Consider the following 57340-nt stretch of genomic DNA (forward strand, 5'->3'; position numbering starts at 1 on the left):
ACCAGCTGTTCGGCGGCATGGTCGGTTACGCGGTGGCCTGGGGCGTGCGCCGGGCGATGTTCGCCGCTGTGCCCGGCCTGGGCGAGGGGACCTTCGCCGCTGCCGCCGCGCGCGTCACGCACCCGGGTGCGAAGCTCGCCAAGGATGCCGGCGCCAAGATCCACGGGATCATGGTGAACATGGACAGTCAAGTCCAGAACGACGCGGACAAGATCAAGAGCTGCAAGAACCTCGACGAGGCCTCCGCCCAGTGGCTCAAGGACTGCAACGAGAAGGAAGAAGCGACAGACAAGGCGCTGGTGGCGTCCAACCACGCGTTCTGGGGCCCCTCAAGGAACGCGGCCTGAAGCACCCGCACGAGAGGCGGGTCCTGTCGCAGATCGCCCAGGCCTACGTCGCTGTCGTCAATGAAGTGACGAACTTCCTGAAGACGGCAATCACGTGGCTGATCCAGAAGATCGAGTGGATCTGGGACAGGATCAAGGAAGCGGCCGGATGGGTCTGGGACAAGCTCAAGGCCGCAGCGAAGGCCGTCGCCCACTTCTTCGGGTTGTGACCCCGTACGGAGATAGGTCAGAATTCGAAACCACTACGTGTGATCACCAGCCCTGCTGGTCAACGCGCATAGTAGGCATCGCGTTTCCAGTGGCTCGGGCGGCAACCCCGGGCCACCCATGTTTCGGAGACCGGGGTTGATGCAGGGTTTGGTGAGAGCTTCTTACGTCGTCAGACCGGCAGCGGGGATCGTGATTGTCTCGTACTCAACCGGGTTCAACCTGCCTAGTGGCGCGTCAGGCAACCTTGGTCGGGTAATGGGTCCAGGTGCGGATGGGTGAGTCGGTGGCGAATCCGGTCTTGGGCAGAGCGCGGGCGTTGCGCCAGCGCACATAGGCGCGAATGGCAGCGTTCTGTTCGGCATGACTGCGGTGATCGGTGCCATCAAGCGTGAAATAGCGCAGGGCTGCGAACTCGGACTCGATCCAGTTCAGCCAGGATCCGTAGGTGGGCAGGAAGACGAGCTCGACGTGGTGGGCAGCGGCCCAGGTCCGCACTGCGGGGTGATGATGCGGCGAGAAGTTGTCGCAGACGATGTAGAGCTTCTCACCGGGCCATCGGGCTCGTAAGCTTGTGAGCAGGTCGAGGAATTCGCGATGGCGTTTGCGGTTGCGGATGCGGTAGTGCATCTTTCCGCTGTTCAGATCGAGAGCGGCCAGCATGTGCAGGGGCTGCTGAAGGGATGTGTGACACCTGTGTTCGCTTGCTGATGTGCAAGCGTGGAAGGATGTCGCTGTGCCCAAGCCGTACCCCCGTGAGTTCCGTGAGGATGTCGTCCGGGTCGCCCGCAACCGCGAGCCTGGTGTGACGATCGAGCAGGTCGCCAGTGACTTCGGGGTTCACCCGATGACGTTGCAGAAGTGGCTACGAGCGGCCGATGTCGAGGACGGCGCCAAGCCGGGCCTGTCTTCCGACGCAGCGGCTGAGCTGCGGGAACTCAAGCGTCGCAACCGACTGCTGGAGCAGGAGAACGAGGTGTTGCGGCGGGCGGCGGCGTATCTGTCGCAGGGCAATCTGCCGGGAAAAGGCTCTCCCCGCTCGTGACGGAGGTGGCCGCCCCCGATGCCCCGATCCGGGTGCCGGTGGCGGTGGCGTGCCGGGTCTTGAAGCTCCACCGCCAGCATTACTACGCCTGGCTCGCCCGTCCGGTGACCGAGGCCGAGTACGACGAGGTCGACGTGGCGAACGCGGTCTTCGACGCTCACCGTGAGGACCCCGAGTTCGGGTATCGCCTGTTGCATGAGGAGGTCACCGCCGCGGGGATCGAGGTGGCGGACCGGACGGTGTGGAAGATCTGCTCGGACAACCAGTGGTGGTGCGTGTTCGGGAAGAAACGGCGCGGCCGCAAGGCCTGGGCCGGTCCGCCCGCGCACGACGATCTCGTGCGCCGGGAGTTCACCGCCGCAGCGCCGAACCAGGTGTGGCTGACCGATATCACCGAACACCCCACCGGCGAGGGCACGGTCTACCTCTGCGCGGTCAAGGACGCGTGGTCGGGCCGGATCGTGGGCTACTCCATCGCCGAGGGCATGACCTCCCAGCTCGTCCTCGACGCGCTCGAGTCCGCGGTCGCTCGACGGGGCGGCAGCGTCGCCGGCTGCACGCTGCACAGCGACCGTGGAGGCCAATTTCGCAGTCGGAAACTGCAGCAAGCGCTGTGGCGTCACCACATGCGCGGGTCGATGGGCCAGGTCGGCGCGGCCGGCGACAACGCCGCCATGGAAAGCTTCTTCAGTCTCCTGCAACGCAACGTGCTCGACCGCCGCCGATGGGCCACCCGCGAAGAACTCCGGATCGCGATCGTGACCTGCATCGAACGCACCTACCACCGCCGACGCCGCCAGAACAGGCTCGGCCGCTTGACCCCCATCGAATACGAAACCATCATGACCACGCTGGCCGAGCAGGCCGCCTAACCACTGTCACAATTTCCTTCAGCGGCCCCTCCTTCTTATTCGCCTTCCTCGGCGTCTGCCTTTCTGGTTTTGCGCCATGGGGTTGTCATAAAAATTAGCGCGACCGCAATTAAAATAACACCAGCCGCTAAACCAAAGGGCCACCCTAGCCACCACCTCAAGCTATTCATCGCTAGGGTTGCAATAAACATAAACACAAGGAAGCGAATGAGCTTCATTGTGAATGGCTTCATCTGAGAATCCAGCGTCATTTCCGGTACAAATGTCCAATAAATTATACACCAAGAAAGCGGACATCACCATAGCACCTTGTTAGTCCTGGTTGACATGGAAATGATCAGATCACCAGCCCCGCACCCATGAGCACCAGCGCGTTTGCGAACAGCACAATCACCGACCACACCCTGCTGGGCGGCAGCACGAACATGTAAACGCTCAAGAGCATGACCGCGACGAGCCGCCACCAAGTCGTCGGCGTCAGCGTTGCTGCGGCTGGCCGCACGACCGACCGCGGTCCTGTCCGGTGAGTTGCTCCCAGAACAACAGCGATGGTCAGCGCAGCAAGACTCGCGATCAAGAGCAAGCCCGCGGTCCGGTCCATCCACTCCGTCAGCCAGCCAGCGAGCACCAAATTCACCGCTTTCGAGGTCGATCAGCGTCAGAATCAGGACTCCTCGAGCTATCTGCGACGCCGAAACGAACGTGGCGCCGATTGCAGGCCCCCACACGACGGCAAACACGTCGCACGACCCGTCAGGTCGTCGGTTCAAATCCGACCTGCCCCACCACTCATCCAGGTGAGAGGATTGCCGAGCGGGAGCGGCACGATCACCACCAGGTCTTTCCTGAGATCACCCCTCGAAGCACTCCACGCGGCTCAGCGCTTCGCCCGCCCGGTGGCTGCGGCCCCGGCGGCCCGTGCGGACGTCCTGGGGGGTCGACACCTTCGAGTGGCCGAGCTGGTCGGCGAACTCCGACAGCTCGCTCCCCCGGTTCCGGAGGTCGGCTTCCAGCGGATCAGCCTCGGAGCCGGAGATCGGGCGCAGCGCTCCGTTCGGGGAGCGCGGAGGGCGTCAGTGCTGGGAGGTGGCGACCTGCACGCCGAAGCTGATCAGCACGACCCCGGTGACCCGGTTCATGGCCCTGCGGACGGCGGGCCGTTCGAAGAACGCGCGGGCCTTGGCCAGCAGCAGCACGTATCCGCCGAGCCAGACCAGGGTGAGTGCTGCGTGCAGCAGCACCAGCACCGACATCCCGACGTGCGGGACAGCCCGGACGGCGCGAGCGTGGGCAGCAGACCGGTGTAGAAAACGGCGATCTTGGGGTTGAGGAGATTGCAGACCAGGCCGATCCGCCACGGGTTGCCCTCCGGGGAGGACTCGGCCGGTGCCGGAGCCGCTGAGTGGCCGTGGCGGCTGTGCACCAGTGCTTGGATCCCGAGGAAGACCAGGTAGGCGGCCCCGGCCACCTTGACCACGGTGAAGGCCGCCGCGGACGCGGCCAGGACCGCGGCCAGCCCCACCACGGACAGCACTCCCCAGCCCAGCAACCCGGCGGTGATACCGCCGACCGTCCGCAAGCCGTCCTGCCAGCTGGAGCCGACGGCCCGCTTCGTCACCAGGGCCATGTCCGGACCGGGCACCACGGTCAGCACGGCCAGCACGCCGACCGCCGCGAGGAACTGCACGAGCACGGGACTCAGTCTCGCAGCCGCACCTCCGCGAGGAGCGGGCCGACCGGGCTTACGACCCCCGCGGAAGGGCCTCCGAGCGCAGGGCTCCCCGAGATCCTCAACGAGCTCCCGGTGAGAACCACGCCCAGCACGGCCAGCAGCTCTGGCAGGCGTTCGGCACCCGTCCCGGACGCTCCTGCGGCTCAGCCGGCTGCTGTTCCTCGGGCGGTTCAGCACGTGCGGGGACAGCGGCGGGCGGGGGCACCCGTCTCATCCCACATGGACACCGCCGCCCGTCGGGGGCGGGTGCACCCGCCCCCGACGGGCGGTGCTCGTGGTGGTCACCGACGGTGGCACGGTCTCCCCCGGGACGCCGGTGCCGAGGAGCAGCCACTGTGGACGCTGTTGGTGCCGAGCGTCCTGCACTCCGCCGCGTCGCTGCTCGAGGTCGAGCACCCGGAGCGAGGGCCGTGCAGGAGGTTCCGCCACGGAAGTTCCTGCGTAAACGACCTGACAAGGCCCCCGTAGGTGCTCGGGCGGGAAGTACCTGAGCAGGGCATTTCTCGACCAGGTGTCGAGCCGGAAGCGACAGCGCCGACGAGCTCGGCTCCGCGCGACCGGTAGAAGGGAGCGGCGTCGCGGTCGGCCTCGATGTTGCTCCGGGGGAAACCCGGTCCGCGGGCGGTGCCGCACGTGTGGCTCCAGAGCTGACCACCGATGCCGCGGCCGATGGCGATCGGCTCCACGAACGAGTAGCCCGGTTCGCCTGCAGGCTACTCGCTCTGAGCGCAGTTGCGGTATCGGAGGGCATCGATCTCGGAATTCCACAACGATCAGTTGGAAGTATGACCGCGGAGGGGATCGCGCTCCTCTCCGCGCCGGTGGAAAAACGCGCCGAACATGCCGGCCAGCGTCGAGACAACGGTGATCGCGTACACGTTGATGATCACGCAGATGACTTGCCCCGATCCGGTGATCGGATTCGGCATCGTCGACGAGAGCGTCGTCAATTGCGAGGTTGTCCAGTACAGGGCGTCGCCGAAGCTGTGCAACGCCGTTGACGGTGCGTCGCCTTCCGCGAGGAGCATGGCTCCGCTGCCGGCGATATCCACGATCAGCGTGGCCAGGAGGGCCTTTCCCAGACGGTTCCGCAGGTGCAAGTGCGTCGGGCTCACCGCGCGCACCACGTCCCACACGTCCTTTGCCAACCACCAGTTGCAGCGACGGAACATCATGGAGCCAGTATGCAGCGAGCGTCTCAACTGGGTTGCCTGGGAAAGCTCTGCGTTCTGGGCTTTCAGGGCGCGGCTCGGCCTGGAATCCAGCGGGGCCCAGGCTCGTTCGAGTGCCGGTCGGGCCGCGACCGTCCTGGCTCCCAGCAAGCCGCAACGTGCTCAAATGGGGCATGCTATTCCGTCAGCTGGAGTACTTCGTGGCGCTCGCTCGGGAGCGCCACTTCGCCCGCGCTGCGAGCGCCTGCTACGTGTCCCAACCAGCGCTGTCCGAGGCGATCCGCAAGCTGGAGCACGAGCTGAAGGTCCCGCTGATCCGGCGAGGACGCAGCTTCGAAGGCCTCACTCCGGAAGGCGAACGGCTCGTGTTGTGGGCGCGGCGCATCCTCGCTGACCACAATGCCCTCAGACAGGAGGTAGCAGCGCTGCGGACCGGCCTCACCGGCGAGCTCCACCTCGGGGTGATCCCGGCCGCTGCCAGCACCGTAGCCCTGCTCACCGACCCCTTCTGCGCCGAGCATCCGCTGGTGCACGTGCAGCTTGAGACGAGTCTGCGGTCGGACGAAATCATCGGACGAATCCATCGGTTCGAGCTGGACGCCGGCGTCATCTACCTGGATGGGCACAGCACGAGCGATCTCCTGGTGACGCCGTTGTACGAAGAACAGCACGTGCTCATCGCCAGCGGCGCACTGCTCGCGGGACGAACGGACTCCATCAGCTGGTCAGATGCGCTGGAACTGCCGATCTGCCTGCTGAATGGCGGTATGCGCGGACGCCAGCTCGTCGATGACGCGCTGACAGCTCGGGGACTCGCGCTGACACCTCAGTTGGAGGCCGACTCCGTCGTGGCGCTGCTCGCCCACGTCGGTACGGGCCGCTGGGCCAGCATCGTCCCGCAATCCTGGTTGCGAACGCTGTGCTCCCCGGCGGGAGCATGCGAGCTGCAGTTGGACGATCCGTCCATCACCGCTCCGATCGCGCTCGTCACGAGTGCCGCGGAGCCTGGATCGGTGCTGACGCGCGCGCTGGTGCAGACCGCGCGGCGAGCTTCCTTCGGTGATGCGCTCGCCGCCCGGCCACGCTCGCAGGCAGATGACGGCGATCGCTCCGGACTCGATTGACACTGCTTATCACATCGTCGGAACTACGTCTTGGACGCATCGAGTCGCGGTCCGCCAGACTGCGAGTTGCTTCCGGACAACGGAAGCTTTCGAGGCTGCTCTGCGCTAGGAACGATCACATGTCCAAGATCCTGTGTGTTCTGTACCCCGACCCGGTCACCGGGTACCCGCCCGCGTACGCTCGGGATTCCTTGCCCACTGTGCGAGATTACCCGGACGGGCAGCCGCTGCCGACGCCGGCGGCGCTGGGGTTCACCCCCGGGCAGCTGCTCGGATGCGTCTCCGGCGAGCTTGGACTGCGTGAGTTCCTCGAATCCCAGGGCCACGAGCTGGTCGTGACCTCGGACAAGGACGGCCCGGATTCGGTGTTCGAGCAGGAGCTGCCCGAGGCGGACGTCGTCATCTCCCAGCCGTTCTGGCCCGCGTACTTGACGGCCGAGCGCATCGCCAAAGCACCGAAGCTGAAACTGGCCCTGACGGCCGGTATCGGCTCGGATCACGTGGATCTGGATGCCGCGATCAAGGCCGGCGTCACAGTGGCCGAGGTGACCTGGAGCAACAGCATCAGCGTCGCCGAGCACGCGGTCATGCAGATCCTCGCGCTCGTGCGCAACTTCCTGCCAGCGCACGAATGGGTCGCCAACGGGGGGTGGAACATCGCCGACGCCGTCGCGCGGGCCTACGATCTGGAAGGCATGGACGTCGGTGTGCTCGCAGCAGGCCGGATCGGCCGCGCGGTGATGCAGCGCCTGGCCCCCTTCGACGTACGATTGCACTACTTCTCACCGGAGCGTTTGCCAGCCGAACAAGAGCGCGAACTCGGGTTGACTTACCACCCCGATGCGCGTTCCTTGGCCAGGTCCGTCGACGTCGTTTCGATCCACGCCCCGCTGCATCCGCAGACCTACCACCTGTTCGACGCCGAGGTCATCGGCTCGATGCGGAGAGGGGCCTACGTCGTCAACACCGCACGCGCCGAGATCGTGGTGCGCGACGAGGTGGTCAAGGCCTTGGAGTCGGGCCAACTCGCCGGCTACGCGGGCGACGTGTGGTACCCGCAGCCACCAAGCGCGGACCACCCGTGGCGGAGCATGCCGCACGAAGCGATGACGCCGCACGTGTCGGGCACCACCCTGTCGGCGCAAGCCCGGTACGCCGCAGGCACTCGGGAAATCCTCGAGGACTTCTTCGCCGGCCGCGATATTCGCGAGGTGTACCTGATCGTCGAGGGAGGTGAACTGGCCGGTACCGGGGCGAAGTCCTACACCGCCGATGATGTCGCGAGCCCGGGCAGTGGCCGCGGGTAGTTCCCCGAAACGGTCCGCGCAGCGCTGCGCCGACCCCTCGTGGTCCCGTGCCGGGCGGGTGGGGCGTCGCGGTCGAGCACCGTCGGCGCGATTTTCTGATCTGCTTCACCGTTCCCGGTAAAACCGGTTGGTCGGTTCGGTGCGGCGCGAATCCCGTTGCCGTGTCCGCGGTTCCGATGAGTTCGTCGAACCGCGAATGTCCGAAGCGCGTTGCGACGACCTCGTGGGGCTGGTGTGGTGGTGACGAATGCGATTCCCCGGGAGGAGGTCCGAGGAAATCGCTGTCGTGAACAACTCGCACCGTGATCTGGCCCCGATCTCGGAGGTGGCCTGGCGGGTTCTGGAAGACCAGGTCCGCGTCGCGCGCGAGGCTGTTGATGCCGTGGAACGGGGTGCCCACGACGCGGAGTCGATCGACCTGTGCATCGAGGAAAGTTCCGTGTTCCGAGTGCACGGGGCCGAGACCGGCGTGGCGTTGACCGCTCCTTCTCCGGACTGACCGAACCTCCTGGAGCGGGGAGCGTGCTGAGCACGCACCCGGGTGCGGCGGGTGCGTCGCAACAACTTGTGGTGAAACGCTCGGCGGTCTTCCGGACGGGCAGTCGTCGGAGGATCCTCGGGCGACCGGTGCGAGGCCGGTGTTCGTTCGGCTGTGCAGCACAGACGGGGAGGGTTGTGGAATGCCGGCGTGGCGGGTGCGTGATTTCCACGGTGACGACCTGGACCAGGTGATCCACGTCTGGGACCAGAGCAGGGAAGGGGCGGAGCCGGTCTTCTCCGCCGCGGAGGTCGTGTCGATGGCCCAGGCCGGGCATCCGGCCATGGTCGCGGTGGTGGAGCAGGAAGTCGTCGGCATGGCGGCGGCCAAGATCGAGGGCGAGCGGGCGTGGCTCGCGCTGTTCGCCCTCGACGCCCGCTGGCGCAACCGGGGGATCGGCAGCGCACTGCTGGCCGAGCTGGAGAAGAAGCTGCGCGCTTCGGGGGTGCACCGCATCGCCAGCCTCGTTCCCGAAGGGGCGGCGGGGTTCCGGGCGATGGTGAACTCCGGTTACAGGCCGCGCACCGACCTGACCTACTTCGAGAAGGTGGAGGAACTCGACCCGGCCGACTTCGACGTGCTCGAACGTCTCGGCGGGGGTCTGCTTCCCCCGGGGCGGTGGGACGCGCTCGCGGGCATGAAGCGGGAGAAGGACGTCATCGAACGTCGTGTCGTGCTGCCGATCTCGCATCCCGAGCAGGCCGAACGCCACGGGGTGCTGCCGCCGAAGGCCATCATCCTGTTCGGCCCGCCCGGCACCGGCAAGACCAGCTTCGCCAAGGCGGTCGCCTCCTGGTTGGGGTGGCCGTTCGTGGAGCTGTTCCCCTCGCGGTTGGCGGCTTCCTCCGAAGGCGGTCTGGCGGCCTCGTTGCGCGGGATCTTCGGGGAGCTGGAGGAACTGGACGACCTGGTGCTGTTCATCGACGAGGTCGAGGAGATCGCCGGAGTCCGCTCCACGCCGGCGGTGGGGCCCGAGCACGGGGTCACCAACGAGCTGCTCAAGCTGATCCCGGGTTTCCGCGAGCACGACCACCGGCTGCTGGTCTGCGCCACCAACTCCGTGCGCTCGTTGGATCCGGCGTTTCTGCGGCCGGGCCGGTTCGACTACATCATCCCCGTAGGACCTCCGGACCCGCCTGCGCGGCGGGCGATCTGGTCGCGCTACCTCGGCCCCGCCCGCGACAACGTCGACCTGGACGTGCTGGTGGAGCGAACGGAGATGTTCACGCCCGCGGACATCGAGTTCGCCGCCCGCCAGGGAGCCCAGAGCGCGTTCGAACGCGACGTGCTGGAAGCGGACGGCGAACTCGCCACGACGGAGGACTACTTGCAGGCGATCGCCGGTACCCGCCCGACGCTGACCGCGCAGGCCATCGCCGAGTTCGAGCAGGACATCGACACCTACACCCGGCTGTGACGTGCCGGCCGCCCGCGGGCGGCGCAGCGCGCTCGCGGACTGGTCCGCCCGCGCCGTCGGAACCCGAGTCGCTCCGAGTTCCGAGGGCTGCGTTCAGACGCCGTTGGTGACACCGTCGGCAGCGACGCCGCGGCCGGGAGGGGCAGCTCCCGATTCGGAGGTGCTCCGGGAAGGGAACAGCGGGGGCGGCGAAGCGCAGGAGGGGACGACTGCCAGGCCTGCGCGGAAGGAGGGATACCTGTGTCCACCCCATCCTCATCCGGCGAGGGCGGAGCCGGCACCACGGTGTTGCACATCGGCCACGACGAGCTGGTGGTCCGCCAGCGCTACGAAGTCGTCAGCATCGCCAACGATCTGCTGATCGGAACGTGGTTTCTCATCGGCAGCTTGTTCTTCTTCTCCGAAGCGCTGATGACCGCCGGAACCTGGCTGTTCGTGCTCGGCAGCGTCGAAATGCTGATCCGGCCCACGATCCGCTTCGTCCGCCGGGTGCACCTGGCGCGGTTCCACCCGCGGACGCGCGGAACCGCCGACGCCGCCCACGACTTCTAGCAGGACGGCGCGGCCGCGGGCGTCTGCGGCGCGAGCCGCTCGTTCGAGCGGCGGGCGCAGGCGAGTGATAGCCGCGCCCCATCGATTCGTCGACGATTCCGCTTGGCCGTTCGCGCTTGCGTTGGACAGACTGGTCGCAATTCCCGGAGGAACGACGCGCGACGTTGCCAGGGGCGAAACTTCGCCTGTCGAGGCCGAGCTGTTGTTCGGGTGCGCAGCCGTTCTGATCGGTCTCGCGGACGCCCGTAGTTCCCCCGCTGTTGCCGGCCGTCGAGCCAGTGCGGGCAACAGCGAACTGCTGCCCGCACGAGGATCGGAGGCTCCGTGCACGTGGTACTGGCGGAGGCGCGCCGTTTCGTCAGTCTCGGCCCCGCTGAGAACGACCACCTGCACGCCCGCCGGGTTGCCGTCGGGCTGTTCTTCCCCGGGATCGCTCTGCTCGTAGCAGGCCGACCCGATCTCATCATCTACGCTGCATTCGGCTCGTTCACCGGCATGTACGGACGAGACGAATCCCACGCGCTTCGTCTCAGGCAGCAAGCGCAAGCAGCCCCCCTCCTGCTGACGTGCGCAGCCACCGGCGTACTCCTGTCCACCATCCACGCTCGTCCGTGGATCCTTCTGGCCGTTGAGAGCGCGTGCGCTGCTGCGGGTTCACTGGTGACGGGCAGGCTCGGACTGAAACCGGCGGGTCCTTTCCTCGGAATTTTCGCGCTCGGTGCCGCAGCAGCGGTCCCCGCCGTTCGAGTCACCGCCTGGTTGGCGCTGGTGATCTGCGCCGGGACGGCGGTGTTCAGCATCCTCGTCAGTCTCACCGGCGCCCTGGGGTGCCGTTCCTGCTCAACGGTCATCGCCAGCAGTACCGGGCCATCGCGAATGCTGTGGTCGCGCGCCGCGCTGGTGCACGCGGCCCGTTACTCGCTCGCCATCGGGGCTGCCGGTACGTGCGGCCTGTTTCTGGGGAACGACCACGCCCACTGGGCCATGATTTCCGCTGCGGTGCCGCTGGCTGCGCTTGACGGTCGTGATCGGACCCAGCGCGAGGTCCGCGGTGTGGTCCACCGCGGGATGCATCGTGTGTTCGGTACGCTGGCGGGGCTCGCCGTCACCGCCCTGCTGCTCTGGCCCGGCTTCAGCAGCAGCGTGCTCGCTGCTCTCGTCATAGGGCTGCTGTTTCCAACAGAACTGTTCATGGCACGCCACTACGGGATCGCGCTGGGGTTCTTCACCCCGCTGATCATGTTGATGACCCAGCTGGCTGATCCCGTCGATCCCGTGACGCTCCTCGCCGACCGCATCGTTGACACTCTGATCGGAGTTGCCGCGGGCATCGGCGTGGCTGCGAGCACCCGCCGTCTGCCCGCGGGAAACCGCGACACGGGGTGAGCGCGGTGGTCCGCTCTTGCGCATCCGGTCGGTGCGGTCGAAACCGGCTCTTCGGCGCGAAGCCGGGAGCGCTGGGGAGAGTGGTCGGGTGGACGCACCGCGTGGGTTGAGGCGCTGGAAGCGCTGACTGCTCCCGTCGTCGGTGCTCGCGTAGTTCCCGCCGCTGTCCTCGACAGCATCCGCGGCAGCAGCGACACCAGTTGCGAGCCCCCGCCTGAACCACGAAGTGGCTGAGCAACTGGTCCCAACGGCCCGCTCGCCGCGCCGGCGTCGGGCGCTGCGGGTGCAGAACCCCTGAGATCAGCGACGGACTGGCTGCCGCTGCGCGGCGAAGCTGCAATGCCCTGCAGCGCGCCGTCGTCGACTTCGACCGCGGGCACTACGACTACCCGCGCGGCATCGCAGTCTTGCACGCGCGGAAGTGGTCGTGGGGCGATGTGCGTGAACGGACCTGAGCGCGCATCCGCGAGCGGGACCGGGGCGTCGACTCCGGGTGCACGGGCTTGCCGGGGACGTGCCCGGTGGACGGCGTTCCGTGGCACCTTGGTCGAGATGCCTCCGAAGAAGCGGGTTGCTCCGCGCCGACGGGGGCCGCTCCGGCGTCCGGAACGCTCTTCGCTCCTCGCCAGCGCACGGATCAACGGTCGGCCGTGATGTCGTCGTCCTCGCGGGCCTGCTGGGCCGCCGCCCGGTCGAGCAGCAGGGCGCGCTCACGCTCGTTCCCGGTCTGCCGGGCCGCGCGGGTGAACTCCTCCCGCGCCTCGGCGTGCCTGCCGAGCTTGGCGAGCAGGTCGCCGCGCACGCTGGGCAGGTGGTGGTAGCTCGCCAGCGCGGGCACGTCGCTGAGCGCGTCGACCAGCTCCAGACCGGCCCGCGGGCCGTCAGCCATGCCCACGGCGACCGCGCGGTTGAGCTCGACCACCGGCGAGGGGGTGATCCCGGCGAGCTGCTCGTAGAGTTCGCTGATGCGCTTCCAGTCGGTCTCGCCGGGCGTGCGGGCGCGCGCGTGGCAGGCGGCGATCGCCGCCTGCAGCGCGTACGGCCCCGGTGCGGCGGCCAGCCGCTCGGCGCGCGCGAGCGCGGCCAGCCCGCGCCGGATGAGCAGCTGGTCCCACCGGCCGCGGTCCTGGTCGAGCAGCAGCACGGGCTCGCCCGAGGGGGTCGTGCGCGCCCTCGTGCGGGACTGCTGGATCTCCATGAGCGCCACGAGGCCGTGCGCCTCGGCCTCCTCGGGCATCAGCTGCACCAGCACCCGCCCGAGCCGCAGGGCCTCCGCGCACAGCTCGGGGCGCACCCAGTCCTCGCCCGCCGTGGCGGAGTAGCCCTCGTTGAAGATCAGGTAGACGACCTGGAGCACCGAGGACAACCGTTCGGTCAGTTCGGCCCCCTGCGGCACCGCGAACGGCACCCGCTTCTTCGCGAGCGCCTTCTTGGCGCGCACGATCCGCTGGGCGACGGTCGGTTCGGCGACGAGGAACGCGCGGGCGATTTCGGCGGTGGTGAGCCCGCCCAGCAGCCGCAGGGTGAGCGCGACCCTGGCCTCGGTGGACAGCACCGGGTGGCAGGCGGTGAACAGCAAGCGCAGCAGGTCGTCGCCGAGATCGGCGGGCTCGGTTCCGGGTTCGTCCCCTGACCCGAGCTCGCGGGCGATCTCGGCGACCTTGCGCTCGAAGCGCTCCTGCCTGCGGAACTGGTCGACCGCGCGCCGCTTGGCGATCGCCATGAGCCACGCGCCTGGGTTGTCCGGCACACCCGACTCGGGCCACTGCTCGAGCGCGGCGACCAGGGCTTCCTGCGCGAGCTCCTCGGCGCTGCCGACATCGCGCGTCATCCGCGCGAGACCCGCGATCAACCGCGCCGATTCGATCCGCCAAACCGCCTCGACCGCGCGGTGGGCGTCCCCCGCTGCCGTCACAACGGACAGGGGAGCACTCGCCGGGCCGCGCGGCAAGGCGGACTACCGCTGGCGCTGCTCGGCGATCCGCTCCCGCATGCGCTGCTCGGAGTCGCGCAGCTCGGGGGTGAAGTTCTCCCCGAAGTCGTCCTCCTCGAAGACCTTGCGGATCTCCACCTCGCCGCTCTCGAACGGGAGGCGCCTGGCCCACGCGACGGCTTCGTCGCGGGACTTCACGTCGAGGATCCAGTACCCGGCCACGAGCTCCTTGGCCTCGGTGAACGGGCCGTCGACGACCTCGGTGGCGCCCCCGCCGGAGAACTTCACCCGCGCGCCGGTCCGGCTCTCCTGCAAGCCGTTCCCGTCGAGCATCACCCCCGCCTTGACGAGTTCCTCGTTGTACGCCGTCATGTCCGCCAGCTCCCGCTCGGTGGGCAGCACGCCCGCCTCCGACTCGTCGCTGGCCTTGACGATCATCATGTACTTCATCGCGTTCTCCCGTGGTGCGTCGCGGCCGTTGCCGTGCCCCTCACGTGCGCGTCGAACGGGCGGGGCCGGAATCGACACCCGGCGGCGGCCGTTCCCGAGATTTTTCCGGGGCGCGTTCGACCGGTTACGCGGCGGCAGGATGGGGCGATGGGCTTCGTCGACCTCAGCCACGTCATCGAACCCGGCACGGTCACCTACCCGGGGCTGCCGGGCCCGGACATCTCCAGCCACCTGAGCTTCGAGGACTCGCGCGCGCACTACTCGGCGGGCACGGAGTTCACCATCGGGCGCATCGACATGGTCACCAACACCGGCACGTACCTCGACACGCCCGCGCACCGCTTCCGCGACGGCGACGATCTGCACCGGCTGCCGCTGGAGTCCTGCGCCGCGCTGCCCGCGGTCGTGCTCGACGGCGACGGCGCCATCGGCCCCGAAGCGCTCGAGGGGGTCGAGGTCGAGGGGTGCGCCGTCCTGCTGCGGACGGGCTGGGACCGCCACTGGGGCACCGAGCGGTACGGCGATCCGGACCACCCCCACCTCACCGGAGCGGGCGCCCGGCACCTGGTGGACCGCGGCGCCGCGCTCGTCGGGATCGACTCGGTCAACATCGACGACACCCGGGCGGGCGAGCGGCCGGCGCACACCGCCCTGCTGGCCGCCGGCGCACCGGTCGTCGAGCACCTCATAGGCCTGGACGCGCTGCCGGGGACCGGAGCCAGGTTCACCGCGGTGCCCCCGGCGGTGCGGGGGTTGGGCACGTTCCCGGTGCGGGCCTTCGCGGTCGTCCCGTGAGCCGTGGGCGGCGGGAACCGCCGGCGTCCGGGCGAGCGCGAGCACCGAACCCGGCGCCGGGATCGGTGGTGCTGGTGCCGCCCGGTGGTCATGATGGGCGGCATGATCACTCGCTCCCGGGTGGCGGAAGCCGCCGCACGCATCCGCCGCGACGTCCGCACCACGCCGCTCGTCCAGTTCGACGCCGCCGCGTTCGACGCCGCGGAGCTCGCCCCCGCGGCGGAGGTGTGGTGCAAGCTCGAGCAGCTCCAGCACACCGGCTCGTTCAAGGCGCGCGGCGCGTTCAACAGGATCCGCACCGCCGCCGAGCACGGGCAGCTCACCGACGCCGGGGTGGTGGCCGCTTCCGGCGGCAACGCGGGGCTCGCCGCGGCCCACGCCGCCGCGCAGCAGCGCGTGCCGGTCCGGGTGTACGTGCCGGAGACCGCGCCGGCGGTGAAGGTGGCGAAGCTGGAGAAGCTCGGCGCCACCGTCGTGCGGACCGGCGCGAAGTACGCCGATGCCCACGCCGCCGCCGTCGAGCACGTCGCCGAGACGGGCGCGCTGTTCTGCCACGCCTACGACCAGCCGGAGATTTGCGCGGGGCAGGGGACCCTCGGTCGTGAGCTGCTCGAGCAGACAGGGGGAGAGCTGGACACGATCCTGCTCGCCGTCGGCGGCGGTGGCCTCATGGCCGGCGTCGCCGCCGCCACCGAGGGGCGGGCCCGCGTGGTCGGGGTGGAACCGCGCGGCATCCCCACGCTGCACGCGGCCCTCGACGCCGGTGAGCCCGTCGACGTCGACGTCTCCGGCATCGCGGCCGACTCGCTCGGCGCCACCCGCCTGGGAGGGATCGCCCACGAGGTGGCCGCGCGCACCGGTGTCGCCCCGGTGCTCGTCGACGACGCGGACATCACCGCGGCCCGCGACCTGCTGTGGCAGCAGTACCGCCTCGTCGTCGAGCACGGCACGGCCGCCGCCCTCGCGGCGCTGCTCTCCAGCGCGTACCGGCCGGCGGAGGGCGAACGGCTCGCCGTGGTCCTCTGCGGGGCGAACACGGACATCGCGGACCTGGCGTAGGGGCGCTGGTGCCGCCCACCGCGACTCGCCGCGGCGAGTCGCGGTCGTCGTGCGGGTCAGCACTGCTCGGCCGGTATCCAGCCCTGCTCGCAGCCGTACTGCTGCTGGACTTCACCGCTGGTCGGTTCCTGACCGCAGGCGGTCCCGCACTGCTGGTATCCCGGCAGCTGGTCGTACTGCTCGTAGTCGTACGGGTAGCCGGTTTCCTCCCGGTACCGCTGGTACTGCTCCGGCGCGGGCACCTCGTCCGCCCCGTCGTCGACGCGGCCCTCCTCGTCCCCGGAGGGGCTCCCGGAACCGCCGGGGGCGGTCTCCTCGCCAGGACCGGTGCCCTCCGGGGCGCCGGTCAGACCGCACTGAGCCTTGGTGGCCTCGTCCATGTCCGCGGGGTCGAGCCCGCAGTTGTCCGGGGGCGGGGCTTCGGCGGGCGGCGCCCGGTGCACCGGCCCGGGAGGGGCTGGTTGCGGTTCCGGCGGTGGCGCCGTTCCAGTCCCGCTCTCGTTGAAGCAGCCCCCCAGCACGAGCGCGAATCCCGCGAGCAGGGCAGCGATGCGCATCGGGTGGTGTGTCACGGCCCTCGCCCCCGTCCTCGGTCCTCCCCCCTTCACCGCGCCCACCAGTGGGCCTCGGGCGCAGACCTGCGGCAAGGGTCTTTGTGCCCACCGCGACTCGCCGCGGCGATCTTGAGGCCGCAGCGGCGCGGACGTATGCTCGCCGACTCGTCCGGGACGCCCCGGCACCGCACGTCGCCGGGGCGCTCGACCACGAGCTGTGCCATCGCGGAGAAGGGAGGAGTCGGTGCGCGAGGTCGCTGTCGTCGGAGGTGGGATCATCGGCCTGTCCTGCGCCTGGCACCTCCTGCAGCGCGGTGTCGGCGTGACCGTGTGGGAGCGCCAGCACGTCGGCGCCGGGGCGTCGTGGGGCAACGCCGGGCAGCTCGAGCCCTCGCTCGCGGTGCCGCTGCCCGAGCCGTCCAACGTCCGCGCAGCGCTGCGCAGCCTGGTCGACCGCGACTCGGCGGTGCTGCTGCCGCGCCGCGTCGACCGCGAGCTCGCCGCCTTCCTGCGCACGTTCCTCACCCGCTCCACGACGCGCACGTGGCGGCGCGCGGTGCGGGCGCAGGCACCGCTGAACGCGCGGGCGCTGTCGGCCTACGACGAGCTCGTGGACGCGGGCGTGCCGGTGTCGTTCACCCGCGCCCCGTTCACCTCGGTGGCGGCGGACGCGGCCGAGGCCGATGGCCTGCTGCACGAGCTCAGCGCGCTCGCCGCCGGCGGCTACCGGGTGGACCACGACGTGCTCACCGCGGACGAGCTGCACGCGGCGGAACCGATCACCGCGGGCTCGCGGGCCGCGGTGGGCGTGCGCATCAACGGGCAGCGCTTCCTCGACCCGCCGCGCACCCTGGAGGTGCTGGCCGACGGCGTCCGCTCCGCCGGCGGGGAGGTCCGCGAGGGGCAGCAGGTGCAGCGGGTGGCCGAACGCGGCGGGCGGGTGCGCGTGGACTCCGCGGACGACACCGCCGAGGTCGATGCGGTCGTGCTGGCCAACGGGGCGTGGCTGTCCCCGCTGGGCCGGGAGCACGGCGTGCGGATGCCGATGCACGCCGGCCGCGGTTACAGCTTCCAGGTGCAGGTGCCCACCCGGCCGAACGGGATGGTGCACTTCGCGGGGCCGCGCATCGCCTGCACGCCGTTCCGCGACGGCGTGCGGGTCTCCAGCCTGATGGAACTGGAGAAACCCGACGCCGGGGTGATCTCCGCGCACGCCGAGCGGTTCCGGCGGCAGGCCGAGCGCGTGCTCCCGGAGGCGGACTGGAGCACGGCCACCGACATGTGGGTCGGCCCGCGGCCGCTGACCGGGGACGGGTTGCCGCTGATCGGGCCGACCCGCACACCCGGCGTCTACGCCGCCGGCGGGCACGGCATGTGGGGTGTCACGCTCGGCCCGCTGACCGGGCGACTCGTGGCGCAGCTGCTCGTCGACGGGCACGCCGAGGTGGATCTGGCGGCGTTCGACCCCCGCCGGTGACCGCCTCGGCTCGGTGCTCGCGGGACCGGCGTGGTCAGCTCACGGGCTCGTAGTGGTCCCCGGTGCGCGCCGCCTCCGGTGCCGCGGCGGGTTCCGCGGAGTCCTCGGCGGGTTCCGCGGGGCCGTGCGCCCGCGCCGCTCCGGTGGGGGCCGCCGCGCGGCGCTCGGCCAGCGTCCGCCGCACCGCCCAGGTGATCGCGCCGATCCAGAGCACCAGGAGCACCGCGTTGACCGCCACGAGCGAGGTGCCCTCGACGCCGATGGGGGACAGGAGCAGCTGCAGGTTCGTCAGCACGATCATGCCGCCCGCGCCGACGCCGATGATGCGGGTCGGCAGGATCCGCACGAGGTAGGCGGCGAACGGGGCGGCGGCGACGCCGCCGATGAGCAGCCCGCCGATGATCACCGGCGACAGCCCGCTGGTGCCGAGGGACAGCAGGAAGCCGGCGCTGGCGGCCAGGGACACCGGGACCTCACCGGTGTCGACCGAGCCGATGACGCGGCGCGGGGCGAGGCGTCCGCTGCTCAGCAGCGTCGACGTGGAGATCGGTCCCCAGCCGCCCCCACCGGTGGCGTCGAGGAAGCCGGCGGCCAGGCCCAGCGGCGCGAGCCAGCGCCGGTTCTGCACCGTGAGGCCGGAGCGGACGACCGGGCGGGTGCCGAGGGCGAACCGGATGATCACGTAGCAGCCGAGCAGGAGCAGCAGCGTGGCCATCCACGGCTCGCTCGCCTCGGTGGAGAGGCTGGTGAGCACGGTGGCTCCGAGGAACCCGCCGGCGGCTCCGGGCAGGGACAGCCAGAGCATGACCGGCCAGTCCACGTTGCCGAACCGCCAGTGCGAGACACCGGAGGCGGCGGCCGTGCCGATCTGGGCGAGGTGCACCGAGGCCGACGCCACGGCGGGTGCCGTGCCCACGGCCAGCAGCCCGGTCGTGGCAGTCACCCCGAAGGCCATGCCCAGCGATCCGTCCACCAGCTGTGCTGCGAACCCGGCCAGGGCCACGAGCACCAAAGTCACCATGCGAATGCTCCCGCGTTGTCCGCACCCGTCGGCGCGTTTTCACAACTAAGTCGACAAGAAAGGTACAGTTTCTCGCCGCCGAGCTACAGCCGTTCCACGAAGTAGGATCGGGTGTTTCCGACGGGGTCGAACCGGGCGCTGGTGGTGGACGTGCAGCGCACGTGGTGGGTGGGGCGCGATCGCGTCCCTGCGGGGGTGCGCCGCCCGCGCTCTGCGGCTGTGCGGAGAGTCACAGGGCCTTGCGCGGAGGAATCGGAGGAGTCGGGCGGAGCAGGTGCGCACGCCGGGTGCGCGACGGGAATCGCCCCCGGGGCTGCGCGTGCCGGGCGCGGCGCGCTGAGGGGGCCGCCCTGGCAGGAGTCACCGGCTGCGCCAGACTTCCTCGCTGGCCGTGCGCGCGTCGATCTCCGGCGACAGCGAGCTCTCCAGCAGGTCCGCCAGGGTGACGTGCTCCAGGACCTCGCGCAGGCTGCTGCGCAGCGCGATCCACACGCGCTGCAGCACGGCCTCGGACGGCTGGTAGGTGGCGTCCTCCGGGCGCGAGCCTGCGATGCTGACCAGCGGGCCGTCGGTGGCGCGGATGACGTCGGCGACGGAGATCAACCCGGGGGAGCGGGCCAGCACCCAGCCGCCCGTCTGCCCGCGCCTGCTGGCCACCATGCCGGCTTTGCGCAGGTCCGCGAGCACGTTCAGCAGGAACGTGCGGGGGATGCCCTGCGCGGCGGCGAGGTCCTCGGCCCGGGCCACCTCGCCCGGCTGCAACCGGCCGATCTCGATGAGCGCCCGCACCGCGTAGTCCACCTTGGCCGAGATCCGCATGGGGCTATTGTCCCGTAACTCCGCCGAGTGAAGGGGGTGCCGGGTGGGCGGCGGGGCGAGCGCGCTCCCGCAGGGGCTCCGTCAGGGCAGGTGGCCGACGGCGCCGAACGAGTTGGCCCGCGCGACCTCCTCCGGGGAGGGCGGCGTGTCGGGCCGCCACTGCGCCACCGGTACCAGCCCCGGCCGCACCAGTTCGCAGCCCTGCAGCAGCGGCATGATGCGGTCGGCGGTGCGCCAGGACACCGGGGTGGGCGTGCGCGCCATGACCTCCTCGGCGTTGGCCACCTCTTCGGCGCTGGCGCCGAGCTGCGAGATGTGCGAGACGGCCAGGTAGCTGCCCGCGGCGCAGGCGGCGCGGTAACCGGCGAGCATCGCGACGGCCTCGGCGTCGTCGGGCACGAACGGCAGGATCGCCACCGCCAGCACCGCCACCGGCCGGGTGAAGTCGAGCAGCTCGGCCACGCCCGGATCCGCCAGCACGGCCTGCGGATCGCGCACGTCGGCCTGCGTGACCGTGACGCCGTCCACGCCGCGCAGCAGGCGCCGGGCGTGCGCGACGGCCACCGGTTCGATGTCGACGTAGGCGATGCGCGCCGCGGCGGAGTGCTGCCGCGCCAGCTCGTGCACGTTGCCCTTGGTCGGGATGCCCGATCCGAGGTCGAGGAACTGGTCGACGCCCCGCTCGCACAGGTGGTGCACGGCGCGGCCGAGGAACGCCCGGTTCGCCCGCGCGTAGCGCACCGCGTCCGGGAGGACGCGCGCACCGGCCTCGGCGGCTTCCCGGTCGACCGCGAAGTTCGCGGAACCGCCCAGGTAGTAGTCGTACATCCGGGCCGCGTTCGGCCGGGTGGTGTCGACGTGCTGCGGTTCGTCGGCCTCGGGCACGGTGCTCCTCGTCTCGCGCGGTTCGGTGATCGCCATCCTAGGCGACACCGCCCCGCGGGTCGTCCGCTGCGGCGCGGCAACCGCGCGGCCTTCCGCGAGCGCACCCGGGCGGATCGGCTCCTTTCCGCTCAGCGGGAGTCCGGTGTCGCTGCTGCCGACGAGGCGGCTGAAACCCTGGGGTGGTCCGAGTCACGGGAGGAATGCGAACAATGCGAACTCAGGTCGCCATCATCGGCGGGGGACCGGCGGGGCTGCTGCTCTCGCACATGCTGCACCTGCGGGGCGTCGACTCCGTGGTGCTGGAGCGGCGCAGCCAGGAACACGTCCAGCAGCGGGTGCGCGCGGGCGTCCTCGAGCAGGGCACCGTCGACCTGCTGCACTCGGTCGGCGTGGGCGAGCGGCTGGCCGCCGAGGGCGACGTGCACCGCGGGGTCTACGTGCAGTTCGACGGCGAGCACGTGCACATCCCGTTCACCGAGCTCACCGGCCGGGCCATCACCGTCTACGGCCAGGCCAACGTGGTGCGCGACCTCGCCGAGCGCCGCGCCGCCGACGGCGGTCGGATCCACCACGGGGTCTCCGACGTCTCCGTGCACGACGTGACCACCGACCGCCCGTTCGTGCGGTTCACCCACGAGGGCGCGCAGCACGAGCTGGAGGCCGACTTCGTCGTCGGCTGCGACGGCTTCCACGGCGTGTGCCGGGACACCATCCCCGAGGACGTGCGCACCGTCTACGAGCGGGTCTACCCCTTCGGCTGGCTCGGCGTCCTCGCCGAGGTCCCCCCGTCCACCGACGAGCTCATCTACTCCAACCACCGCAACGGCTTCGCGCTGCACAGCATGCGCTCGGCCGAGCTCAGCCGGCTGTACCTGCAGTGCTCGCCGGAGGAGTCGGCCGCGGACTGGTCGGACCAGCAGATCTGGGACGAGCTCGCCGTCCGCCTCGGCAGCGAGGGCTGGAGCCTGCGCCAGGGGCCGATCATCGACAAGAGCGTCACGGCGATGCGCAGCTTCGTCTCCGAGCCGATGCGCTACGGATCGCTGTTCCTCGCCGGCGACTCGGCGCACATCGTGCCGCCCACCGGGGCGAAGGGGCTCAACCTGGCCGTCGCCGACGTGTACCGGCTGTGCGAGGCGCTGGACGACTACTACGGCAGCGGCAGCACCACCGGGCTGGACACGTACTCGCAGGACTGCCTGCTGCGGGTCTGGCGCGTGCAGCACTTCTCCTGGTGGATGACCTCGCTGACGCACCGCTTCGGCGGGCCGGACGCGGCGTTCGACCGGCGGCTGCAGCGCTCGCAGTTCGACTACCTGCGCAACTCGACCGCCGCGGCGACCACGCTGGCGGAGAACTACGTGGGCATGCCGCTGGTCTGAGCGGGTCGGGCCGGCCGGTGCGCTGCGCACCGGGGCGCCCGCCTGCACTGCGTGCCGGTGGGCCCGCACGGGCTCCGCGCCGACACCCGGTGCGCCTGGCGGGGTGGCCGCCGAGTCGGCACCCCGCGGGAGCCCGGGCACCCCGCGGGAATCCGGGCACCCCTGGGGGCACCGCTCACGTCCGGTCGGCGAGTCCGCTCGTCAGTTCCGCGAGCTCGTCGAGCCGCCGCAGGGACGCCTCCTGCGGTTCGGTCGGCAGGGCGAGCAGCGCCTCGTCCACCCCGGACTCGGCGTACTCCTCGAGCGTGGCGCGGTCGGCCGGTGCGGCGTACACCGACACGGGAACGCGCCAGCCGGCGCGGTCGCGGACCTTCTCGATCCGCTCCCCGAGGTTCTCGGTGCCACCGCGGGGCAGCCAGCCGCCGCCGTACTCGGCCACCCGCTCCACCGAGCGCTCGCTCTCCCCGCCCACGTAGATCGGCGGGTGCGGGGTCTGCACCGGCTTGGGCCAGGCGTAGATCGGGTCGAAATCCACGTGCTCGCCGTGGAACTCGGCCCGCTCCTCGGTCCAGACGGCGCGCATGGCGCGGATCCGCTCGTCCATGAGAGCGCCCCGGCGGGACGGGTCCGTGCCGTGGTTGCGCATCTCCTCGCGGTTCCAGCCCGCACCGACGCCGAGCACGAACCGCCCACCCGAGACCACGTCGAGGCTGGCGACCTCCTTGGCGGTGGTGATCGGATCGCGTTCGATGATCAGTGCGATCCCGGTGCCGACGACGAGCCGCTCGGTGACCGCCGCCGCTGCGGTGAGCGCGACGAACGGGTCCAACGTGCGGTAGTAGATCCGGGGCAGGTCGCCGCCACCGGGGTAGGGGGTCTCCCGACTGGCGGGGATGTGCGTGTGCTCGGCGATGAACAGCGAGTCGAAACCGCGCTGCTCCGAGGCCTGGGCGAGCGGGGCCGGTGGGATTCCTTCGTCGGTGATGAACGTCTGGATGCCGAACCGCATCGGATCCTCCTGTCGGGGTCGGGGTGTTCGGAGACCTCGCCGGACGGGCGCGCCGACATGAGATGATCATGGAAGCGTGCGGCTCGCCGGCGCGGACGAGGGTCAACCGATTCCGGCCACAACCGTAGAGGGGGGTTCGGGCGTCGTGCAGGGATGTGACGGTGTCGATCGCAGTGCCCGTGACCGCCTGGCCGGGCGACGGGCTGGCGGCCATGGATGAACTGACGGACAAGCTGACCGACCTCTACCAGGAGAACTACCGGCAACTCCTGCGCATCGCCGTGCTGCTGGTGGACGACCGCGGCAGCGCGGAGGACATCGTGCAGGACGCGTTCGTGCGGGTGTACGACTCCCGGGCGCGGTTGCGCGATCCGGACAAGGCGCTGGCGTTCCTGCGGCAGGCCGTGCTGAACCGGGCCCGTTCGGTGCTGCGGCGCCGGCGCGTCGCCCGGCGGTACCAGCCCCGCCTGGCCACGCGCGACGCGCAACCGGACGACACGGGCCGCGGCGTGGACCGCGCGGTGCTCAGCGCTGCGCTGGCGCAGCTGCCGCGGCGGCAGCGGGAGGCCATCGTGCTGCGCTACTACGCCGACCTCAGCGAAGCGCGGACCGCCAGCGTGATGGGATGCAGCCCGGGAGCGGTGAAGGCGTACTGCTCGCGGGGTGCCGCGCGGCTGGTCGAGTTGCTGGGGGAGCGGGCGTGAGCGGTGAGCGGGAGTCCACAGCGGAACGGCTGCGCGCCCACCTGCAGCGCGCCGTCGAGGACGTGGAACCGGAACCGGGCGCGTTCGCCCGCGTGCTCGCCCGCACGCGCAGGCGCCGCCACCGCCGGGTTCCGGTGCTGTCGGCCGCGGTGACCGCCGCCGCGGCCTGCGGCCTGCTCGTCTACGTCCTCGCCGGGTCGCAGCCCGAGGGCGAGCCGCACCCGGTGAGCGTGCGCCCGAACAGCTACGTCGCCACCGCGGAACCCGGTGTGCTGGCGCTGTACGACATCGCCGGCGGGGGGCGCGGTCCGGACCTGGCGCGGTTCGACCGGAGCCGCCCCGAAGCGCTCGCCGGCACAGCCGAGAACGTGTACGTGCTGGTCGCCGGGACGCAGCGGGAGATCTTCGCCGTCTCGCCCGACGGGCAGCGCCGCCCGGTGGCGCGCGTGCCGGACACGGCTGATCCGTCGATCCTCGCGGCCCGCTCCGGTCGCGTCGCCTACGTCGACCGGCGCGCCGCCGGCGAGGCGGTGGTGCTCGTGGCCGGCGATCGGCGGCGGGAACTCGACGTGCCCGCGGGTTCGAGCGTGCGCGACGTGGCGCTGACCGGGGGCGGACGCGTGGGCGTGCTGCTCGGCGAGGGGCGCTCGACCGAGCTCCGCGTGGTGGATCCGTCCGCGGGCGCGGTCGAGGGCCCGGCGGTGTCCGGTCTGGACAGCGGGGAGTGCGGACCGCTGGCGGTGACCGGCAGCGAGAGCGGTGTGGCGGTGCTGCGGCCCGCCGCGTGCGGCAGCGGCGAGGTGCGCGTGACGAAAGTGGACGGTGCTTCCGGCGCGGTCACCGGCGCCGGTGTCCCGTTCACCGCGGGGGAGCTGCGCCCGGGCCGGCCGCAGCTGTCCACCGACCGGTTGGGGCGGGTGCTCGTCTCCGCGGGGCAGCGGCAGTGGCTCGTGGACGGCGCCGTGGTCCGCGACGTCCCCGCGCAGTGCGCCGCGGACTGCGCCGGGCGGCCCGCGACGCTGTGGGGCTAGACCGGGAGGCGGCGACCCGCACCGGCCGGGCGGCGGGACATGCCCGGGCCGGCGCGAAACGCCCGGCCGGTGTCGATCATCGGGGAGAATCACCCGCGGTGGATGCGCGGAATCGTCGCGGGGAACTGCTCCGGCTCGCGCGGACGGCGCTGGACCGCCCGCGCGGGCAGCTCCTCGCCGCCCTCGCGGTGTCGGCCTGGACGTTCGGGTGGATCGGCGGGCAGCTGCCGGCCGGTGCGGAACCGAGCGCGTTCGACGTGCTCGGGGCGATGCTCGCGCGGCTCGGGCTGGGCGGTGAGACGTGGAGCGCGCAGCTCGCCGCGGCGTGGTCCACCGGTGCCGCGGCGCTGCCCGTGGTGGGAGGGCTGCTCTGGGCCGCCACCACCGAGCGGCACCAGAGCCCGGCGCTGTTCGGGTGGGTGGCGGTGATGCTCGGCTCGGAGCACCTCGGCTACCGCCCCGCGTTCGTGCTCGGGGCCGTCGCGCTGGCCGCTGTGATCGCCCTGCTGTGCGGGTGCGCGATGCTCACCGGCAACTTCGTCGACCGCAGTCCGGTGCTGGTGCCGGCCGACGTGTTGCGCGCCGGGGTGGTCGCCGCGGCGCTGACCGCGGTCGTGCCGCTGCTGCTGCCGCTGCAGCTCGGAGCCTGGCTGACCCGGGCCTACGTGACGCTTCCGCCGCGGCGGCTGCCGCGGCCCGGGCGGTCCGCGCGCGGCGGGTGCGCGGGGGCGGCGCAGGAGGGCGGAGCGGTTCCCGAGCCCCGCTCGGAGCGGTCGGCGCAGCCCCGGTCGGAGCGGTCCGAGGAGTGACCGGAGCCGCGGGTGCGGCGTGCTGCACGGCCGGGCCGCAAGACCCGACAGCGGTAGCTGTGTCACTCGGGAGAGTGATATTCGCGGAGAGCGGGGCAGTGGCCGGGCTCGTGCTGCTTTCGGGGTGATCTTCGTCGGAACGGTTGTCAGCTGCGATGATCACGCGCGGTGCTCGACTCCCTCGCCAGCTGTGGCCGCCCGCGGCCGGGGGCGGGCCCGGTGCTGCGCTGTGGCGCGTGATCGCAACCCCTGTGCAGAATGACGCGTCGAAAGGTGATCGTCATCGGCCCGGTCAGCCACCCGGGGGCCGACTGATCGACGTCGTCGAGGTCGTAGGGGAAGACGTCCCTCGTCGAAGCGGAGGTCAGCAGTGAGCACCCGTGGCAGCACGCGTGGCCCCACGAGCGGCGTGGTCTACGTCCACTCATCGCCGTCTGCGGTCTGTCCGCACGTCGAGTGGGCCGTGTCCGGAGCTCTCGGGGTCCGCACCGAACTGCGCTGGACGGCGCAACCGGCAGCCCCCGGTCAGCTCCGCGCCGACTGCACGTGGTCCGGAGAACCGGGCACCGGCGCGCGCCTCGTCGCGGCGCTGCGCGCGTGGCCGATGTTGCGGTTCGAGGTCACCGAGGACCCCAGTCCGGGCATGGACGGGCAGCGCTTCTGCCACGTTCCGAGCCTCGGGCTGTGGCGCGCGTGCACCAGCGCCAACGGCGACATCGTCGTGGGCGAGGACCAGCTGCGCGCGCTGACCGCCGAGCCGGGCGCGCCGGAGTCCGTGCACCACCGCGTGCAGCAGCTGCTGGGTGCCGCCTGGGACGCGGAGTTGGAACCGTTCCGGCACGCCGCCGAAGGCGACCCCGTCACGACGCTGCACCGCGTCGGCTGAACTGCGGCCCGGGCGTGGTCGCCGGCCGCGGGTGCCGCGCCCGGCGAGCGCGCTCGCCGGGCGCGCCCGCAGGTCACCGGGCGCGCTCGCAGGTCACCGGGCGCGCTCGCAGGTCACCGGGCGCGCTCGCCGATCACCGCCGTGGTGGAGTGGGCGCGCACCGCGGTGTGCGAAGCTGGAGCAGTGCGATCGCGTGCCTGGTGGAAATGGAGCCTTCCCCTCGCGGTGGTCGTGCTGCTGGGGTCCCTCGCCGGGGGAGCGGTGGCGCGCCAGCTGTACCGGCCCGCCGCGTCGGCGCAGCGGCCGCCCGTCGCCGAACCGGGCGGGTTGCTGCGGTTCACCCCGGGATCCGACGTGCACCCCGACCGGGACGTGGTCGGCGAGCTGCTGCGCACGCACTTCAGCGCGATCAACGAGCGGGACTACGCCGCGTGGCAGTCCACCGTCACCCCGGCGAAGCAGGCCGAGATGCCGCCGGGGAAGTGGCACGAGGAGTACGCCTCCACGCGCGACAGCGACGTGCTCGTGCACCGCATCGAGTCCGGTTCCCGCCGCGACCTGCGCGTGCACCTGAGCTTCACCAGTCACCAGGACCCCGGCGACGCGCCGCCGCAGCTGCCGCGCCCCTGCGTGCGCTGGCGCGTCGTCTACCCGCTCGAGGTGGGCGACGACGGGCCGCGGCTGGCCACCTCCGGACTGCCCGGCAGCGCCCTCGTCGGCCGCTGCTGAGATCCCTCCTGCCCAGGCGGGTGAGACACCCCCGGGCAGGAGAGGGGCCGGGCCCTCCGGGGAGGGTGTGGCGCCGCACCGGACCACGCTGGAACCGTTCCAGAGAGCACAATTTTCATGAAAATTGTGAGTTGTCCCCACACGTGTGCAGGACAATCCGTCCCCACGCGATCGGAGAGGAGGGGAGGTGTATCCGGCTCGGGAGCGACCAGGCCGTGCCGAGGTTCCTCCCCGCCACTCCTGGGCACCCGGGGTCAACCCGGACATCCAGCCGGCTGGCCGGGCGCGTGTCCGCCCGAGGCCCGCGGTCCGGCCTCCGAGGCTCAGAGGGGGATGTTGCCGTGCGCACCGCGGCCGGCGGGGGCGGCGGCCAGCGCCTCGGCGAGGCACCTGCGCGTGTCGTCGGTCTCGAGGACCTCGTCGACCACGCCGATCGACATCGCCCGGTCGACACCCCCGGCCACGCGCTGGTGCTCCTCGGTGAGCTGCTCGCGCAGCGCCTCGCGCTCCTCCTCCGGAGCGGCGGCCAGCTTCTTGCGGTGCACGATGTCGACCGCCGCCTTGGCGCCCATCACCGCGACCTCGGCGTTCGGCCAGGCGAACACGTTCGTCGCCCCCAGCGCCGCCGCGTTCATCGCGATGTAGGCACCGCCGTAGGACTTGCGCGTCACCAGCGTCACCCGCGGCACGACCGACTCGCCGAACGCGTGCAGCAGCTTCGCCCCGCGCCGCACGACGCCGCCCCACTCCTGGTCCACCCCCGGCAGGTAGCCGGGCACGTCCACGAGCACCACGAGCGGCACGCCGAACGAGTCGCACATCCGCACGAACCGCGCGGCCTTCTCCGCTGACAGCGAGTCGAGGCAGCCGCCCTTGCGCAGCGGGTTGTTCGCCAGCACGCCCACGGTGCGGCCGCCGAGCCTGCCGAGACCGGTCACCATGTTCGGCGCCCACCGCGTCTGCAGCTCGGCGAACTCCGCCGAGCCGTCCGCGCGCGAGTCCAGCAGGTCGTGCACCAGCGGCTTGACGTCGTAGGCGCGCTGCGGGCGGTCCGGCAGGTGCTTGCCGAGGTCGCGCGGGGCCTGCACCGACGGCAGGTCGAACATGCCGGGAGTGGCGAACAGGCCCGTGATCTCGCGGGCCCGCGCGTAGGCGTCGGGCTCGTCGTCGGCGACCACGTGCACCACGCCGGACTTCGAACCGTGCGCCTCGGCGCCGCCGAGCCCCTCCTGGTCGATCTCCTCGCCGGTGACGCTGCGGACCACGTCCGGGCCGGTGACGAACACGCGCCCGTCCGGGGCCATGACGACGACGTCGGTCAGCGCCGGCCCGTACGCCGCGCCGCCCGCTGCCGGGCCGACCACCACGGAGATCTGCGGCACGCGACCGGAGGCGCGGATCATCGCCGCGAACATCTGCCCCATGCCGTCCAGCGACTCCACCCCCTCCGGGATGCGGGCACCGCCGGAGTGCCACACGCCGATCACCGGGCAGCGCTCCCGCACCGCCTGGTCGATGGCGTCGACGATGTGACCGCAGCCCGCCGAACCCAGCGCACCGCCCTTGGCCGTGGCGTCGCTGCAGTAGGCGATGACCCTGGCGCCGCCGATGCGGCCGCGCACGGCGAACATCCCGCTGTCGTCGCGCGGGTGCAGCGGTTCGATGGAGCCCTCGTCCAGCAGTTGTTCCAGGCGCTGCTCCGGGTCGCGGGGATCCCGCTGGTCCGGTGCGTGTTCCGGCCGGGTGGCCAGTGCGGTCATCGAAATGCCTCCACAGGGAGAACCGGGAAGGACGGGTGTCGCGGTGCGCGGCAGCGGCCGCGCACGCGGGGGAGCGACCCCGTGCGGCACCGGGCGGTGCCGCACGGGGGTTCCGGGTGAACGGGCGGATCAGGCCCGGGTGAAGGCGAGCGCCACGTTGTGCCCGCCGAAACCGAACGCGTTGTTCAGCGCCGCGGTCTGGGCGACTTCGCGCGGCTTGTCCGCGACCACGTCCACTTCGACCTTCGGGTCGATGGTCTCCAGGTTCGCCGTCGCGGGGATGACGCCGCTGTGCAGCGACAGGACGGTCACGATGCTCTCCACCGCCCCGGCGCCGCCGACGAGGTGGCCCAGCGCGCCCTTCGGCGCGGTGACCACCGCGTCCGAGCCGAGCGCCTGGTGCACCGAGTGGGCCTCGCCCACGTCCCCCACCGGTGTGGAGGTGGCGTGCGCGTTGACGTGCCCGATGTCCGCGGGCGAGAGGTCGCCGCTGCGCAGGGCCTTCTGCATCGCGTTGACCTGGCCCAGGCCGTCCGGGTGGCTGCCCGTGATGTGGTAGGCGTCCGAGGTGATGCCGTACCCGGCGAGGTAGCCGTACACCCGCGCGCCGCGCGCCCGGGCGTGCTCGGCGCTCTCCAGGACGACCACGCCGGCGGCCTCACCCATCACGAAGCCGTCGCGGTTCGCGTCGAACGGCCGCGAGGCGTGCTCCGGGTCGTCGTTGCGCGTGCTCAGGGTGCGAGCCTGCGCGAACCCGGCGATCGTGATCGGCGCGATGCAGGCCTCCGCCCCGCCGGCGAGGACCACGTCGGCCGCGCCGGAGCGGATCAGGTCCATGCCCTTGGCGAGCCCCTCCGCACCGGACGCGCAGGCCGAGGCGGGGGAGTGCACCCCCGCGCGCGCCCGCAGGTCGAGGCTGACGTGCGCCGCCGGACCGTTCGGCATGAGCATCGGCACCGTCAGCGGGGAGACCTTGCGCAGCCCGTCGCTCTTCAGGACGTCGTCCTGCTGCAGCAGCGTGACCGGGCCGCCGATCCCGGTCCCGATCGACACGCCCAGCCGCTCCGGCTCGACCGACTCGGCCTCGTCGGTGGGCAGGGCGTAGCCGGCGTCCTCCCACGCCTGCCGGGCGGCGATCAGCGCGATGGACTCGCACCGGTCCATCCGCCGCAGCTGGACGCGGGGGAGCACCTCGCCGGGCTCGGTCGCCAGCGGAGCGCCGAGCTTGGCGGGCAGCTCGTAGGTGTCCACCCAGTCGGCCTCGAGCCGGCGGACCCCCGAACGGGCGTTGAGCACTCCGTCCCATGTGGACGCGACGTCGCCGCCCAGCGGCGTCGTCGCGCCCAACCCGGTGATCGCTACGTCTGTGGTCATGCGTTCTTGGTGATGTAGTTCACCGCATCACCCACGGTCTTGAGGTTGGCCAGTTCGTCGTCCGGGATCTTCACGCCGAACTTGTCCTCGGCCTGCACGGCGATCTCCACCATGGACAGGGAGTCGATGTCCAGGTCGTCCACGAAGGACTTCTCGATGCTGACGTCGGCGGCGTCCACACCGGCGACCTCTTCGACGATCGAAGCCAGGCCGTCGACGATCTCGTTCTCGCTCACGGGTTTTCCCTTCCTCGTTCGATGTTGGAGCACGGCAGGACCGCCACGCGGGACGCGCGGCGGCTCACGGGCACACGGCGACCTGCGCGGCGTAGGACAGCCCGGCACCGAAGCCCACGAGCAGCATCACGTCCCCGCTGGAGATCTCCCCCGCAGCGCGCATGTGGTCGATGGACAGCGGGATCGATGCGGAGGACGTGTTGCCCGAGTAAACGATGTCACGTGCCACGACGAGGTCGTCACGCGCACCCTGGCTCTGCAGCTTGCGGGCGATCGCCTCGACGATGCGCAGATTCGCCTGGTGCGGCACCAGCACGTCCACGTCGGGCAGCGAGAGCCCCGCGCGCTGCACGGCCTGCTCGGCCACCGGAGCGATCTGCGTGCTCGCCCAGCGGAAGACCGACTGGCCCTCCTGGTAGATGTACTTGCCCTCGCGCAGGTAGATGGTGTCCACCAGGTCGCCGGCACTGCCCAGCACGCCAGGGGCCAGCTCCGGCTCCTCGGCCGGGCCCACCACGGCGGCGCCCGCGCCGTCGGCGAAGATGATGCAGTTGGCGCGGTCGGTCCAGTCGAGCCACTCCTGGAACCGCTCCGAACCGATGACGAGCACGTTGCGCGCCGTGCCGGCGCGGATCGCGTTGGTGGCCGCGTCGAGCGCGTAGACGAAGCCCGCGCAGGCGGCGTTGACGTCGGAGGCGCCCTTGGCGCCGACGCCGATCTGCTCGGACACCTGCGCTGCCGCGTTCGGGATCTGCCCCGGCATGGTGCAGGTGGCGACGAGCACCTGGTCCACGTCGGAGGGGCTCAACCCCGCGTCCGCGATCGCCTTCGCGCCGGATTCGACGGCCATGCTCACCACGGTCTGGTGCTCCTCGGCCAGGCGGCGGTGCACGATGCCGACGCGCTGCTGGATCCACTCGTCGTTGGTGTCGACGATCTCGGCGAGGTCGTGGTTGGTCACCACCCGGTTGCCCTGGGCGGAGCCGAAACCGAGCAGGCGCGCACCGGCAGCGGGGGCGGGCTGGTTGATGGTCGGTCGAGCGCTCACGCGGCGCCCTCCAGGAGGTCGGCGACCTTGTCCAGGTCGGCGGGGTTCTTCAGGGCCACGGTCGTGGTGCCTTTCAGGTCGCGGCGTACCAGCCCGGACAGCGTGCCCGCCGGCGGGAACTCCACCACGGCGTCCACCCCCTGCTCGCCGAGCGCGGCCATGCAGCGGTCCCAGCGCACCGGGTTGGTCACCTGCGACACGAGGCGCTGGAGCACCTCGGAGCCGTCGGTGACCACCGCGCCGTCGGCGTTCGACAGCAGCGGCATGCGGGCGTCGGCCGCGGTGAGCTTGTCGGCGTGCTGGGCCAGGCTCTCCCGCGCCGGTTCCATGAACCGGGTGTGGAAGGCCCCGGCCACCGCCAGCGGGCGCACCCGCGCCCCCGCCGGTGGCTGCTCCGAGAGCTGCTCCAGCGCGCTCGTCCGACCCGCGGCCACGATCTGCCCGCTGCCGTTGCGGTTGGCCGGGTCGAGGCCGAGCTGGTCCAGGTGCGACAGCACCGCCTCCTCGTCCCCGCCGAGCACCGCTGCCATGCCGGTGGGTTCCAGCGCGCAGGCCGAGGCCATCTCGCGGCCGCGCACGGCCGCGAGGTCGACGGCATCGTCCGGCGTCAGCGCACCGGCCAGCGCGGCGGCGGCGAGTTCACCGATGGAGTGCCCCGCGATCGGGGTCGTCTCCGGCAGCGTGAACCGCTCGCGCAGCTGGTCGGCCGCGACGAGGGTGGCCGCGACGACGAGCGGCTGGGTGACAGCGGTGTCCTTGATTTCCTCCGCGTCCGCGGTGGTGCCCAGGCGCAGCAGGTCCAGTCCGGTGCGCTCGCTCCAGGCGCCGATCTGCTCGGTCACGCCGTCGAGCTCCAACCACGGGCTGAGCATGCCGGGGGTCTGGGCACCCTGCCCGGGTGCCAACAGTGCGATCACGCCTGCCACTGAACACCTCGCGGCCGGGCGATCGGGATGACGGCAGGAACGAAGTCGCAGGCGCATTGTTGTGGGGTGTCCACAAATCCCCTGCGGAGCGGTGCCGCGCCGCGCCGAATGCGGGCTGCGGTGCCTGCTGTGCGTGATCTTGCTTGGACGCGCCGTCACCGCAGCTCGAGCGGAACGCGCCGCGCACCGCGGCCGCAGAGGTGATCGGCTGCCCCGCGCGCACGGGGAGGGGCGCGCCGGCAACCACTGGTGCGCCTCCACAAAGCTGCGCGACCGCGGAGCTGGACTTCCGCAGATCCGGGCCTCCGCGGAGCTGCGCCGCCGCGCCCGCTGCTCGGGAGGTGCCGGTGGAGGACCGCTCCCGCGCCGGCGCGGCTCACCACAGCCCGCGGGACTTCGCCAGCCGCCCCACGGCGAGCGCGACCCGGAGCACGTGCGCGTCCCGCGCGTTCGACGGGGTGTGCCCGGTGAGCTCGCCGATCCGGCGCAACCGGTACCGCACCGTGTTCGGGTGCACGTACAGCTGGCGGGCGCAGCTCTCCAGCACGCCGCCCACCTCGAGGTAGGTGTCCACCGTCTCCAGCAGGGCGCTGCCGGCGTCCGTCAGCGGGATCATCACCTCTTCGACCAGCTGCCGCTCGGCCTCGGGATCGCCCGCGAGCGCGCGTTCCGGCAGCAGCTCGTTCGACGGCACCGGGCGCGGTGCCGACGGCCAGCCGGCCACGGCCCGCAGCCCGGACATCGCGTCGCTGGCCGAGCGGTGCGCCTCGGCCAGGCTCGGCACGGTCGGCCCCACCACGACCGGGCCCTCGGCGAACGCCTCGGCCAGCCTGCCGGCGGCCTCCCGGCCGGCCCGCTCCTCGCGGGTGCTGCCGTGGACCACCACCAGTCGGCTGCCCTGCACCCCGAGCAGCACCGGGCAGCCGATCCGAGCAGCCCGGCTGCGCACCTGGTACACGATCGACGGCGGGTCGTCCTCGGGGGCGGTGCCCACGAGGACCGTGGCCTCGGAGGACTGGTTCCAGCCGAGCGCGGAGGCGCGCGAGAGCAGCGACTCCTCGGCGTCCCCGCGGACGATGCCGTCCACCACGAGCGCCTCCAGCCGCGCGTCCCACGCGCCGCGCGACTCGGCAGCGGCCGCGTACGAGGTGGCCGCGGCGAACGCGATCTCGCGGGTGTAGCGCAGGATCGACTCGGTCAGCCACCGGTGCTCGGTGTCGTCGGCGGCCAGTCCCGGCAGCCGCTGCTCGAACACGTCGATGGCCACCCGCACCAGCTCCAGCGTCTGCCGCAGGCTCACCCACCGGGACAGGTCCCGCGGCGCCGTGCGGAAGGCCTCGGCGGTGAGCCGGATCGCCTCGGTGGAGTCCTGCAGCCACGCGACGAAGTTGGACACGCCGGTCTGGGTCACCAGCAGCACGCTCGCCCGCTGATCCGCGGGGAGCCGCTGGAACCAGGGCAGGCGCTGCTCCATCTCGGCCACGCTGGCGCTGGCCAGTTCCCCGGAGGCGTGCTCCAGGCGGTGCAGGGTGGCCGCGCTCAGGTCCGAGCGCGTGGCGCCGGCCCGCTCACCTGCCGTTTCGTAGCTCATACCGCCAGAGTCCCACGCGGGTGCTCCGCGGGGATGGCGCCCTCGCACCGGCGAGCGGTGCGTCACCGGGGCGCGTCGCGTAACCGCTGCAGCCGCTTCACGAGCGCGGGCTGGTGCGCCACGGCCTCCGGCTCGTCGAGCAGCCGGTTCAGCCGCCGGTAGTACTGCATCGCCGAGAGGCCGAAGCGTTCCTGGATCACGCGTTCCTTGTTGCCCGCGCGCTGCCACCACTCGTTCTCGAACGCCAGGATGGCGCGGTCGGTGTCGTTCATGGAATCGCTCATGGCTCCGCCCTCCGCAGGGTCACTCTACCAGGGAACGCCCGCGCTTGCGCACGCCTGTTCGACGGACCCGCGGACCGGCCCCCGGTGGTTCGAATTCCCGCCAACGGCCTTGCGGGGCCGCTGCGCGCGTGGTGGATTCGTCCGGTGATCAACACCTGAGCGAAGGGCGGGACGATGGGCCGCTTCCTGCGGAACGCGCTCCGGCGCAGAGCGCTCGCCGCCGCCGCGGCGTGCGCGGTGCTCGCGCCCGGACTGGCCGGGGCGGCGCCGGTGGCACCGGCCGCGCCCGAGCAGCCGCGCACGGGCTTCGAGGACAGCGGCGGCGCCCGCTGGACCACCCCCGCCGAGGGGGCCGACTTCCTGCGCGCCGTCGACCGGCGGCACGCGGACGTGTCGGTGCGGCGCATCGGCACCACCGTGCAGAACCGGCCGCTGCGGCTCGTCGGCCTCGGCAACCCGGCCGGCACCACGGCGCTGTTCGTGTGCTCGCAGCACGGCGACGAGCCCTCCGGGCGCGAAGCCTGCCTGAGCCGCATCCGCGACCTCGCCACCAGCGAGGACCCGGCCGTGCGCGCCCTGCTGCGCAGCACGCGGCTGCTGTTCGTGCCCAACGCCAACCCGGACGGCCACGTCGCCCGCACCCGCGAGAACGCCCGGGGCACGGACATCAACCGCGACCACCTCGAACTGGCCTCGCCGGAAGCGCGCGCCCTCGCCCGGGTGATCCGCGACCGCCAGCCGGACGTGGTGCACGACCTGCACGAGTACGGCGCCGAACCGCCGTACTACACCGCGGACCTGCTGGCGCTGTGGCCGCGCAACCTGAACACCCGCCCCGGGGTGCACGAGCTCGCCCGCGGCCTCGCCCGCGACCACGTGTTCCCCGAGGCCGCCGCTGCCGGGTACAGCACCGGCGTCTACGGCATGTGGACCGACCCGGCGACGGGCGAACCCGTCAAGCAGGTCGCCGGCGACGGGCAGGAGCGGATCCTACGCAACACCGCCGGGGTCAAGCACGCCCTCGGACTGCTCGTCGAGGCCCGCCAGGACCCGATGACCGAGGAGGAGAAGGCCGATCCCGCGGTGAACAACCGGCGCCGCGTGCACTCCCAGCAGACCGGGATCACGGCCACCCTGCGGATGCTGCGCGAACGCGGCGCGGACATCGACCGCGCGACGCAGCAGGCCCGCGCCGCCGGCCTGCGCGACGCGGGTCCGGTCTACTTCGGCGGCGCTGACAACGAGCGGCCCGCCCCGGAGGAGGTGGACACCGACCCGCCGGCCGGCTACCACCTCTCCGCGGGCGAGTACGCGGCGCTCGCGCCGACGCTGCGGCTGCACGGCGTGCGCAGCGTCGCCGCACCGGACGGCGGTCGGTTCGTCCCGCTGCGGCAGCAGCAGCGCGCTCTCGTGGCGCTGCTGCTCGATCCGCGCGCCGAGCACGGCGTGCGGTGAGCGGTCACGCCGCCCCCGGATCGGAGGTCTGCGGGCCGGCCGCCTGCGGATCGTCGATCCGGTAGCGGCGGCTCGCCTCCGCCACCTGCGAGCGGTCCATCCGACCCTCGCCGACCAGCGCGGACAGCGCGGCCACCACCATGGACTCGGCGTCCACGAGGAACACGCGGCGCGCCGCCGGGCGGGTGTCGGAGAAGCCGAACCCGTCCGCGCCGAGGCTGTACATCGGTCGCCCGACCCAGGGGCGGATGAGGTCCGGCACCGCGCGCATCCAGTCCGAGGCGGCCACGAGCGGGCCCTGCGCGTCGGCCAGCGCGCGCGTCACGTAGGGCACCTGCTCGTCCTCCGGGTGCAGCAGGTTGTGCCGGTCCGCGGCCTCGGCCTCGCGGCGCAGCTCCGTCCACGAGGTCACCGACCACACGTCGGCGTAGACGTCCCACTCGTCGGCGAGCAGCTCCTGCGCCCGCAGCGCCTCCGGCATGGCCACGCCGGAGGTCAGCAGCTGCACCCGGGGGCCGGGCTCCTGCTCGCCCGGCCGGTAGCGGTACAGGCCCTGCAGCAGGCCCGGCACGTCCAGCCCCTCCGGCTCCGGCGGCTGGTGGTACGGGTCGTTGTAGACCGTGAGGTAGTAGCAGACGTTCTCCGCGTTCTCGCCGTACATCCGCCGCAGCCCGTCCCGCACGATGTGGGCGATCTCGAACGCCCACGCCGGGTCGTAGGAGACCACCGCCGGGTTGGTGGCGGCCAGCAGCTGCGAGTGCCCGTCGGCGTGCTGCAACCCCTCACCGGTGAGCGTGGTCCGCCCCGCCGTGGCGCCGAGCAGGAACCCGCGCGACATCTGGTCGGCCATCGCCCACAGCGAGTCGCCGGTGCGCTGGAAGCCGAACATCGAGTAGAAGATGTACACCGGGATCATCGGCTCGCCGTGCGTGGCGTAGCTGGTGCCCGCGGCGGTGAACGACCCCACCGAGCCGGCCTCGTTGATGCCCTCGTGCATGATCTGGCCCTGCTCGCTCTCCCGGTAGGCGAGCATCAGCTGGTCGTCCACCGGCGTGTAGTGCTGGCCGAGCGGGTTGTAGATCTTCTGCGAGGGGAACATCGAGTCCATCCCGAACGTGCGCGCCTCGTCCGGGATGATCGGCACCAGCCGCGGCCCGACCTCCTCGTCCTTGGCCAGCTCCTTGATCAGGCGCACGAACGCCATGGTGGTGGCCACCTGGTGCTTGCCCGAGCCCTGGCGCACCACGTCGTAGACCTGGTCGCCGGGCAGCGCGAGCGGTTTGGCGCGCACCCGGCGCTCCGGGACGAACCCGCCGAGCTGCTTGCGGCGGTCCAGCAGGTACTGGATCTCCGGGGCGTCCTGACCGGGGTGGTAGTACGGCGGCCGGTACGGGTTCTGCTCCAGCTGCTCGTCGGTGACCGGGATGCGCAGGCTGTCCCGGAAGAGCTTGAGGTCGTCGAGGGTGAGCTTCTTCATCTGGTGCGTGGCGTTGCGCCCCTCGAAGCTCGGCCCGAGCCCGTAGCCCTTGATCGTCTTGGCCAGGATGACCGTGGGCTGGCCGTGGTGCTCCAGCGCCGCCTTGTAGGCCGCGTAGATCTTGCGGTAGTCGTGCCCGCCGCGCCGCAGGCCCCAGATCTCCTCGTCGCTGAGGTTCTTGACGAGCTCCTTGGTGCGGGGGTCGCGGCCGAAGAAGTGCTCGCGGACGAACGCGCCGTCGTTGGCCTTGTAGGTCTGGTAGTCGCCGTCCGGGGTCGTGTTCATCAGGTTGATCAGCGCGCCGTCCCGGTCGGCGTGCAGCAGCGCGTCCCACTCGCGGCCCCAGATGACCTTGATGACGTTCCACCCGGCCCCGCGGAAGAACGATTCCAGCTCCTGGATGATCTTGCCGTTGCCGCGCACCGGGCCGTCGAGCTGCTGCAGGTTGCAGTTGATCACGAAGGTCAGGTTGTCCAGGCCCTCGTTGCCCGCGATCTGCAGCAGGCCGCGGGACTCGGGCTCGTTCATCTCGCCGTCGCCGAGGAACGCCCACACGTGCTGCCGGCTGGTGTCGGAGATGCCCCGGTCGTGCAGGTAGCGGTTGAACCGCGCCTGCATGATCGCGTTCATCGGCCCCAGGCCCATGGACACGGTGGGGAACTCCCAGAAGTCGGGCATCAACCGCGGGTGCGGGTAGGACGGCAGCCCGCCGCCGGGACCGCGGTGCGAGTACTCCTGGCGGAACCCGTCGAGCTGCTCCGTGCCCAACCGCCCCTCCAGGAACGCCCGCGCGTACACGCCGGGGGAGGCGTGCCCCTGGATGTAGAGCTGGTCGCCCCCGCCGGGGTGGTCCTTGCCGCGGAAGAACCAGTTGAACCCGATCTCGTACAGGCTGGCGGAGGAGGCGAACGAGGAGATGTGCCCGCCGACGCCGATGTCCGGGTGCTGCGCGCGGTGCACCATCACCGCGGCGTTCCAGCGCATCCACGCGCGGAACCGGCGTTCGGTCTCCTCGTCGCCGGGGAACCACGGTTCCTGCTCGGTCGGGATCGAGTTGACGTAGTCGGTGCTGGTCAGCGAGGGAACACCGACGCCGCCCTCGCGGGCCCGCTCGAGCAGCCGCAGCATGAGGTAGCGGGCGCGCTGCTGGCCCGCGTTGCCCAGCACGGCGTCGAACGACTCCATCCACTCGGCGGTCTCGTCCGGGTCGATGTCCGGCAGGTGGGCGGCCTGCCCGTCGCGGATGATGCGCACGCGCTCGGTGCGGGCGGTGTTGGGGTTGTCGTTCGGCGAGGACAACGGAACATCCTCCACTGCGTCGTGGACTGTGGCGGGGAGCGGCCGTCCAGGGCGGCCGCGGCGCGGACGGCCGCCGGGGCGGACGTCCGCGTGACGTCGGACACTGCCCATGGTCGCATTTCGCGGCTCGATCGGGAGGGGGAGCGGATGCGGAGTTTGGCCCTCCTCCGGGTGTCCCCGCTGGCGCGCGGGGGCTAGAGTCGGATCACACGAGACGCCGTCGGCGTGTCGGGCACGCGAGCGGTTGCGCCGGGGGCACTTGGCAGTGTTCGCTGACGACCGCATCGGAAAGATCCACGTGCGGTGGCAACCGCACCACAGCATTGGAGGAGTGAGAGCACCGTGGTCGCCGCGGGAGACGCCGGCAAAGGCGAAGTCGACGTCGCCGACCGGCTTGCGATCGAGCCGGACCTGATCGTCCAGGAACTCGGCTGGGACGAGGATGTCGATGACGACGTCCGGGCCGCGATCGAAGAGCGTTGCGGGAGTGACCTGCTCGAGGAAGATGCCGACGAGGTGGTCGACGTCGTGCTGCTGTGGTGGCGTGATGACGATGGCGACCTGACGGACACTCTTCTCGATGCGATGACTCCGCTGTCGGACGAGGGGGTCATCTGGGTGCTGACCCCCAAGACGGGCCGGGAGGGGTACGTCGAGCCGAGCGATATCGCCGAGGCCGCCGACACCGCGAACCTGGCGCAGACGGCCAACGTCAACATCGGCGAGAACTGGCTGGGAACGCGCCTCGGCGGGCGCCGGGCCAAGGCCGGGAAGCGCTGAAGCTCGGCGGTGGGCGCTCCGCGCGAGGCGCCCACCCCGGCCCCGCACCGGGCCGTCGCCCGGTCCGATGGTCATGCCTGCACCGGTCTGCGCGGTGTAGGTTCGATCGGGAAACCTCATGTCGAACGAAGGGTGCACTCATGACGGTTGAGGTCGGTGCGCAGGCGCCGGACTTCACACTGCCGGACTACAACAAGCAGCAGGTCTCGCTGTCCGACTACCGCGGTCAGAAGAACGTGCTCGTGGTTTTCTACCCGTTCGCGTTCAGCGGTGTCTGCCAGGGCGAGCTGTGCCAGGTGCGGGACGACCTGAGCTCGTTCCAGAACGAGAACGTGCAGATCCTCGGTGTTTCCGTGGACACGCCGTTCTCGCTGAAGGCCTGGTCCGACCAGGAGGGCTTCACCTTCCCGCTGCTGTCGGACTTCTGGCCGCACGGTGAGACCGCGCAGGCCTACGGCGTGTTCAACGCCGACGCGGGCATGGCGCTGCGCGGGACCTTCCTGGTCGACAAGGAGGGCGTCGTGCGCTTCGCCGAGGTGAACCAGCCCGGTGACCCGCGCGATCAGGAAGGGTGGAAGAAGGCCCTGGCGGAGCTGGCGGCCTGAACCACCTGAGCACCGCGCGTGGCCCACCGGTAGAGTGGGATCAACGGTTCGACCTGCCGGTCGGCCACGTCCGGGGCGCATAGCTCAGCGGAAGAGCACTTGCCTTACAAGCAAGGGGTCGCTGGTTCGAGCCCAGCTGCGCCCACCTTCTTTTCCCAGTTCAGCGGGTCGTTGTTCCCGCGGGATGTCGTTCGCCGAGGCGCTGGGTGACTACCTGGGTGACTACGGCTCGCGCTCTCCGTCCGCGAGGAGCCGAGCCGGCGTCGCGGTCGGCTCGGCGGAGGCGGAGCGGGCCTACCGGTTCTGAACGGGTCGGGGCTCCGGCTGCTGTCGTGCCCGAGCGTCCGCCGCGGCTCTGCTCGGAGCTGGGGCGGCGCGGCGTGCGTCCACCTGCGCGGAGCTCGGATGCCCCGTCGTCGGTGGCAGGGATGTCGCTTCAGCTCCCCGGCCGAGTGCGGAGCCGAGCGGCTGTTCGCGGTACGGAGCTGATTTCCGCGCGGCGCGAATATGCAAGGTCGAAGAAGGCGAGTCTTCCGGGGCCTCTCGACCCGCGCTGCTCCGTGCGTGGGAACTGAATCAACAGCGGGATCGCCTCTGCTATCGTTCCTGGTCATCAAGAGTGCTCCCCGCGCACGCGGGGGTGATCCGCAGAGCAAGATCACCAAGGACAACCCGAAGATGTGCTCCCCGCGCACGCGGGGGTGATCCGCTCAGCACGCTGAGCAGACATGTGGCGGTGCCGTGCTCCCCGCGCACGCGGGGGTGTTCCGGAACCAGGCCCGAGCGTGCGCCGACGCCAGCTGTGCTCCCCGCGCAGGCAGGGGTGATCCCCGCAACCATCATTTCGTGGTGGACCCGGCGAAGTGCTCCCCGCGCACGCGGGGCCAAATCGGTGGGGCGCCGCTCACCGGTCGCTTCACCGAACTGCTGAGCCGACTCCTGCTCCCGGTTTCGCATCGTGAAGATCCGGTCTACGGCCCGGGCTCGGTGATGACGGGGCGATGCTGCGAACGACCTTGGGGAGGGCGCAATTCCGCACCCGCGGAGCTCGTCGGTCGGCCGAACCGTGTGCGGCGTACGTGCCTGCGAGGCAACGAGCTCGAAGGAGCTGTTGCGGTCGCTGGTGAACGCGTAGCCAGCACTGGCGCGTTCGCAGCCTGCGCTGTCACCCAGGGGTTCGGGCGGCCGGTGGTTGTCGCGATCAGGAACCGCGGAACTTCCGCCGTCCGATCTCGGCGAGAATCACCAGCAGCGCGAGTGCCGCGAGCACGATGACCACCCACGTGACCGCATCGGGTAGCAGCGATGAGCGATCAGACGTGACCGTGGACAGCAGGGACGTCAAGACCAGGGCCATGATGATCGACTCGGTCACCAGAAACCAGAGCGGTGTGCGCTTCATCAGCACCTGCGTTCGTGTCTCGCGCGGGTGTGGGTGGGGCATGTTGGAGGACTGCGGTTGGCCGATCGTCGCAGGAACGGCAACGGATCCGTGCGAACTTCCACCGCAGCTACGACACGTGGATCTCGAGCTCGCTCGGGGGCGTGTGCCTGCTGGGCGTGGAGTGAGCATGCTGGCGCGTTCGGATGTCGCGTCGTCAGGCGACAGAGGTGCCGCAACCGCCCGCGCCGGGCGCGGGGGTTCGTGTAGCTGAGCTGGTGCCTCCGGGGAGCGCGGAATTGCTGGGCGGCGAGCAGGCCGGTCTTCCGAGTCCGCTCGGCTCTGCGTGCTCCTTGCGCGGACTGAACCTGCAGCGGGGTTCCGTCTGCTAACGTACCTGGTCATCAAGGGTGTTCCCCGCGCACGCGGGGGTGATCCGCGGGTGCAGATCAGCGCAGCAGCGTCACTGTGGTGCTCCTCGCGCACGAGGGAACGACCTCGGGTGATCACCTCGCCGGCTCCGATCCATCCCTCGCAGCAGTCGGTCTCCGGGGAACACATCGGGTGACAACGCGGCCAGAGGGCCGCGGACGTCCGCGGACTCGAACGAACTACCTTCGCGGGTCAGGGCGTATGAATCCCGAGGTCGTCCGCGGGGTGCGCTCGCTTGCGAGCGCACGATTACGACGAGCGATGAGCGCTCCTGGGACTCACCTGGGACTCATCTGGGGCCCAGGAGCGCTACTGCATCAGGGTGCCAGTTGCAAGCGGCCGTCGTTGGCCGCGGCCAAGGACATCGATTTGGCCTGGGCCTCGTTGGTAGCGCCGAGGTTGCGGCCGACCGCGTTGTTGTGCAGGTCCATGGTCCGTTCGCCGGGCGGGTTGGGGTTGTTGTCCTCGTGCAGGTCAGCGACTTCCTCGGCCTGGTCCGCGCCGATGTGCACGGTCATCAGCGCGTTCCAGTAGCAGTGCCGGTACGCGTCAGCTTTGTCGTTGTGCCCTGCGAGGTTCGGGAACTCGGTCTGCGCACTGGCCAGAGCGGTCTCGGAATCGGCACGCGCGGTGTTGCAGTCGAACGGACCGACGGCCCACGCGCAGTCCAGCGCCTCGCCCCACCCCGGCGGGTAGTAGTAGGCGCTTGCTCGAATCCCTGCTTGATCCCGTTCGCGTAAGGTCGTGTCCCGGAGCTTCTCGGCCCCCAGGTCTCCGTTGTCCGCCATGCCTACGCTCCTTTTCGGTTGCGGCGAAGCACCAGCAGGCTGCCGCCCCACAAGATGAAGAGCAGTGCGATGCCCACGCGCGCCAGTGACGGCGCATCGGTGTGCGTCCCCCCAGGCAGCTGCCACGTGCACGTACGTCCCGGTGGGAGCCACGACCACTCGGCAGTCCCGTAGACGGACGAGGTGGGAGTCAACGGGCACGCCGTCGACCCGGTGAGGTACCACTCGATCCCCAGCAGGACGATCCAACCGAACAGAGCCAGCGCCCACAGCGCACCGAGAGCGGTGGTTCCGCGGCTCCGGGTGCTTCCCCCCTGGTTCGTACCGGCATCTGCTCGCATTTCAACGCCCCCGACGCCCGCTGCCAACCTGGTGCTGAATCGTGATCAACTCACCGCCATGCTGGCAGCTCTCCCGCATGTGCCGCAGGAATTCGCTTCAGCTCGTCGCCACGATCGGAAATTCCCGGGTCGATCTCGCCCCTCAGGCCGAGATCGACCGCGGTTCGGGCTGTGCGGTGCGTCCGCGGGGGAGTGCAGGCCTCTGCGTTCCCGGAACCGTTCTGCGGCTCGACGACGGGCCGGCCGCAGCGGCATCCCCGAAGCGGTCGGGGCCGGGTCTTCCCCCCGGCCCCGACCGCCCGCACGCGGAGCCCCTCGGCGCCGAGGTGCGTCAACGCGGCCCGTCGGGAGGCTCCCGGACTGGCGTGGTCACGGCGCTGCGGCAGCGCGTTCTTCGAGGTGCTCACGGCAAGTGGACGATGGCGGCGTAGCCGTTGGCGGGGGTCTCGTCGCCGGTGGTGGGCCAGTGGTTCACGGGCACGAGGCCGGGGTCGACCGGTGTGCGGTCTTCGAGCAACGCGGCGATTTCGGTGCGGTCGCGGATGATCAGCGGGGTGGTGGTGTTGCTGTAGACCCGTTGGCCGCTGTCGACTTCCTGCTCGGCCATGGTGGTGGTGGCGGCGTGGGTCAGGGCCACGTAGCTGTCCGGGGCGCAGGCGGCGCGGTAGGACCGCAGGATGCCTGAGGGGTCGTCGGCATCGGGCACGAAGTGCAGGATCGCCACGGCCAGCACCGCGACGGGGCGGGTGAAGTCCAGCAGCTCGGCAACGCCCGGCGCGGACAGGACCTGTTCGGGTTCGCGGACGTCGGCGTGCGTGACGCTCACACGCGGGTCGTCTGCCAGCAGCCTCCGGGCGTAGGTCACGGCGATGACTTCGTGGTCGACGTAGGCCACGCGGGCGTGCGGGTCGTGCTGGTGGGCGATCTCGTGGACGTTGCCGGCGGTGGGGATCCCGGAGCCGAGGTCGAGGAACTGGTCGATGCCCTGCTCGCACAGGTGCGCCACGGCCCGGTGGAGGAAGGAGCGGTTCGCTCGGGCGAACCGCCCGATTTCCGGCGTGACGGCCAAGGCCCGTTCGGCGGCGTCGCGGTCGGCGGCGAAGTTGGCTGATCCGCCGAGGTAGTAGTCGTACATCCGGGCGACGTTCGGGGTGGCGGTATCCACCGCGGGTGCGGTCGCCGCACCGTCCGGATCGCCGTCATCCGGGTGCGCGTGCGTGCTCGGGACGTCCTCGCGGTCCATCGGTTCCCCCTTGCGCAGCCTCTCCTGATCGCACTCGGTACTGGATACACGATCGGGTGGCCAGTGGCCAGGGCCGCGGACGTCTGCGGGCTCGTGCGGCCTCCTCGCAGGTCGCGGAGTGCGCAGCCCGAGGTCGCCCGCGTGGCGCGTTGACTTGCAAGCAAGGGGCAGCTGGTTCGAGCCCAGCTGCGCCCACTTCCTTTCCAGGTCATCCCCTCTTCCCAGGTCAACGGGGTATCTCTCGGCGAGCGGCACCCCGCTGAGCTCCTGGGTGACTACCTGGGTGACTACGACTCGCGGTTTCGCACCGCGATCACCCGGCCCACGGCTACGTTCAACCGCGATGACGGGCCGGACCCCCTCGCGTTGACGACTTCGCCGGCGTTCTCAAGGCGTTCGCCGCCCACGTAGGCAACCGCGCGCCCCTGAACCATGAGCACCACGGCCAATCGCACAACCGAGCCGATCGTCCCCAAGCCTGCCCTAATCGGATGCTCGGTCCGTCGCCGGGACGCCGTGGTCGAGCAGTGCGTGCGGCTCGAGGCTTCCGTCGGCGATGCTGCGGGCGAGCGCGGAAAGGCGCTGGTTGCTTCGGCGCGCGTGGGCGCGGAGCAGGGCGTGGGCTTGCGGCAGGGACAAGTCGCCGTGTTCGGCGAGAACTCCACGGGCTTGGGCGAGGGTGACGTTGTTGTTGAGGGTGGCTTGGAGCTGTTCGGACAGGATTTCGCTGCGGTCGATGGCGCGCTGTTGCAGGATGCTGATGGTGGCCACGTCGGCCAGTGCCTGGCCGAGGCGAGTGCTGTTCTCGTCGACGTGCCCGGGGCGCTCGTTGAGCAGCGTCAGTGCTCCGATGATCTGGCCGCGTAGCCGCATCGGTACCGCCGAGGCCGCTCGGTAGCCGTGTTGTTCGGCGGTGGGGGCGAACCGGGGCCAGCGGTCGGTCTCGGTGGCCAGTTCCGAACTGGTCACGATGGTGCCGGTGTGGAGGCAGTCCCTGCAGGGGCCGTCGTCGGTTTGAACGGCGACGAGTTCGAGCACGCGCGCCTGCGGCGACGAGGCGGCGGTGGTGGCGAGCCCGCCCCGCTGGTCGGACAGCACGACCCCGGCTGCCGAGATGTTGAGCAGTTCGGTGGCCTGTTCGGCCAGCGCGTTCAGGAAGTCGAGTACGTCGAACTCGTCGACGAGTGTGTCGGCCAGGGTGACAAAGGCCTCGGCCACGTGTTGTTCGCGCTCGTCGCTCATCACTGTGTCTCTTCCTCACCGGTGCCACGCGGTGGCTTCATTCGGTTGCTTCGGGGCTGAAGCGCAGGGTCCTGGTGGTGACCTGGCTGGCCACCTCGGTGACCAGCAGAGCGTGGGTGTAGGCATGTGCGCGCAGGCGCAGCAGGGCTACGTCCATGGTGACGCCGAGCTGAGCAGCAACCATGCCCGTGGCTTCGTGAACGGGGGTGTGGGTGTCGGTCAGCCACGTCGCGTCATCGGCGGTGCGTCCTCCGATCTCCTCCAGCAGGGCCTGGGTGGCGGCCTGGGCGAGCAGGAGGGCGTCGCTGTACTCCTGTTCGTTCAGCGGGCCGGTGGTGTCGCGGTAGGCATCGAGCGACCCCAGCTGCACCACCCCCACCAGCAAGGGGAAGGAGAACACCGCAGCCACCCCGAGTTCGTGGGCGCTCGGGGCGAAACCGGGCCACCTGTCCCGGTCGGAGACCAGGTCCTCGATCAGGACCGGCGCCACGGACTCGAACGCGTCGAGGCACGGGCCTTCGCCGACGGTCACCTGCAGTTGATCGAGTTGGTGACTGATCGCGTCCGTGGCGTACACCAGCCCACGTCGCGGTAGGGACCCGTTCCCGTTGCTGGACAGCACGGTGATTCCCGCGCCGGACACGGTCAGCGCGGACACCGTGCGCGCGGCGATGAGCTCCAGCATCGACCTGGTGCGGTCCTCATCGGTCAAGGCGAGCAGCATTTGCAGCCGCGTGCGCCCGTGGGTGCTCATAGGTTCATGTTCCCCCTTCTGCCGTGGACTGTCTGCCCCGGGTTTCTGAAGGCGATCACGCCTCGCGCGGGGGGACGTACAGAGGTGAGCGGGTCAGCAGGGCGCTGAAGTCAGCTTCGGGCATTGCCCGGGTGAACAGCCAGCCCTGGTAGGCGTCCGCGCCGAGCTCGACGAGCGCATGGAATTGCCCGGCCGTTTCCACGCCCTCGACGATGCAGCGTCGTTCCAGGGCATGCGTCATGTCGATGATCGACTGGACCAGGGCCCGGTCCGCGAGGTCGTCTTCGACGCCGGCGGTGAACTGGCGGTCGATCTTGATCAGAGCGGTGGGCAAGTGCTTGAACCGCGCCAGGGACGAGTAGCCGGTGCCGAAGTCGTCGATGGCGAAGCGGGCCCCGCGCCGCGCGACGCCCAGCATGCCTTGGCGGGTCTGGACGCGCGGCTTGCCCAGCTCGGTCTCCACCAGTTCCAGGATCAGGCGCTGCCAATCGAGACCGGAATCGGCCACGGCCGCTTCGACGAGATCGTCGAACCCCGGGTCAGCGGGCACGAGCCCGGAGAGGTTCACGGCGATACCGACGTGCCTGCCGTGCGGCTGGTGCCAGCGAGCCGCGTGGTGCAGCGCGGTGCGCAGGACCCAGTGGTCGAGCTCGCGCAACAGCCCGCCCCGTTCGGCCACCGGTAGGAACGCTCCCGGGGTGAGCAGTCCGCGGTCCGGGTGTGACCAGCGCACCAGCGCTTCCGCAGCGAGGATGGTTCCGTCGGCGCCGACGATCGGCTGGTAGTGCACCTCCAGTTCGCCGCGGTGCACGGCCTCCCGCAGTTCTCCTTCGATGCGTACCTGCTGGTCCGCGGAGGTCATCAGCGCCGGGCCGGCTTGGTGCACTTGGCCGAGACCCTGCTCTCTGGCCTCGCCCATCGCCGCGGTGGCAAAGCGCAGGAGATCCTCGACGCCCGCTTGGCCGTCGTGAACTGCGGCGCCGATGGAGGTCGAAACCTGCAGCAGCCGGCCTCGTATCGGCGCCGGGGTTTGCATCAGCCCGGATACCTGAACTGTCAGCGCATCCAGCTCGCCTGAGGTCGCGAGACCGGAGCAGATGATCGCGAACTCGTCCTCGCCGGTGACGCGCGCAGGGATGCACTCCTGCCCCAGCCCGTCGGTCAAGCGGCGAGCCAGGACGACGAGCAGTTCGTCCCCGGCGTCGTGCCCCAGCGAGGTGACGATCCGCTTGAAGTTGTCGATCCGGCAGGTCAACACCGCCACGTTCCCGGCGCCGGTCTGACCGAGCAGACCAGCGAGCAGTTCATGGGCAGCTGCGCGGTTGGGCAACCCGGTTATGGCATCGCGGCCGGCGCCGGGAAACGTCGCGGGAGCCGTTTCCCGCTGGTCGGTGATGTCCTGGACCGTTCCGCTCAGGTGCACGCGGCCCTCGTCGTCCCGGGTCGCCGTGCCGCGCACGCGGAACATCCGCACCGTGGCATCCGGCCGCACGTAGCGATGCTCGACTTCGACGGGGTGCTGGTGGTTCACCAGGACCGACCAGGCCTCGCGCACCCGCGCCTGATCGTCGGGGTGCACGGCGGCCAGGTATTCCTCGAAGGGCACTCCGACGTCACGCTGCCGGCCGGTGAGCTCGCGCAGAACACCTGACGGACGGATGACCTCGTGCACCGCGTCCCATTCCCACATCCCGATCCGGGCCGCGCGTTGCACGTCCCGCAGGGCAGGGCCTGCCAGGCCCGCGGTGGGCTCGACCCGTCCGACCCGCCGATGCACCGGAACTCGGCTCGACACTTCTGCCAGGTCCGAGATGTCGACCAAGGCTGTCACCCGCAACCGGTCGTCGTCGCCGTGCAGCCAGGTCACCGTGCGCACCAGGCTCAGGCCCGGACCGCGCCCGCGCAGCCGCAACACCGCACCGTCGGGCACCAACAGCTCGGTCACCCTGCGGCCCACCAAACCGTCGGGTGAGGCCTCCCCGGCGAGCTCAGCTGCCTGCTCGCTGGCACGCACCACCGTCCCGTCCGGGGCGCTGACCAGCACAGCCGCCTCCGGCAGCCACAACTTGCGGGCTATGACGGTCCAGGCCAGCTGATCATCGGACAGAGGAGTGCGCACCGTCTCACCTCGAGCTCAACGACGGAACACCCGGATGCAGTAGCGTAGTCATGTCCACACCGTCCGTGAAGGAGGAAGTGCTTCGCAACGTTACGCCGCATCCTTCGAGACGTGCTCATCGCCTGCTCTGCGGGCCGTCGGAGTGGCCGGCCCCGAGTTGAGCGCCTCCGCCGCGCTCGCGTTCCACGTCGACGACGCCGGCGCACGCGAGGCGTCATGCCGGTGGAGCGCATGCGCGCGAGGGGTTCCGCAGTGGCTCACCGACCGCGTGCAGGTGCCGCAAGACCAGTGCGTAGGAGTGGAACAGGCCGCACTGGCTGTACAACACTCCTCGGCTGGCGCAGTGTTCGCGCACGATGCGCTGCGCGTGACGCAGGTTCGGCCGCGGCATGCTGGGGAAGAGGTGGTGCTCGATCTGGTAGTTCAGACCGCCGAGCAGGAAGTCCACGAAGCGGCTCCCGCGGATGTTCCGGGAGGTGAGCACCTGCTTGCGCAGGAAGTCCCTCTGCTCGGTAGGGGAGAGGACCGGCATTCCCTTGTGGTTGGGCGCGAATGCACACCCCATGTACACGCCCCACACCGCTTGGTGCAGCGCGATGAACGCCACCGCTTTGATCGGTGACAGCACGAGGAGCACCGACGCCAAGTACCCCGCGACATGACCAGTGAGCAGAGCGGTTTCCACGCGGTGCGCCTTCACCTGCTGACCCAGCACGGCCCGGGCGCTGCGCACGTGGAGGGCGATCCCCTCCAAGGTCAGCAGCGGAAGGAACAGGAACGCCTGGTACTTCGCCATCCACCGGTGCACTCCGCGCTTGGTCCGGGATTGCTCGGAGGTGAAGGCCAGGGCCTGGATGTCGATATCCGGGTCCGCATCCTCGTGGTTCGGATTGGCATGGTGGCGCCGGTGCTTGCCGACCCACCAGCCGTAGCTGATCCCCGTGAGGCACCCGTGGACATGGCCCACCACATCGTTCGCCCGACGAGTGCGAAAGATCTGGCGGTGCCCGGCGTCGTGTCCGATGAAGGCCAGCTGAGTGAACACACCGCCCAGGACGACCGCTGTGATGAGCTGCCACCAGGAATCCCCGAGCGACGCGAACCCCCACGCGACGATCGCCAACGTCGCACCGTTGAGACCCATCTTCCACGCGTAATAGCGGCGGCGGCGCCCCAGCAAGCCGCGTTGTTTGACCGTTCGAACGAGGTCTGCGAAGTCGCTGCCCCGTCCTGCGCCCTCACCGGCCGGACCTTCCTCCGGCTTCCCCGGCATCTCCCCGGAGTCTGCCCAGGAGCGTCGAGAGCCCCGTCGGCCACCCGCGTGCTCTGCACCGGAAGTCATGATCGGCCTCCTGCTAGGTTCGCCCCTGTTCAACCACGCCCCACCGAGCTTCGCGCGCAGCACCCTATTCCCGCCTCGGGACCTCCGCACGCGGCTCTTCGATCGAGTGAAGAGGGCCGGGGGACTGCCGGGGAAACAGCTCTGTGCGGAGTTCCGTGATCAACAGGGGGTTCGGCAGCGGAGCGTCGCCGCGCTCGAGGGCGGGCACGGACACCGGCCGCGCACGGGGAAGCCCCGCCGGCCGGCGGTTTCGTGCGCGACGCCGGTCAGATGGCGACGAAGATGAGCCAGCACGCGGCGGGCGCCAGCGCGATGACGGGAACGGCCCAGGACAGCAGTTTCCGGAAGAACAGCTTCGCTTCCATGCCGCGCTGGTTGGCCACCAGCAGCGCTCCGTTCGTCGACATGGGACTGACGTCGACCACGCTGGAGGCGATGGCCACGGCGGTGATCGTGCCGGTGATCGGCAGCAGACCGTCCTCCAGCAGCGGGATGGTCAGCGGGATCGAAGCCCCGAGGATCCCGGCGGTGGAGGCGAACGCGGAGACGAGGCCGCCGATGTAGGCGGCGGCCAGCGCGGTGAGCAGCGGGTTGCCGGACACGGTGATGGATTTCTGGAGGAACTCGATCGTCCCGATTTCCTCGAGCGCGGTGACGTAGGTCAGCACGCCGCACACCAGCACGATCGCCGACCACGGCAGGCTGGTGAGGGTCTGGGAGTAGCGGTTCGGCCCGAACGCGGTCAGCAGCAGCCCGATCGTCAACGCGGTGAATCCCACGTCGAGCTGGAACGCTGTCGCGCCGACGATCAACGAGGCGATGCCGAGCAGGGTGATGACCTGCTCGGTGTTCAGCCGCCCCGCGGGCGCCTCGGGGGTCTCCTCCTCGTCGGCCGAGTCGGCCGATCCGCCGGTCGTAGTCGATCCCCCGGGCGCGGCGCCGACCAGAACGCGTTGCTGCGCTGCGGAGTTCGCCGTGCGCACGCGATCGCGGATGAGCTTGAGCCCGCCGAAGACGACGAAGACCACCACGGCCAGGGCGAGGTTGAACAGGAAGGAGTGGAGGAACAGCGAGCCCTGCTGGGACGGCAGGGAACTCGACTTGAGCAGGTCGTTGGTGATGGCCCCGAACGGGCTGAGCGGCGAGAAGGAGCCGGCGGTGGCGCCCTGGACCACCATCAGGCCCATCAGCAGCGGGTTCAACCGGTGCTGTTCGGCGATGCGCATCGCCAGAGGTGACACGATCGCCACCGCCGCCGCGCTCAGCGCGCCGGCGGCGGCGACGGCCGTGGTGACCGCGAACATCAGCCACGGGATCGCGACGGTGCGGTTGCCCACCACCCGCATCCCGCTCTCCACGATGCGCTGCAGCGACCCGTTCTGCTGGGCGATGCTGAACAGGTAGGTCACGCCCACGAGCATGACGAACAGGTCGCCCGGGAACCCGTCCAGGACCGCGTCCGGGTCGAGTCCGGCGGCACCGACTCCGATGACGAACGCGCCGACCAGCGCGAGGACGCCCAGGTTGACCGACCACAGGGAGGCGGCCGCGAACATCAGCGCCAGCAGGAGCAGTGCGATCACGTGCAGGGTCATAGCAGGCCTCGAGACGCCGGTGGCTGGTGCGGGTGCTGTCCGGGCAAGAACGCGCGGACCGATTCGGGGGCGGCAGCGTACACAGGGCCAACATCCGCAACAAAATCGCTAGAAAACGCGCACTCATGCTGTTCGGAACAATTCCGCGGGCGGGATTTCCGTTTTCTCCCCGGTGGTGCGTTTTCCGGAGGAGCGCTTTCCGCAACGAGTGCTCCCGCCCCCGCGGTGTCCGGCCACAGCGGACACCGCTCGTGGTGGGGCGTGCGCCGAGGGTCGTGGGCGGAGCGCCCGGTGTCGCCGCGGCGCGTTCCGGGAGCACGGGTGGCGGGAGCGGCCCTCGCGGCGCCGCGCCGGGGTGGGTCAGCGGCGGGCGATGACGGTGAACGGTCCGGCCTGGCGGTGGCTGAACTCCGGTGAGTGGAACACGGCGGGGTCGAAGTGCACCTGGTACTCGTAGTGCCCGGGCATGCGGGGGAAGGCGTCCTCCCTGATGGTCATGGTGAAGTCGTCGGAGGTGCGCGGGGTGGCCCGCTCCTTGGTGGCCGGGTCGATGTTCGCGTCACCTTGCGCGGAGGGGTTGCGCAGGACGAACACGTTCGGCGCGGCGAAGTCGCTGCGGTCGAGCATGGTCAGCAGCTGCCGGCTGTCCTGCGCGTGCGACCACCTGGTGATCACATCGTTGCGCTGGTCGTAGTGGGCGACCGGGCTGGCGTAGTGCGGGGTCTTGTGCTGGAAGCCCCAGTACGGCCGGAACACCAGCGGCTCGAAGTGGGTGGTGAGCACGATGTTGTCCTCGGGTTGCCGCCCGGAGAGCTCATCGATCGCGGCGATGAGCTCGTCGTTGTGCGCGCCGTCGGTGGTGGGATCGCTCGCGCCCTGCGCGTTGACGCCGGACGGGTAGTGGTCCTCGTAGGCGAGCTGCAGGCCCCCGGCCAGGTTCCCCTTGAGCGCCTCGTGCTCCAGGCTGATCGCACCCAGCAGGCCGAGGACGGCGGCGAAGGCGGTGAGGGACAGGGCCGAGTTCCGGACCGCGTTCGTGCGCCGCAGGTGGCCGAGCAGCTCCGCGGCACCGAAGATCCCGGCCGTGGCCAGCACCAGCTCGAACACCGGGTGCATCCGGAAGGCCAGCAGCGAGGTGTCGGCGAACAGGGCCAGCGTGGACAGGCCGAACCACCCGTACACCGCGATGGCCACGCACAGCAGCGCGGCCGCGGTGTCGTGGCGGCGGCACCGCAGGACCAGCCAGGCCAGTCCGGCCAGGCAGATCGCCCCGAAGGCACCGGCCTCCGTCATCGGCACCGGCAGGTACGCGCTCCCCGAGGCCAGGTAGCGCGGGGCGGCGCTCGAGGGGGCGTTCAGCAGGAAGTCCGTGGCCAGCAGGTACGGGACCCACACCAGCAGCGCGATCGCGAGGCTCACAGCTCCGATCGGCACGAGCCGCAGGAACTGGTCGCGCGCCACGGGCACCGCCCGCTCGCCGCCGCGCACCCGCAGCACCGCGAGCACGACGGCCATGGTCACCGTGAGCAGCACGGCGAATCCGAAGTAGAGGGTGTAGGTGGCCGCGGCGAAGCCGAGGTAGGCACCGATGCCGACCAGCGTCCAGTACGACGGGCGGGAGGCGTGCCCCAGCGCGCGCCAGGTCAGCACCGCGATCGGGGGCAGCCAGGCCGCCGACGGCCAGGCGTAGGGCTCCCCGACGCCGATCGGGGTCCACACGAACCCGCCGGTCGCCATCCCGATCAGCGTGGTCGCCGACGCCGCGAGCAGGGCGAGGCGGCGGTTCACCAGCAGGCCCCACAGCGTGAACGCCACGACCGCCGCCACCGCGATCCACACGATGGAGTAGGGCTTGTACGCGGCCCAGCCCGGCCAGCCCAGGAGGTTGGCGAAACGACCGCCCAACCAGAACCAGCCGGCCGGGTAGTACGGCGCGGCGTCGGCGTAGTTCATGTCGGCCAGGCCCAGCGTCTCGGCCATCCGGGTCATGTACTGCATCCGGAAGGCGTTGTCGCCTCCCGAACCGCCGAAGAAGTAGCGCGTGCTCTGCAGCGGTGTCGCCAGCGCCACCGTGGTGAAAGCGGACAGAGCGGTCCAGGTGCCGCCCAGCAGCAACCACCGCGGTCGACGCCGGTAGCCGTACACCGCCAGCAGCGCCAGCACTCCCAGGGCAGCGGCGACTCCCGTCACCGTCAACTCCTCCGGTGCGTAACCGGGCTCGCTGAAGCCCAGGTGCGCGATGGCGAACTGCAGCAGCATGCTCACCACGACCGCGAGCACGGAGCCCGCCCCGAGCTCGAGCACGGTGTTGAGCACCCGCGGGCGCGTCGACGAGGAGCGGTGCGGCTGCTCCCGCGAACTCGGATCGACCGTCGCCGGGCGCGGCACGGTTTCGGTCACGGGCGACCTCGCTGATCACGTCGGGGGTGGCGACCTCGGCTGGTGCGTCTCGGGCAGATGCTCCTAGACGCCGTGCACGGGGGTGATCGGGGGGCTGCGGTGCGATCGTGCGCTCCTCGGATGCCGCGGTCGCCGCGGCCCGCGTCCCCTCCGGGGACGCCCGGTGTTCGCCGGGAGTTCATCCACCGCTCGAGCGCCGTTCGGCGAACCGCCGGGCCAGGTGCCGCCCGCGGGGCTGCGACACTGGGCGGGACGCGAATTCCGCGGTGTCCGGCTGCCGCCGGAGGGGACGGTTCCGGGCGCCGCGCAGAACCGGCCGGCGGCGTGGTTGCGCAGCCGGCCTTGGAGGACGCATGGCGGAGGGCACGATCGGGGGACATCGCGGTGGTGGGTCCGAGGTCGACATCAACCGCGCGGACCCCGAGCACCGGCGGTGGGTCGTCGACGCGGTGGCCAGGATCAAGGCCGAGGAGAACCGCTCCTCCGACACGCACCTGCTGTCCGTGCCGCTGCCGGCCGAGTGGGGCGTGGACCTCTACCTCAAGGACGAGTCGACGCACCCGACCGGTTCGCTGAAGCACCGCCTGGCCCGCTCGCTGTACCTGTACGGGCTGTGCAACGGGTGGATCCGCCGCGGTCGCCCGGTCATCGAGGCCTCCAGCGGGTCGACCGCGGTCTCCGAGGCGTACTTCGCGCAGCTCATCGGCGTGCCGTTCATCGCCGTCATGGCCAAGGGCACCAGCCGCAACAAGATCGAGCTGATCGAGCTCTACGGCGGGAAGTGCCACTTCACCGACCGCGCGAGCGAGGTCTACGACGCGGCGGTGCGGCTGGCCGCCGAAACCGGCGGCCACTACATGGACCAGTTCACCTACGCCGAGCGCGCCACGGACTGGCGCGGCAACAACAACATCGCCGAGTCGCTGTTCGCGCAGATGTCGGCCGAGCGCCACCCGGAACCGGACTGGATCGTGGCCACCGCGGGCACCGGCGGAACCTCGGCCACCCTGGCCCGCTACGTCACCTACACCGGGCGGCACACCGGCCTCTGCGTGGCCGATCCGGAGAACTCGGCGTTCCTGCCGGCGTGGGAGTCGGCCGATCCGCTGGTGACCACCGAGGTGGGTTCGCGCATCGAGGGCATCGGCCGCCAGCGGGTGGAGCCGAGCTTCCTCGGCACCGCGATCGACCGCATGATGCGCGTGCCGGACGCCGCCGCGATCGCGGCGATCCGCCGGTTGCAGGAGATGCTCGGCCGCCGCGCCGGCGCCTCCACCGGCACCGGGCTGTGGGCGGCGTTCCGCATCGTGGCCGAGATGCTCGCCGCGGGGCGCACCGGCAGCGTGGTCACGTTCCTCTGCGATCCGGGCGACCGCTACTTCGACAAGTACTACTCGGACGAATGGCTCGCCGCGGAGGGCATCGACATCGAACCGCCGCTGCAGCGCCTGCACTCGTTCCTGAGCAGCGGGGTCCTCGACTGAACCGCCTACCGTGCGGGGCGCGGCGTTCTTCCGTCAGCACCAACTCCTCGACTGCGGACACCGACACCCCCCGGAACCGATCGGTCACGTCCTCGCCCCGGTGATCGTGCCCGCCCTCCCCGACACCGGTGGTTTCGCTGAGGCGCGAGATGACCGCGGCAGCGCCGCCGCTGCCGCGGTCGCCTCCGATCACCTCCGGTGCGGGGGTCTATGCTGTTCGGCGGTACGAGTGGCTACTTGGTACCGCGGCACCGGTCCCGGCGCCCTCCGGGCCGGTGCTTCCAGCAGGGATTCCCGCACTCGGCGCACCGCGTCCGGGGTGCGGCTCAGGCGCCGGTCACGCGTGCTCGCGTCGAGGCCGTCCGGCTCGAAAACCTCGGCGCAGGACCACCATTCGATCCCGCCCGCCGCCATCAGAGGGCCCGCAGTCCGTCGAGGGCGCGGTGCAGCAGGGCGAGGTCCTGGAACGGCTTCGCCGGCGGGAAAGGGCTCCCCGACGCGATGGCGGGTGAGAGTTCCCCGCAAATCCACGGCGTGTCATGGCATGAGCGGTCGATCACGTGCGATCTCCCATCTCGATCTCGCCGGTGGCCTTGATCTCGCGGGTCGTCCTGATCTCGTGGATCACGTGCAGGCGCAGCTGCCGGGCGACTTCTTCCAGCTGCTGGGCCAATTCGGAGCACTCGGATTCGCCGACCTCTCCCCGCGGGGTCCGGAACGCGACGTCGTCGAGCGCCCATTGGGCCCCGCGCAGGAGCCCGGCGAGTCGTGTCCGTCGGGACGTCACCGGACCACCCCCGGAACGGGGTGCTTGTCGAGCTTGACCCGCTTGCGCCGGCGTTCGCGCTGCCTCCGCCGACGCCACTCTTCCCAGCGTTTCCGCATGATCATCTCCTTCGTAGGGTCCAGTGCCAGGAACGTGACGCTGGATCATCTGTTGTTTCCGTGAACAACCATCTGACTCCGGAGACAAATGATCAATACTTCGATCGAGTGTCGATCACATCCGAGTGGGTCGATTACGGTTGACTCATGGCCGGAGCCAACGACGGGCAGACGCCCAAAGCACGCCTTCTCGGCGCTGAGCTGCGAGAGTTGCGCGAGGACGCTGACATGACCGTGCGCGACCTGGCTGCTCAGCTGGACGTCGCGCCGGGAACCGTGTCCCGCTACGAACGCGGTGAACGTGCACCAAAGCCCGAATACGTGGCCAGGGTTCTGGGGACGCTCGGAGTCACCGGAGACAGGTACGACGAGATCATTCATTTTGCAGAGACGGCCACCGAGCCGAACATGATCGCCGACGGGTCCAAGGGACTCCATCGCCACCTCATCGAGCTCTCTGAGTTCGACCGGTCAGCTGAACGGGTGCTGCACGTGGCCCCGATCCTCGTTCCCGGCCCGATGCAGACACGTGCCTACGCCGCCGAGATGATGTCGAGCCTTCCTCCGGATCAGCGGGATGTGCGCGTCGAGCTGCGCATGGCTCGCTCCATCGCGCTCACGATTCCATCGCAGGTGGACGTGACGATCGCTGAACGAGCCCTCCGGGAACCGCTCGGCGGTGAGAAGGTCATGGCGGAGCAAGTACGGCACTTGCACGGCCTGACCCAGGAGTCGAACATCACGATCCGGGTGCTTCCTTCGCTGAAGCACTGGACTTTGGCGCATGAAGGCGCGTTCGTGCTCTACGAGTTCCCGAAGGCCTCGCCGATCGTGCACCTCGAACACTACCGAGGCCCTGCGTTCCTCTACGACGATCGGGACGTGCAGGCGTACCGCGAAGCGGCGGATAGCCTCCCGCAGGTAGCTATGAGCCCGGATGAGTCTGCCGACCTCATGGCGGAGATCGCAAAGGAACTTGAAAGGAGCTGACGTGCCTTCCCCGAGCAACTGGAGGAAGTCCAGCCGTTCCGGCGTCAACAGCAGCTGCGTGGAGGTCGGCCGTACTGACCACGGTGCGGCCGTGCGCGACACCAAGGACCGCAGCCTCGGCTACTTCACCGCTGACCGATCGCAGTGGCAGGCGTTCATCGCGGCGGTCAAGTCGGACCGCTTCGCGTGAACCGCGCGGACCGGGCGGCACCCCGGGCTTCTCGGGGTGCCGCTTCGCGCGGCCGGGATGAACTGCGCCGAAGCCCG

At 70.8% G+C, this 57340-nt stretch carries 53 protein-coding genes and 1 tRNA gene; 25 read left to right on the forward strand and 29 right to left on the reverse strand.

Annotation, left to right across the window (positions count from 1 at the left end):
* Together ACYVJE_RS19895 and ACYVJE_RS19900 are read left to right on the forward strand one after the other, a co-directional pair.
* Nucleotides 1–347, forward strand: a 347-nt coding sequence (locus ACYVJE_RS19895) for an alanine:cation symporter family protein (RefSeq protein WP_461145641.1), incomplete at its 5' end; no start/stop codon positions are given.
* Nucleotides 348–412: 65 nt separating this feature from the next.
* Nucleotides 413–556 (forward strand): hypothetical protein, encoded by a 144-nt coding sequence (locus ACYVJE_RS19900; RefSeq protein ID WP_461145642.1) that lies wholly within the window; start codon nt 413–415, stop codon nt 554–556.
* Between the two features lie 235 nt (nt 557–791).
* Here ACYVJE_RS19900 and ACYVJE_RS19905 read toward each other — a convergent pair whose 3' ends face one another.
* The gene (locus ACYVJE_RS19905) at nt 792–1217 is read right to left on the reverse strand and encodes a transposase (protein WP_461145643.1); all 426 of its coding nucleotides are present in this window, start codon (nt 1215–1217) and stop codon (nt 792–794) included.
* Between the two features lie 73 nt (nt 1218–1290).
* Here ACYVJE_RS19905 and ACYVJE_RS19910 point away from each other — a divergent pair.
* Nucleotides 1291–2471, forward strand: a protein-coding gene (locus ACYVJE_RS19910; RefSeq protein ID WP_461145644.1) for an IS3 family transposase whose coding sequence is annotated in 2 segments (ribosomal slippage) — nt 1291–1575 and nt 1578–2471 — 1179 coding nt in all. Because the reading frame shifts where the segments join, the coding sequence is not laid out codon by codon here.
* A 337-nt stretch (nt 2472–2808) separates the two neighbouring features.
* On the opposite strand, the gene ACYVJE_RS19915 is transcribed toward ACYVJE_RS19910, so the two are convergent.
* The 3 genes from ACYVJE_RS19915 to ACYVJE_RS19925 all read right to left on the reverse strand — a co-directional run bounded on the left by ACYVJE_RS19915 (nt 2809) and on the right by ACYVJE_RS19925 (nt 5378).
* Nucleotides 2809–3108 carry a hypothetical protein gene (locus ACYVJE_RS19915; RefSeq protein WP_461145645.1) on the reverse strand — a complete coding sequence of 100 codons (300 nt, stop codon included), beginning with the start codon at nt 3106–3108 and terminating at the stop codon, nt 2809–2811.
* Nucleotides 3109–3606: 498 nt separating this feature from the next.
* On the reverse strand, nt 3607–4164 hold the full coding sequence (locus ACYVJE_RS19920; RefSeq protein ID WP_461145646.1) for a LysE family translocator: 558 nt from the start codon (nt 4162–4164) through the stop codon (nt 3607–3609).
* Nucleotides 4165–4976: 812 nt separating this feature from the next.
* A complete protein-coding gene (locus ACYVJE_RS19925; RefSeq protein ID WP_461145647.1) occupies nt 4977–5378 on the reverse strand; it encodes a hypothetical protein in 402 nt (133 codons plus the stop codon).
* Between the two features lie 155 nt (nt 5379–5533).
* Here ACYVJE_RS19925 and ACYVJE_RS19930 point away from each other — a divergent pair, with 155 nt between their 5' ends.
* The 6 genes from ACYVJE_RS19930 to ACYVJE_RS19955 all read left to right on the forward strand — a co-directional run bounded on the left by ACYVJE_RS19930 (nt 5534) and on the right by ACYVJE_RS19955 (nt 11699).
* Nucleotides 5534–6499: a LysR family transcriptional regulator gene (locus tag ACYVJE_RS19930; protein ID WP_461145648.1), complete on the forward strand. Its 966-nt coding sequence runs from the start codon at nt 5534–5536 to the stop codon at nt 6497–6499.
* Between the two features lie 119 nt (nt 6500–6618).
* The gene (locus ACYVJE_RS19935; protein WP_461145649.1) at nt 6619–7806 is read left to right on the forward strand and encodes an NAD-dependent formate dehydrogenase; all 1188 of its coding nucleotides are present in this window, start codon (nt 6619–6621) and stop codon (nt 7804–7806) included.
* A gap of 286 nt (nt 7807–8092) precedes the next feature.
* Nucleotides 8093–8305, forward strand: coding sequence for a hypothetical protein (locus tag ACYVJE_RS19940; protein ID WP_461145650.1), 213 nt, complete (start codon nt 8093–8095; stop codon nt 8303–8305).
* 181 nt (nt 8306–8486) lie between these two features.
* Entirely contained in the window at nt 8487–9761 is a 1275-nt protein-coding gene (locus ACYVJE_RS19945; protein ID WP_459158814.1) for an ATP-binding protein, read from the forward strand.
* A gap of 240 nt (nt 9762–10001) precedes the next feature.
* Entirely contained in the window at nt 10002–10313 is a 312-nt protein-coding gene (locus ACYVJE_RS19950; protein WP_461145651.1) for a YrhK family protein, read from the forward strand.
* A 324-nt stretch (nt 10314–10637) separates the two neighbouring features.
* Entirely contained in the window at nt 10638–11699 is a 1062-nt protein-coding gene (locus ACYVJE_RS19955; RefSeq protein ID WP_461145652.1) for an FUSC family protein, read from the forward strand.
* Nucleotides 11700–12336: 637 nt separating this feature from the next.
* On the opposite strand, the gene ACYVJE_RS19960 is transcribed toward ACYVJE_RS19955, so the two are convergent.
* Both ACYVJE_RS19960 and ACYVJE_RS19965 read right to left on the reverse strand, forming a co-directional pair.
* Nucleotides 12337–13623 carry an RNA polymerase sigma factor gene (locus ACYVJE_RS19960; RefSeq protein ID WP_461145717.1) on the reverse strand — a complete coding sequence of 429 codons (1287 nt, stop codon included), beginning with the start codon at nt 13621–13623 and terminating at the stop codon, nt 12337–12339.
* Between the two features lie 33 nt (nt 13624–13656).
* Nucleotides 13657–14082, reverse strand: a complete 426-nt coding sequence (locus ACYVJE_RS19965; RefSeq protein ID WP_459158817.1) for a YciI family protein — start codon at nt 14080–14082, stop codon at nt 13657–13659.
* Between the two features lie 147 nt (nt 14083–14229).
* Here ACYVJE_RS19965 and ACYVJE_RS19970 point away from each other — a divergent pair, with 147 nt between their 5' ends.
* Nucleotides 14230–14877 (forward strand): cyclase family protein, encoded by a 648-nt coding sequence (locus ACYVJE_RS19970; RefSeq protein ID WP_461145653.1) that lies wholly within the window; start codon nt 14230–14232, stop codon nt 14875–14877.
* A gap of 102 nt (nt 14878–14979) precedes the next feature.
* The gene (locus ACYVJE_RS19975; RefSeq protein WP_461145654.1) at nt 14980–15936 is read left to right on the forward strand and encodes a serine/threonine dehydratase; all 957 of its coding nucleotides are present in this window, start codon (nt 14980–14982) and stop codon (nt 15934–15936) included.
* A 56-nt stretch (nt 15937–15992) separates the two neighbouring features.
* On the opposite strand, the gene ACYVJE_RS19980 is transcribed toward ACYVJE_RS19975, so the two are convergent.
* On the reverse strand, nt 15993–16493 hold the full coding sequence (locus ACYVJE_RS19980) for a hypothetical protein (protein WP_461145655.1): 501 nt from the start codon (nt 16491–16493) through the stop codon (nt 15993–15995).
* Nucleotides 16494–16734: 241 nt separating this feature from the next.
* On the opposite strand from ACYVJE_RS19980, the gene ACYVJE_RS19985 reads away from it, so the two are divergent.
* The gene (locus ACYVJE_RS19985; RefSeq protein WP_461145656.1) at nt 16735–17967 is read left to right on the forward strand and encodes an NAD(P)/FAD-dependent oxidoreductase; all 1233 of its coding nucleotides are present in this window, start codon (nt 16735–16737) and stop codon (nt 17965–17967) included.
* Nucleotides 17968–18001: 34 nt separating this feature from the next.
* Here ACYVJE_RS19985 and ACYVJE_RS19990 read toward each other — a convergent pair whose 3' ends face one another.
* From ACYVJE_RS19990 to ACYVJE_RS20000, 3 genes are all read right to left on the reverse strand, one after another.
* Nucleotides 18002–18988, reverse strand: coding sequence for a sulfite exporter TauE/SafE family protein (locus ACYVJE_RS19990; RefSeq protein ID WP_459158822.1), 987 nt, complete (start codon nt 18986–18988; stop codon nt 18002–18004).
* A 360-nt stretch (nt 18989–19348) separates the two neighbouring features.
* The gene (locus ACYVJE_RS19995) at nt 19349–19807 is read right to left on the reverse strand and encodes an RrF2 family transcriptional regulator (RefSeq protein ID WP_461145657.1); all 459 of its coding nucleotides are present in this window, start codon (nt 19805–19807) and stop codon (nt 19349–19351) included.
* An 81-nt stretch (nt 19808–19888) separates the two neighbouring features.
* The gene (locus ACYVJE_RS20000; protein WP_461145658.1) at nt 19889–20728 is read right to left on the reverse strand and encodes an SAM-dependent methyltransferase; all 840 of its coding nucleotides are present in this window, start codon (nt 20726–20728) and stop codon (nt 19889–19891) included.
* A 173-nt stretch (nt 20729–20901) separates the two neighbouring features.
* Here ACYVJE_RS20000 and pobA point away from each other — a divergent pair, with 173 nt between their 5' ends.
* The gene (pobA, locus tag ACYVJE_RS20005) at nt 20902–22074 is read left to right on the forward strand and encodes a 4-hydroxybenzoate 3-monooxygenase (RefSeq protein ID WP_461145659.1); all 1173 of its coding nucleotides are present in this window, start codon (nt 20902–20904) and stop codon (nt 22072–22074) included.
* A 175-nt stretch (nt 22075–22249) separates the two neighbouring features.
* Here the strand turns inward: pobA and ACYVJE_RS20010 are convergent, their stop codons facing one another.
* Nucleotides 22250–23083: an LLM class F420-dependent oxidoreductase gene (locus ACYVJE_RS20010; RefSeq protein WP_461145660.1), complete on the reverse strand. Its 834-nt coding sequence runs from the start codon at nt 23081–23083 to the stop codon at nt 22250–22252.
* Nucleotides 23084–23244: 161 nt separating this feature from the next.
* Here ACYVJE_RS20010 and ACYVJE_RS20015 point away from each other — a divergent pair, with 161 nt between their 5' ends.
* From ACYVJE_RS20015 to ACYVJE_RS20035, 5 genes are all read left to right on the forward strand, one after another.
* On the forward strand, nt 23245–23787 hold the full coding sequence (locus tag ACYVJE_RS20015; protein ID WP_459158831.1) for a SigE family RNA polymerase sigma factor: 543 nt from the start codon (nt 23245–23247) through the stop codon (nt 23785–23787).
* On the forward strand, nt 23784–24818 hold the full coding sequence (locus ACYVJE_RS20020) for a hypothetical protein (RefSeq protein WP_461145661.1): 1035 nt from the start codon (nt 23784–23786) through the stop codon (nt 24816–24818). Before ACYVJE_RS20015 ends, ACYVJE_RS20020 begins: the two co-directional genes overlap by 4 nt.
* 98 nt (nt 24819–24916) lie before the next feature.
* The gene (locus tag ACYVJE_RS20025) at nt 24917–25627 is read left to right on the forward strand and encodes a hypothetical protein (protein WP_461145662.1); all 711 of its coding nucleotides are present in this window, start codon (nt 24917–24919) and stop codon (nt 25625–25627) included.
* A gap of 409 nt (nt 25628–26036) precedes the next feature.
* A complete protein-coding gene (locus tag ACYVJE_RS20030; RefSeq protein ID WP_459159937.1) occupies nt 26037–26513 on the forward strand; it encodes a DUF3145 domain-containing protein in 477 nt (158 codons plus the stop codon).
* A gap of 225 nt (nt 26514–26738) precedes the next feature.
* On the forward strand, nt 26739–27242 hold the full coding sequence (locus ACYVJE_RS20035) for a hypothetical protein (RefSeq protein ID WP_461145663.1): 504 nt from the start codon (nt 26739–26741) through the stop codon (nt 27240–27242).
* A 323-nt stretch (nt 27243–27565) separates the two neighbouring features.
* Here ACYVJE_RS20035 and ACYVJE_RS20040 read toward each other — a convergent pair whose 3' ends face one another.
* From ACYVJE_RS20040 to ACYVJE_RS20070, 7 genes are all read right to left on the reverse strand, one after another.
* The gene (locus tag ACYVJE_RS20040) at nt 27566–29002 is read right to left on the reverse strand and encodes an acyl-CoA carboxylase subunit beta (RefSeq protein ID WP_461145664.1); all 1437 of its coding nucleotides are present in this window, start codon (nt 29000–29002) and stop codon (nt 27566–27568) included.
* A gap of 129 nt (nt 29003–29131) precedes the next feature.
* A complete protein-coding gene (locus ACYVJE_RS20045) occupies nt 29132–30376 on the reverse strand; it encodes a beta-ketoacyl-[acyl-carrier-protein] synthase family protein (RefSeq protein ID WP_461145665.1) in 1245 nt (414 codons plus the stop codon).
* On the reverse strand, nt 30373–30612 hold the full coding sequence (locus tag ACYVJE_RS20050) for an acyl carrier protein (protein ID WP_459158837.1): 240 nt from the start codon (nt 30610–30612) through the stop codon (nt 30373–30375). The genes ACYVJE_RS20045 and ACYVJE_RS20050 overlap by 4 nt, the downstream gene beginning before the upstream one ends.
* 64 nt (nt 30613–30676) lie before the next feature.
* Nucleotides 30677–31660 carry a beta-ketoacyl-ACP synthase III gene (locus tag ACYVJE_RS20055; protein ID WP_461145666.1) on the reverse strand — a complete coding sequence of 328 codons (984 nt, stop codon included), beginning with the start codon at nt 31658–31660 and terminating at the stop codon, nt 30677–30679.
* Complete coding sequence (locus ACYVJE_RS20060) at nt 31657–32577, reverse strand: ACP S-malonyltransferase (protein WP_461145667.1); 921 nt, start codon at nt 32575–32577, stop codon at nt 31657–31659. Before ACYVJE_RS20060 ends, ACYVJE_RS20055 begins: the two co-directional genes overlap by 4 nt.
* A 385-nt stretch (nt 32578–32962) precedes the next feature.
* Nucleotides 32963–34177: a PucR family transcriptional regulator gene (locus tag ACYVJE_RS20065; protein WP_461145668.1), complete on the reverse strand. Its 1215-nt coding sequence runs from the start codon at nt 34175–34177 to the stop codon at nt 32963–32965.
* 62 nt (nt 34178–34239) lie between these two features.
* Nucleotides 34240–34461: a DUF3263 domain-containing protein gene (locus tag ACYVJE_RS20070; RefSeq protein WP_459158841.1), complete on the reverse strand. Its 222-nt coding sequence runs from the start codon at nt 34459–34461 to the stop codon at nt 34240–34242.
* 174 nt (nt 34462–34635) lie between these two features.
* Between ACYVJE_RS20070 and ACYVJE_RS20075 the strand changes: the two genes are divergently transcribed.
* On the forward strand, nt 34636–35916 hold the full coding sequence (locus ACYVJE_RS20075; protein ID WP_461145669.1) for a M14 family zinc carboxypeptidase: 1281 nt from the start codon (nt 34636–34638) through the stop codon (nt 35914–35916).
* Nucleotides 35917–35920: 4 nt separating this feature from the next.
* On the opposite strand, the gene aceE is transcribed toward ACYVJE_RS20075, so the two are convergent.
* The gene (aceE, locus tag ACYVJE_RS20080; protein WP_461145670.1) at nt 35921–38692 is read right to left on the reverse strand and encodes a pyruvate dehydrogenase (acetyl-transferring), homodimeric type; all 2772 of its coding nucleotides are present in this window, start codon (nt 38690–38692) and stop codon (nt 35921–35923) included.
* Nucleotides 38693–39034: 342 nt separating this feature from the next.
* Between aceE and ACYVJE_RS20085 the strand changes: the two genes are divergently transcribed.
* The 3 genes from ACYVJE_RS20085 to ACYVJE_RS20095 all read left to right on the forward strand — a co-directional run bounded on the left by ACYVJE_RS20085 (nt 39035) and on the right by ACYVJE_RS20095 (nt 40222).
* On the forward strand, nt 39035–39472 hold the full coding sequence (locus tag ACYVJE_RS20085; protein WP_459158844.1) for a DUF3052 domain-containing protein: 438 nt from the start codon (nt 39035–39037) through the stop codon (nt 39470–39472).
* Nucleotides 39473–39612: 140 nt separating this feature from the next.
* Entirely contained in the window at nt 39613–40077 is a 465-nt protein-coding gene (locus ACYVJE_RS20090; RefSeq protein WP_459158845.1) for a peroxiredoxin, read from the forward strand.
* Nucleotides 40078–40150: 73 nt separating this feature from the next.
* A tRNA-Val gene (locus tag ACYVJE_RS20095) sits at nt 40151–40222 on the forward strand.
* 1056 nt (nt 40223–41278) lie between these two features.
* Here the strand turns inward: ACYVJE_RS20095 and ACYVJE_RS20100 are convergent.
* The 9 genes from ACYVJE_RS20100 to ACYVJE_RS20140 all read right to left on the reverse strand — a co-directional run bounded on the left by ACYVJE_RS20100 (nt 41279) and on the right by ACYVJE_RS20140 (nt 53714).
* Nucleotides 41279–41479 carry a hypothetical protein gene (locus ACYVJE_RS20100; protein ID WP_461145671.1) on the reverse strand — a complete coding sequence of 67 codons (201 nt, stop codon included), beginning with the start codon at nt 41477–41479 and terminating at the stop codon, nt 41279–41281.
* Nucleotides 41480–42207: 728 nt separating this feature from the next.
* On the reverse strand, nt 42208–42678 hold the full coding sequence (locus tag ACYVJE_RS20105) for a DUF6973 domain-containing protein (RefSeq protein ID WP_461145672.1): 471 nt from the start codon (nt 42676–42678) through the stop codon (nt 42208–42210).
* Nucleotides 42679–43422: 744 nt separating this feature from the next.
* Nucleotides 43423–44262 carry an SAM-dependent methyltransferase gene (locus ACYVJE_RS20110; protein ID WP_461145673.1) on the reverse strand — a complete coding sequence of 280 codons (840 nt, stop codon included), beginning with the start codon at nt 44260–44262 and terminating at the stop codon, nt 43423–43425.
* A 483-nt stretch (nt 44263–44745) separates the two neighbouring features.
* Entirely contained in the window at nt 44746–45504 is a 759-nt protein-coding gene (locus ACYVJE_RS20115; protein ID WP_459158883.1) for a GAF and ANTAR domain-containing protein, read from the reverse strand.
* A 37-nt stretch (nt 45505–45541) separates the two neighbouring features.
* Nucleotides 45542–46216 (reverse strand): GAF domain-containing protein, encoded by a 675-nt coding sequence (locus ACYVJE_RS20120; protein ID WP_461145674.1) that lies wholly within the window; start codon nt 46214–46216, stop codon nt 45542–45544.
* Nucleotides 46217–46313: 97 nt separating this feature from the next.
* Complete coding sequence (locus tag ACYVJE_RS20125; protein WP_461145675.1) at nt 46314–48377, reverse strand: putative bifunctional diguanylate cyclase/phosphodiesterase; 2064 nt, start codon at nt 48375–48377, stop codon at nt 46314–46316.
* 214 nt (nt 48378–48591) lie between these two features.
* A complete protein-coding gene (locus ACYVJE_RS20130) occupies nt 48592–49650 on the reverse strand; it encodes a fatty acid desaturase family protein (RefSeq protein WP_461145676.1) in 1059 nt (352 codons plus the stop codon).
* Nucleotides 49651–49985: 335 nt separating this feature from the next.
* On the reverse strand, nt 49986–51302 hold the full coding sequence (locus tag ACYVJE_RS20135) for an SLC13 family permease (RefSeq protein WP_461145677.1): 1317 nt from the start codon (nt 51300–51302) through the stop codon (nt 49986–49988).
* A 372-nt stretch (nt 51303–51674) separates the two neighbouring features.
* Nucleotides 51675–53714 carry an arabinofuranosyltransferase gene (locus ACYVJE_RS20140; protein ID WP_461145678.1) on the reverse strand — a complete coding sequence of 680 codons (2040 nt, stop codon included), beginning with the start codon at nt 53712–53714 and terminating at the stop codon, nt 51675–51677.
* 353 nt (nt 53715–54067) lie between these two features.
* Between ACYVJE_RS20140 and ACYVJE_RS20145 the strand changes: the two genes are divergently transcribed.
* A complete protein-coding gene (locus ACYVJE_RS20145; RefSeq protein ID WP_461145679.1) occupies nt 54068–55198 on the forward strand; it encodes a PLP-dependent cysteine synthase family protein in 1131 nt (376 codons plus the stop codon).
* 556 nt (nt 55199–55754) lie between these two features.
* Here ACYVJE_RS20145 and ACYVJE_RS20150 read toward each other — a convergent pair.
* A complete protein-coding gene (locus ACYVJE_RS20150; protein WP_459158891.1) occupies nt 55755–55985 on the reverse strand; it encodes a hypothetical protein in 231 nt (76 codons plus the stop codon).
* Nucleotides 55986–56230: 245 nt separating this feature from the next.
* Here ACYVJE_RS20150 and ACYVJE_RS20155 point away from each other — a divergent pair, with 245 nt between their 5' ends.
* Together ACYVJE_RS20155 and ACYVJE_RS20160 are read left to right on the forward strand one after the other, a co-directional pair.
* Nucleotides 56231–57073, forward strand: a complete 843-nt coding sequence (locus tag ACYVJE_RS20155) for a helix-turn-helix domain-containing protein (RefSeq protein ID WP_461145680.1) — start codon at nt 56231–56233, stop codon at nt 57071–57073.
* 1 nt (nt 57074) lies between these two features.
* Nucleotides 57075–57263, forward strand: coding sequence for a DUF397 domain-containing protein (locus tag ACYVJE_RS20160; RefSeq protein WP_461145681.1), 189 nt, complete (start codon nt 57075–57077; stop codon nt 57261–57263).
* Nucleotides 57264–57340: the final 77 nt, after the last annotated feature.

It is taken from the genome of Salinifilum aidingensis (assembly GCF_054782015.1).

Coding starts and splice junctions, on each gene's coding strand:
- ACYVJE_RS19905 (WP_461145643.1), bottom strand. CDS start 1,217: ATGCTGGCCGCTCTCGATCTGAACAGCGGAAAGATGCACTACCGCATC.
- ACYVJE_RS19925 (WP_461145647.1), bottom strand. CDS start 5,378: ATGATGTTCCGTCGCTGCAACTGGTGGTTGGCAAAGGACGTGTGGGAC.
- ACYVJE_RS19935 (WP_461145649.1), top strand. CDS start 6,619: ATGTCCAAGATCCTGTGTGTTCTGTACCCCGACCCGGTCACCGGGTAC.
- ACYVJE_RS19945 (WP_459158814.1), top strand. CDS start 8,487: ATGCCGGCGTGGCGGGTGCGTGATTTCCACGGTGACGACCTGGACCAG.
- ACYVJE_RS19965 (WP_459158817.1), bottom strand. CDS start 14,082: ATGAAGTACATGATGATCGTCAAGGCCAGCGACGAGTCGGAGGCGGGC.
- ACYVJE_RS19970 (WP_461145653.1), top strand. CDS start 14,230: ATGGGCTTCGTCGACCTCAGCCACGTCATCGAACCCGGCACGGTCACC.
- ACYVJE_RS19975 (WP_461145654.1), top strand. CDS start 14,980: ATGATCACTCGCTCCCGGGTGGCGGAAGCCGCCGCACGCATCCGCCGC.
- ACYVJE_RS19980 (WP_461145655.1), bottom strand. CDS start 16,493: ATGCGCATCGCTGCCCTGCTCGCGGGATTCGCGCTCGTGCTGGGGGGC.
- ACYVJE_RS19990 (WP_459158822.1), bottom strand. CDS start 18,988: ATGGTGACTTTGGTGCTCGTGGCCCTGGCCGGGTTCGCAGCACAGCTG.
- ACYVJE_RS19995 (WP_461145657.1), bottom strand. CDS start 19,807: ATGCGGATCTCGGCCAAGGTGGACTACGCGGTGCGGGCGCTCATCGAG.
- ACYVJE_RS20000 (WP_461145658.1), bottom strand. CDS start 20,728: ATGGCGATCACCGAACCGCGCGAGACGAGGAGCACCGTGCCCGAGGCC.
- pobA (WP_461145659.1), top strand. CDS start 20,902: ATGCGAACTCAGGTCGCCATCATCGGCGGGGGACCGGCGGGGCTGCTG.
- ACYVJE_RS20010 (WP_461145660.1), bottom strand. CDS start 23,083: ATGCGGTTCGGCATCCAGACGTTCATCACCGACGAAGGAATCCCACCG.
- ACYVJE_RS20040 (WP_461145664.1), bottom strand. CDS start 29,002: ATGACCGCACTGGCCACCCGGCCGGAACACGCACCGGACCAGCGGGAT.
- ACYVJE_RS20045 (WP_461145665.1), bottom strand. CDS start 30,376: ATGACCACAGACGTAGCGATCACCGGGTTGGGCGCGACGACGCCGCTG.
- ACYVJE_RS20065 (WP_461145668.1), bottom strand. CDS start 34,177: ATGAGCTACGAAACGGCAGGTGAGCGGGCCGGCGCCACGCGCTCGGAC.
- ACYVJE_RS20070 (WP_459158841.1), bottom strand. CDS start 34,461: ATGAGCGATTCCATGAACGACACCGACCGCGCCATCCTGGCGTTCGAG.
- ACYVJE_RS20075 (WP_461145669.1), top strand. CDS start 34,636: ATGGGCCGCTTCCTGCGGAACGCGCTCCGGCGCAGAGCGCTCGCCGCC.
- ACYVJE_RS20090 (WP_459158845.1), top strand. CDS start 39,613: ATGACGGTTGAGGTCGGTGCGCAGGCGCCGGACTTCACACTGCCGGAC.
- ACYVJE_RS20100 (WP_461145671.1), bottom strand. CDS start 41,479: ATGAAGCGCACACCGCTCTGGTTTCTGGTGACCGAGTCGATCATCATG.
- ACYVJE_RS20105 (WP_461145672.1), bottom strand. CDS start 42,678: ATGGCGGACAACGGAGACCTGGGGGCCGAGAAGCTCCGGGACACGACC.
- ACYVJE_RS20110 (WP_461145673.1), bottom strand. CDS start 44,262: ATGGACCGCGAGGACGTCCCGAGCACGCACGCGCACCCGGATGACGGC.
- ACYVJE_RS20115 (WP_459158883.1), bottom strand. CDS start 45,504: ATGAGCGACGAGCGCGAACAACACGTGGCCGAGGCCTTTGTCACCCTG.
- ACYVJE_RS20130 (WP_461145676.1), bottom strand. CDS start 49,650: ATGCCGGGGAAGCCGGAGGAAGGTCCGGCCGGTGAGGGCGCAGGACGG.
- ACYVJE_RS20145 (WP_461145679.1), top strand. CDS start 54,068: ATGGCGGAGGGCACGATCGGGGGACATCGCGGTGGTGGGTCCGAGGTC.
- ACYVJE_RS20155 (WP_461145680.1), top strand. CDS start 56,231: ATGGCCGGAGCCAACGACGGGCAGACGCCCAAAGCACGCCTTCTCGGC.